The following is a 56,023-nucleotide window of genomic DNA, read 5'->3' as shown; positions in this document are numbered from 1 at the left end:
CTCGGACATCTACGACGCGCTCACCGCCTCGGACCGGCCCTACAAGAAGGCCGTGCCCCACCAGTTCGCGCTCGACATCCTGGGCAAGGAGGCCAAGGCCGGCCAGCTCGACGGCGAGCTGCTCACCGTCTTCATCGAGGCGGAGATTCCTCGCAAGGCCCTGGGCTCGGTGAAGTAGACGCTGCGCGTCATGGCAAGAACTGGCGCTCAGCCGCAAGCCTTTGGCGCCCTGCCACAAATCGGTTTGCGGTGCCGAGGCAAGATGGACCGGTCATGGTCCACGCGCTGTTCACTCAGCAGTTCGTCACGCTCTCGGGCGACAAACAGCGGTTCCACGATGTGATGCGCGACAGCTTCGGCGACGGGTATGACGCCCGGAAGGCCGAGCGGTACCGCCAGCAAGCGCTCCAAGGAGACTTCAGCTGGCTGCCTCCGGTGCGCTGGGTGGACTCGCAGATCCTCCTGGGCGCCCGCGGCGCGTACTACCCCGAGTTCGGCACCGTGTTCCTCGACCGTGCGCTGCAGCGCTTCCCGTCGCTCGCGGCGGCCACCTTCGCCGAGGAGGTCGGCCACGTGCTCGACTCGCTGCTCAACCCCGAGGATGCGCAGGGCCACAGCGGCGTGCAGTTCCGCCGCATCCTCGATGGCTCGGGGCTGGTGCAGGCCCGCGTCGCCTGATTCGCGCCGCGGACCTGATCCTGCTCCACCCCACCAGCTCACATGTGAGCCGGCTCAGCCCTGGATGGTGTGCAGCCGCAGGCTGTTGATCTTGCCCGGCTGCCCCACCGGCGCTCCGAAGACGATGACGATGCGATCGCCCGGCCGCGCCAGGCCCCTCGTCAGCAGCTCCTCCTCCACGCGCTTCACCATCGCCTCGGTGTCCTGGATGGGCTCCAGCACGCGCGGCACCACGCCCCACAGCAGCGCGAGCCGGCGGCGAACCTCCTGGTTCGGGCTGAAGGCGACAATCGGCACCGGCGGCCGGTAGTGCGCCAGCAGCCGCGCCGTCACACCCGACAGCGTGAAGGCCGCGATGAGCGTGGCGCCGCTGGCCTGGGCCGCCTGGCACGCCACCCGGGCAATCACGTCCGGGAAATGCGCCGGCAGTCCGAGCGGAGCCTCGATAACCCGCCCCAGGCCCTGCTGCGCCCGCGCCGCGGACTCGGCCGCCAGGACGATGCGCTCCATCATCTGCACGGACTCGATGGGGTACTTGCCGCTGGCCGTCTCGCCCGAGAGCATCACCGCGTCCGCCCCGTCGAACACCGCGTTGGCCACGTCGCTGGCCTCGGCGCGCGTGGGGCGCGGGTTCTCGATCATCGAGTTCAGCATCTGCGTGGCGACGATGACGGGCAGGCCGCGCAGGTTCGCCCGGCGGACGATGTCCTTCTGGACCGCGGGCACCTCCTCGGGAGGAATCTCCACGCCCAGGTCACCGCGCGCCACCATCACCCCGTCCGTCTTGTCGAGGATGGCGTCCAGCCGGGCGATGGCCTCCGGCTTCTCCAGCTTGGCGATGATGGGCACCGTGCGGCCCACCTCGGCCATGGCCTGGCGTGCCGTATCCATGTCCGAGGGCTGGCGCACGAAGGACAGCGCGATGAAGTCCACGCCCGCCTTGAGGCCGAAGATGAGGTCCTCGCGATCCTTCGGCGTCAGCGCGTCCGCGCGCACCGCCACGCCCGGCAGGTTGATGCCCTTGTTGTTCTTCAGCGTGCCGCCGACGATGACCTGGGTGCGCAGCAGCTGCTTCTTGTCCGTCTCGATGACCTTGAGCTCCAGCAGGCCGTCATCCAGCAGGATGCGATCTCCCGGGTTCACGTCCTGCGCCAGGAGGGGGTACGTGGTGGAGACGATGTCGTCGGTCCCCTTCACGCTCTCGTCGGTGGTGATGGAGAAGGTGGCCCCTTCCTTCAGCTCCGTGCTGCCGGTGATGAAGCGTCCGGTGCGGATCTTCGGGCCCTGCAGGTCGCCCAGGATGCCCACCGCCTTGCGGACCTTCAGCGAGGCCGCGCGCAGCTTGGCGATGTTCTCCGCGTGCTGCTCGTGGCTGCCGTGGGAGAAGTTCAACCGGGCTACGTCCATCCCAGCGTCCAGCAGCGCCTCCAACATCTCCTGACTCTGGCTCGCGGGCCCCAAGGTGCAGACAATCTTCGCTCGTCGCATAGGGGCAGGGAGGATGGGGGGTGCACCGCCCTGGGTCAAGCACGCAACGAGGGGCCTCCGCTCGGTAAATTGGTAAAAGAGCGGCCGGGCGGAGACGGGCTCAACCCCGGAGGAGCACGCTGAGATTTTCCCGCTCCCAGCGCAACGCCGCTGCGTAGTGCGGGTAGGCCTTCTCCCGATCCCGGAACGCCCGCGGGTGGTGCACCCGCCGACCGCTGCGGCCCGTGCTGGGGAAGAGCTGGTGCAGCATCTCGTGGAAGACGATGAACTCCACGAAGAAGGACGGCACCTCCGGCCTGTCCAGCGCCGGGTGGATGCGGATCTCCCGCGTCTGGTGATCGTACACGCCCAGGCGGATGGACTTGCGACGACGCCGAGGCGGCATGCGCCCCCAGCCGATCCGCGCCTGGATGCCGTCCTGGAAATAGGTGCGGTTCACCGACTCGAAGAGCAGCTGCAGATCGAAGCAGCGGCCCACCGGGTTGAGCTCCGCATCTGAATCTCGGCGGAACTGGCGGATGCGCGGCTGCTGGCCCCGGATGTACTCGTCCAGCACGCCTCCGGCGCTCCGGTGTCCCCGGCCCGCGTAGTCCGCTACCGCGCGCAGCACGGGATCCGGTGCGTCCAGGAACATGTGGTGCAACCGCAGTTGCAGCACGTTGCCACCGCGCCGGAAGGACACCATCGTCGAGCGGTTGTCCGTCACCGCCAGGCGAACCGGGATGCCCAGATCCGCCGAGAGCCTCCACGCCAACGACTCGGCTCGGGAGAAGAGCTCGTCCCGCTCGCTGACGATGCGCGGGGCCTCCTCGACCAGCCGGTTGCGCACGGGCGGCTGCGGCTGTGCCGGCGGCGGTGCGGGCCTCAGCGAGGCCGCGGGGCTACCGGACAGCGTGAAGAGCGACATCTGGCGCGGGTACTCGTTCATCCGTTGCCCAGCATCGTACCCGCCAACCCCACGGACTCAAGAGTGCCAAAGCCCGGTTGCCTCCACTCCGTCAGACCGTCAACCGCGACCATGGCTTCGCGCCTCCTCGGCGAGCTGCGCTCCCAGCGCCTCCACCGCCTCGTGCGTGGTCCCAAATGCCGCCAGTACGTCCTCCATGGACTCGGCTTCCTCCACGGCCAAGCATGCGGTGCCCTCGGCCCGCGCCACCGCGAGGTCTCCATAGCGTCCCACCGTGAGGCTCCAGCTGCCATCCGCCCACTTGTCGAAGGGGTAGAGCCGGCAGGCAATCGGACGAACGTCCATGGGGAGCGTGCAGCCACGCGTGCGATCGAGGAACACGCAGGCCCCAGCCCGAGCCAGCAGCGTGGTGCGCACCGGGCCCCGGCGGAAATAACCTCGGTAGAGCGGCCAGCGGGCCTCGAAGTCCGCGGCACCAGCCTCGGAGACGCCCTCCTCTTGGGTGAAGCGCCGAGCCGGGAGCCCCGTGTGCGCGACGATGCGGGCGATATCCGCGCGCGTCACCATGGCCAGGTGCTCATGCGGGGACGGCTCGCAGCACGTCTTTCCCAGGGCCTTCGCGCAGCGCGCGCAGGCAGGGCTCTGGAAAGGCTTCATCCGAGCGATGGCTCCGCGTGGCGCGTCTTCAGCAGGCGCTCGAGCCGCTCGGGCTCCATGCGCACCATGAACGTCTTCTCGCGGCTGAACTGCACCTGGCCGGGCGCTCCTCCCTTCAGCTTGCGGACGAACTTCACCGGCACGTAGCTCACCTCGCCCCGCGGCTCGCCCTTCGCCCCCGAGTGGTGGAGCGCCAGATGCGCGGCATCCAGCAACACCTCCTGGGCCACCTCCATGCCCTTCTCCAGCGGCACCACCACGTGGCTGCCTGGCTGCCCTCGCGCGTGCAGCCAGAGGTGGTACGGCTTTGCCACCTTGAAGGTCAGCGCGTCATTGTCCTCCGAGCCCCTCCCCACCCAGATGCGCTGGCCGCCGTGGCCCTGGTACTCCTTATAAGGACGCCCTTCCTGCGGGCCCTCCTCGGAGGCGGGCCCCTGCAGAACCTCCACCTGGGACAGCAACGCCGCCTCGTCCATCTTCTCGAGCTGCACCAGCGCCGCCTCCGCGTGCGCCACCTCTCGCGCCAGCTCCGCCTCGCGCCGCCGAGCCGACTCCACGCCTCGCAGCAGCCGCTTGTACTGGTGGAAGTGCCAGTCCGCCTCCTCCTTCGGCGACCGCTTCGGGTCCAGCTTCACCTTCACCTCCTCCACGCCCGTCTCCGTATATGCCGTGAGCGTCACCTCCGTGGCGCCTCGACGCACGCGGTGGAGGTTCTGCGTGAGCAGCTCGCCCACGCGCCGGTGCTCCTCCGCATCAGGCCCTCGCGCCGCCTCCGCTCGCACCTTCTCCAGCGTCCGCCCGGAGCGCTTCAGCCGCGCCCGGTACGGTTGGACGAGGCGGCGGCGGATCGACTCCGCCCGGCTCCTTCGATCTCGCTCTCCCAGCAGCCGCTCGGCGGCCTCGGCGTAGGGCGCGAAGTCTCCGGCCACCGGTTGCAGACGGGAGGCCGCGCTCCGGGCCTTCTCCAGCGCCTCGGGTGTCAGCGGCTCGGGCGGCATCCACTCCGCCCCCGGATGCAGGCTCCGCCGCTGCGCGAAGCCCTCTCCCGAGAGCATCAGCACCCGGCCACTCTCGCTCAACAGCGCCATCCCTCCCGGACTGGACAGCTCCAGCACCAGACGCCGCGTCCCCTCCTCTTCCTTGTGGAACTCGAACACCACCACGCGCTCAGCCTCGCGCCACGTGGCTCCCTTCAGCTTGAAGCCCGTCAGCTCCTGCCGCAGCCAGCGCTGGAAGGGGGCCGGCTCTCCCGGCGTGGGAAAGCGATCGGCGGCCACCGAGACGCGGGACAGCTCCCCCTCCGCGCACAGGCACAGGAGAAAGGAGCGCCCAGGCACTCGCAGCTCCAGATATGCCAGCCTCGGCAGCGGACACCAGGCCTTCTGCGCCACCGCTCCCGCCAGGCGCGAGCCCACCTCCGCCACCACCTGCTCCAGCTCCGTGGGACGAAGTGACATTCCGACGCTCCTCGACACGATCGTCTCGGGTGGCAACAAGCTCTCGCAAGGCCACCCCCGGGTTCAGTCCACCCAGGCTAACTCAAATGAGGACCTCCCAACCCAGGAGCGTTCCCCTGTCGGGCGCGGTTTGCGCCACCTGGTATGCTGGTCCCACCAGTTGCGCACTGGCTCGCCCGACATGGGCTGCCCCGGGACCTCCTCGCTGGTCTCGACGTGTGTCCGAGACAAAGCCCCTGCCGAGGCCCCCCCACCCTGTGTGGGTGGCGTAGGCCATGCACTTCGCGGTATCCCAGGTCCGTGGACCGGGCTCCGAGAAATGATGAGCCTGGGGGGAGGCGTCTCATGTCTCTGGGTGTACTCGGCGGTCTTGCCGCAGGTCTTGTCTTGTCACTGACCGCTTCGGATTCCTTGGCGAGCAAGGCTCCTCCCGCTCCGCCCGGGCCGCCGCGCTCCGCAGCCATGGTGGCCCTCATCGCCCCCCAGCCGGACTCACCGGGGCGCTACTCCATGCAACAGCCCCGGGCCCGCACGCTCTTCCACTCCTCGGGCGTCACGATGCAGCTGACGCCTCCCCACCGTCCCGCACGCGAGTTGCGCTGGGGCCTGGCGGGAGCATCCTCCGTGGAGCCCCAGCCTCTCCAGCCGCGCCAGGCTCGGGTCCACCGGTTCGTGGGGCCTCGCGAGTCCTGGAAGACGGACCTCCCCACCTGGGGCGCCTTGTACTACCCGGGTGTGGCTCCCGGAGTGGACCTCTGGCTCGAGGCCCAGGAGGCCGGAGTCGCCTACAGCCTGCGAGCCGCACATGGCTCGGACCTGCGCCAGGTGCGGCTCGAGTGGCACAGGGCCCAGGCGCTGCGCATCACCGAGGGCGGACGCGCGCTCGAGGTGGAGCTGGCGGATGGCATCGTGCGCGAGGACGGGCTGCGCTGCGGACAGGAGCGCGCGGATGGCACATCGCTCGATCTGCCCTGCCGCTACCGCGAGGCACGGCTCAAGAGCCCAGGCCTCTGGGAGTACGTCATCGAAGTGGACGTGAAGGAGCCCGGGGCTCCGGTCTGGGTCGATCCCATCATCCGGTGGAACACCTTCGTGGGTCAGCAGAGCAATGACGCGCTCGCGGGGCTTACCGTCCTCGACCCCTCGGGTGAGGTCCTCCTCGTCGGTTCGAGCAGCGACGAGAACGGGGGGCCCGTCGGCGCCCAGGGTGGCGGCGTAAACCAGCCGGGCTCCCTCTCCGATGTGGTCGTCGCCCGCTACAACTCCGACGGATCCATGCGCTGGACAGCGGTCTTCGGCGGCAGCAAGGACGACTTCGCCCGAGTCCTCGCCGTCGGCAAGAACAACGATCTCTTCGTGGCAGGCACCACCGCCTCGCAGGACCTCCCGAGCTCGACGGGGATCCTCCAAGGCCCCACGGACGGCTTCGTTGCCCGACTGGGCTCGACGGGCACCCCGCTCTACTGGGTCCAGCGCGTGGGGGGAATCGGTGACGAGGACATCTACTCCCTGGTCCTCGGACCAGACGACAAGCTGTACGCCGCGGGCTCGACCACCTCGCCCAACGGCCCTGCCTCGGACGGCGGCGTGTCCAAGGGCAAGAAGGACCTCTTCGTCAGCCGGCTCGACAGCGTCACCGGCGCTCTCGAGAAGACGATGGTCCTCAGCGGCAGCGGGAACGAGGAGGCCTTCTCCATCGCGAAGGACCCGACAGCCTCAACCCCCGTCCTGTACGTCACCGGCTACACGGAGTCGCCGGACTTCCCCCTGAGCCTCCCCAAGGAGCCCCCCATCGAGCTGGACGGTGGGCGCGACGCCATCGTGCTCAAGCTGGCCCCGGATCTCTCCGCTCCACTCTGGGGGACCTTCATCGGCGGGCATGGCCAGGACGAAGGCCGGGTCATCCAGCAGCTGCCGCCCACCCGCCGCCTCATGGTGGTGGGTACCACCCACTCCGGTGACTTCCCCAATGGTGGCAACCCCGTCCCAGCCAATGCCAATGCGTTCGTGACCAGTTTCGACCCCACCACGGGCCAGAAGAACCTCTCCCTGGTGGTGGGGGGTTCCGGGGATGACGAGGGGCTCGCCCTCGCGGCCGGCAACTTCGACACCTTCTTCGTGGGCGGGAAGACCACCTCGCCGGATCTCCCCGTGTCGCTCGGGTTCGACAAGGAGATCAGCGGCACCGAGGGTTACGTCCTCCGGATGGCCCCGGACGCCGGCACCTTCCTCCCCGAGTGGGGCACCTATGTCGGCGGTTTCCTGGAGGATGAGGTGCGGGCGCTGGCCTCCGGCCCGGACGATGAGCTGGTCATCGGGGGCGTGACGCGCTCCTCGGAGATGCTGGACAACCTCTCCCAGAGCGGGGACGACCTCACCTACTCGTTCGGCGACGAGATGTTCGTCATCTCCATCGACGCCCATGACCTCACGCCCCCTGTCGGCACCGTCAAGGACGGCATCTCCGGGGACACGGACAAGCAGGAGTCCAACGAGGCCGTGCTGGCCAACTGGAGCTTCGTCGACAACGAGAGCGGCATCGACGGGTACCGGTTCGGCGTGGGCAGCGCACCGGGCTGCACGGACATGGCCCCCTTCCGCTCCGTCGGCCGGAACGTGTCCATCACGCTGACCTCGACGCAGGGAGAGATTCCTCCCCTCACGCCCGGCACCTGGTACTTCGCCACCGTGGAGGCGAAGAACACGGATGGGCTGACCGCCACCGTGTCCTCGAACGGCGTCTTCGTCCTGCTATCAGACGGCGGGCCTCCCACCATTCCCCCGCGTCCACCCCCCGGAACTCCCTGCCCTGGCCAGCAGCCAGACGGGGGAACCCCTGATGGCGGAACCGATGGCGGAACCGATGGCGGAGCCGACGGAGGCACGACGGATGCGGGAACCGACGGGGGAACGCCGACGGGGGACGAAGACGGTCCGCACTCGCCCGTGGGCTGGCAGTGCGGTGCGACCGGTGGCCCCGCCGGGCTGGTGCTGCTGCTCATCGTGGCGCTTGGCCTGCGTGGTGCCCGCCGCCAGAGCGGAACCGGCCGCTGAACCCCGCAAATGAAAACGGCTCGGCGGAGTCCGCCGAGCCGTTCACGGGTATCAGAGGTTACTGATGCCCGCGTCGACCGCGTCAGGCCGTCGGAGCCGGAGCAGCAGCAGCCTTCTTGCGGGAGGACGTCTTGCGCGCGGTCTTGCGCGCTCCGCCCTTCTTGGCCGCCGTCTTCTTCTTCGGCGCAGCAGCCTTCTTCGTCGTCTTCTTCGCGGTCTTCTTCTTCGCGGCCATGCAATCCCTCCGTTGAGTTGGTTGCCCGCACCCATTGGGGGTGGGGCCCTGCACTCTCACTTTCGTGATCGAGTGCTTGACGTGAATGGTAGAGGCGATGGTCGTGTGTGTCAACGCATGGTGACGTATTGCACTGCGTGGCGAGGGCCGATTTTTCGGCCTCCGCGCATTCAAGGACCGCCTTCGTGGCTCTCCGCCCACCTGCCGAGCGCTCTGCGAGGCCGGTAAATCGGCTCGGGAAGAGATCCGCGCGCAGGCCGAGAATTCGGCTCCGGAAGCAACGGCGCCGCGTCACGAGCGAGTGTCCGCTGGCGCTCAGAAGTGGGAAGCGCACGCCGCGCTTCCGCCCGTGGGAGCCGACATCTAGGGTGCCGCCCGCCATGAGTGCCGACGAGACGACGTTTCCCGAGGGCTTCACCTTTGGAGTGGCCACCTCCGCCTATCAGGTGGAGGGAGGCATCGAGAACGACTGGGCCGAGTGGGAGCGCGCCGGGAAGCTGAAGGAGCCGCACGCACGCTGCGGCCGCGCGGTGGACCACTGGAACCGTTACGAAGAGGACTATGGGCTGGCCCTGGAGGCGGGGGCCTCGGCGTTCCGCATCTCGCTGGAGTGGGCGCGCATCGAGCCGGAGCGCGGCCGGTATGACGGGGCGGCGCTCGAGGCCTACCGGGAGCGGCTGCTGCGCATGAAGGCCCGGGGCCTGAGGCCCGTGGTGACGCTGCACCACTTCACCCACCCCACCTGGTTCCACCGCGAGACGCCCTGGCACTCCCCGGCCAGCGTCGAGGCCTTCCGCGCCTACGCCCGCGTGTGCGCACCCCTGCTGAAGGGGCTGGATGCGCTCCTCATCACCCTCAACGAGCCCATGGTGGTGCTACTCGGGGGGTACCTCCAGGGGCTCATCCCCCCAGGCATCAGCGACGGTCCCAAGACGATGCTCGCCATGGAGAACATGGTGCGCGCCCATGTGGCCGCTCGCGAGGAGCTGCAGGCGGTGCTGGGGAAGGTGGAGCTGGGCATCTCGCAGAACATGCTCTGCTTCGCGCCGGACCGGTGGTGGCACCCGCTGGACCAGGCCATCGTGCGGCTGGGCGCCCAGGCCTACAACCACGCCTTCCATGAGGCGCTCTCCAGCGGGAAGCTGCGCGTCACGATGCCCGGCCTGGCCTCCACGAATGTGGACATTCCCCAAGCCAAGGGCTCGTGCGAGTTCATCGGCGTCAACTACTACTCCCGCGCGCACCTGCGCTTCATCCCCCGCCACCCCTTCATCGAGTTCAAGTTCCGGGACCGGGTGGGCCGGGGCCTCACGGACATCGGCTGGGAGGACTACCCCGAGGGCTTCGGGCAGATCCTCCGCGAGGTGAAGCGCTACGGGCTGCCCGTCTGGGTGACCGAGAACGGCATCGACGACCGGAACGGCCAGCGGCGGCCCCACTACATCCACTCGCACCTGGCGGAGGTGCTGAAGGCCCGCGCGGAGGGCGTGGACGTCCGCGGCTACCTCTATTGGAGCCTGCTGGACAACTTCGAGTGGCTGGAGGGCTGGGGCCCCCGCTTCGGGCTCTACCACGTGGACTTCGAGACGATGGAGCGCCGCGCCACCCCGGCCTGCGAGTACCTGCGCACGGTGGCCCAGGGAGGACGGCTCGTCCCGCCCGCGACGCCCGCGCCTCAGCCCAGCGCTGCCCGATAGTCCACGTCCTGCTCCTCCTGGGGACCCGTCAGGTCCAGCGAAGCGGTGGCGAAGAAGCGGCGCGCGGCCTCCTCCACCGCTTCGGCCGAGTCCAGCGCGTTGACCTCGGCCCGGAAGACGGCCGCGCCTCGCAGCCCGTGCGCGTACCAGGCCATGGGCTTGCGGAAGCTGCGGACGGCTCCGAGCTCATCCCCGACGAACTCCACATGAGCCCGGAAGTGCGCCAGCACCCCCTCACAGCGCTCCTCGGGCGTGGGCGGGTCCCCGCCGGCCAGTTCGCGGAAGATCCACGGGTTGCCCAGCGCTCCCCGGCCAATCATCACGAAGTCGCAGCCCGTGGTCTCCAGCATCCGGTGCGCGTCCTCGGGCGTCTTCACATCCCCGTTGCCGATGATGGGCCGGTCCGGGAAGTGCCGCTTGAGGTCGGCGATGACTCCCCAGTCCGCCTTGCCCGAGTAGCCCTGCTCGCGGGTGCGCGGGTGGATGGCGAGCGCCGCACAGCCCGCCTCGAACAGCTCTCCGGCCATCCGGAGGTAGTTGAGGCTCTTGGCATCCCAGCCCGAGCGAATCTTGCAGGTGACGGGCAGCCCCGTGGCCGCGCGAATCTGCCGGACGATCTCCGCGGCCCGGGGCGGATCGCACAGCAGGCCGCTGCCGGCGCCGTTCTTCGTCACCTTCTTCACCGGACAGCCCATGTTGATGTCGATGATCTGGGCCCCGTACTCCTTGCCCACCACGGCGGCGCGGGCCATGGCCTCCGGGTCTCCCCCGAAGATCTGCAGCGAGTAGGGCCGCTCCACCTCCGGATCGAAGCGCAGGTACTTGAGCGTGCGCTGATTGGTGCGCATCAATCCCTGGGAGCTCACCAGCTCGGTGGGACACAGGGCCGCGCCCATCCGGAAGGCGATGACACGGAAAGGCTTCTCGCTCACCCCGGCCATCGGGGCCAGGATGTAGGGGTTGGGGAGGGTGTAAGGACCGATCTGCAACATGGGTGGCGGGAACCTAGCGGATTGGTTGCCACAGAGCAGTGCCCCAGCAAGAGCCTGCGCAGTCCCCCCTCAACGATTAAGGTGGTAGCCAATGTTCCGCTTTCGACTCGGGAGCATCCCCGTCGAGGTCCAGGCCAGTCACCTGCTCGTGTCGGCGGCGATCGCCCTCACCTCTCAGCCCCCCGAACGACCCGGCATCACCGGGACGATGGCGTTCCACGTGCTCTCGTGGATGTTCATCGTCTTCGTCTCCGTGCTCATCCATGAGCTGGGGCATGCCCTGGCCAGCCGCGCGTTCGGCTACCAACCGACCATCACCCTGGCGTGGATGGGAGGACACACCCACCCCAACGCTCCAGGCCCCATCCCCTGGCACAAGGAAGTGGCGCTGACCCTGGCGGGCCCCGTCTTCGGGCTGGTGCTGGGGCTGGCCTGCCTGGCGGGCAGCATCTATGTGAGCCGAGAGGACCCGGTGCTCGACTACCTGCTCAGCGTGGGGGCTGCCGCCAACCTCGTCTGGGCCGTGCTCAACCTGATGCCCGTGGCACCGTTGGATGGGGGGCACATCGCCCGCGCGCTGGCCGTGCGGCTCTTCGGGGCCAAAGGCTTCGTGGCCGCCCAGGTGCTGGCCCTGCTCACCGCGGTCGCCATGGTGTTCCTGGGCATCAGCCGCGGCATGCCGTTCCTGACGATGATCTTCGCCATGTTCGGCCTCCAGACCCTGGGCACCCTCTTCCAGGTGCTGAAGAAGCCCGCCGCCGTGGACGAAGCGCAGGTGCCGCTCGTGCACAACCTCCAGCAAGCCCAGGAGGCCCTGGCGAAGAACGAGCTCCACGAAGCACGCCGGCTGGCCGTCTCCACGCTCGAGGCCGGCGACACGCTGACCCCGGACCTGGCCAGCCGCGCCCACTACCTGCTGGGCTGGGTGGCCATCAAGGAAGGCCAGGGGCGCACCGCGCTCGATCACTTCTCCCAGGTGCAGGGCCAGCCCGTGGAGACCCATGGATTGGCCGCGGCCTTCTCACTCGTTGGAGACGAGGCCCGTGCCCTGCCCCTATGGGAGATGGCGTGGCGCGACTCCGGCGATCGCACCGTGATGCACGAGTACGCCGGCTCCCTCATCCGCGCCGGCAAGGAGGCCCAGGCGCTGCGACTGCCCGGAGTGGATCCGGCGATGGCCTTCTCCTGCGCCGAGCGCGTGCTCTTCATCCGTGGCGCCTACTCCGAAGCCGCGGCCATGGGGGAAGCAGCGCTGGCGCATGTGCCCAGCTCGAAGATCGCCTATGACGCGGCCTGTGCGTTCGCGCGTGCACGCAATGTCCCTGACGCAGTGCGCCTGCTACACCGTGCCACCGAGCTGGGCTTCCGGGATGGAACCTATGCCGCCTCGGACGAAGACCTGGCGCCCCTCCACGGCCACCCCGCCTTCGAGGAATGGCTGATGGCGCTGCGTCAATCTGCGCCGTCCTGACAGTGCCATGACATAGGGGGGTGTTGATGCACGGTGAGACTGAGCACGTTCCCGCTCGGTCTGCATTCCGCCGAGGCATCTCTTGCGTACCCACCCTGCTCTGGCCCCTGACGAGAAGATCAACTGGCTGGCGTCCATCCCCTTCTTCGGGGTCCACCTGATGTGCCTCTTCGTCTTCTATGTCGGGGCGAAGCCGGTGGATCTGCTGGTGTGCCTGGGCCTGTACGTGGTGCGGATGTGGGGCATCACCGCGGGCTACCACCGCTACTTCAGCCACCGCGCCTACAAGACGAACCGCTTCTTCCAGTTCATTCTCGCGCTGGTGGGCTCCACCTCCGTGCAGAAGGGCGTGCTCTGGTGGGCCGCCAACCACCGCCACCACCACCGCGAGTCGGACACCGAGGCGGACATCCACTCGCCCGTGCAGAAGGGCTTCTGGTGGAGCCACATGGGCTGGATCCTCTGCGACAAGTACGGCGAGACGAAGTACGACTCCATCAAGGACTTCGCGCGATTCCCGGAGCTGCGCCTGCTCAACCGCTTCCACCTGGTGCCGGGCATCGCCCTGGCCGTGGCGCTCTACTTCATCGGCGGCTTCTCGATGCTCGTCTGGGGCTTCTTCGTGAGCACCACGCTGCTGTGGCACGGCACCTTCACCATCAACTCGCTCAGCCACATCTTCGGCAGGCGCCGCTACCGCACCACGGACACCAGCAAGAACAACTGGCTGCTGGCGCTCATCACCCTGGGCGAGGGCTGGCACAACAACCACCACTACTACCAGAACACCGCCAACCAGGGCTGGTTCTGGTGGGAAGTCGACTTCAGCTACTACTCGCTGAAGGTCCTCTCGTGGCTGCGCGTCGTGAGTGACTTGCGCACCCCCACCGAGGCGGTGAAGTACGCCTACAAGAAGTACACGCCGGAGCAGCAGGCGGAGCTCAACTCGCCCACGGCGTTCTGGAGCTCGATGGCGGCCCGCAAGAAGGCCGCCGAGGACAAGGTGCGCGAGGCCCTGGCTACCGCCACGGACCACCTGCCCACCTCCGCCCCGGCGCCTCAGGCGATGCTCAAGCGCCGGTAGCACCGCCCGCGTGCTTGCCTGATAGAAGCTCCCTGCCCTGGGACTCGGCTCCCAGGGTAGAGTGTATGCGTCTGTGTCACCCTCCTCCCTGAAACCCGAATCCGGCCTCCCACGTACAGGAATGGTCTCGGCGCAGAGTGGCGCCGGGCAGTCCGACGAGGAGTTGATGGCCCGGTTCTGTCAGGGAGAGGCGGCTGCGTTCGATGCGCTCTTCCAGCGCTACTCGCGCCCGGTCCTCGGCTACCTGACGCGGCTGACGGGGAGCACCTCGGCGGCCGAGGATCTGGTGCAGCTCACCTTCCTGTCCGTGGTGCGAGCGCGCGGGCGCTTCCAGGAGGGTGCGCGGGTGAAGCCGTGGCTGTACGCCATCGCCACCAATGCCGCCCGGGACCACCAGCGCCGCGGCCGACGCCCCGAGGAGCTCACCGAGGAGGGAGAGCTGCCCATGACGGTGGCCGCGGACACGGCGGGCCCGCGTGACACGGGGCTGGAGCGGACCGTTCAGCGCGCCCTGGACATGCTGCCCGAGGGCCAGCGTGTTCCCATCGTCATGCACCGCTTCGAGGGGATGAGCTTCGCGGAGATTGCCGAGGCCATGGGCCTCACGGAGTCGGCGGTGAAGGTGCGCGCCCATCGAGGCTATGCGCGGCTGCGCGAGCTGCTGGCCGGGTTGAGAGAGGAAGCGAGCGAATGACGCCCCAGTGCGAGCGCGTGATGGACGCCATCGGAGGCCCTCTGCCGCCCGAGTTGGCCTCGCATGCGGCCTCGTGCGAGGACTGCCGCGCCTTCCTGGAGGGGTTCGGGGCTCTCCAGACGCTGCCGCCGGTGACCACGCCCCCGTCGACGCGGGGCCTGGAGCTGGCGCGCACCCGGACGTTGGAGGAGCTGGCCGTCCAGCCCGTGGCCCGGCCGTGGTGGCGCGAGCTGCTGGTGCTGCTGGTGACGTATGCGGTGGTGATGGTGGGCGGCCTGTTCGCCCTGGGGCGCGCGGGTCTGGTGGCCAATACCGCCTCGCCGCCCGTGGTGGCTGGGCTGGCGCTCCTCACCCTCGCGCTGGTGGGCGGGGGCGCGTACATCGCGCTGGCCCCGAAGGTCCGCAGGTTCCCCTGGGCACTGCTCGCCATGGGCGCGGCAACGGTGGCCATCCTCCAGGTGCTGGGAGGCTCCGGGTACGCGCCGCCTCGCAGCTTCCTCTCGGGGGTGATGGGGTGTGTGAAGACGGAGGTGGTGCTGTCCATTCCGCCGATGGCCCTGGCCCTGGTGCTGCTGTGCCGCTCCGCCTTCCAACCGGTGCGAGCCATCGCCGCGGGGCTGTCCTCGGCCGGCGTGAGCCTCTTCGTCGTGCACCTGCACTGCTCGGATGGGACGACCGGGCACCTGATGTTCGGCCACCTGGTGCCTTGGCTCCTGCTGTCGGGGGTGGCGCTGTTCCTGCGCTCGCGCCTGCCCACGCGCAGCCACGCCCCGTGAGCATGTAACCCGAGTGCCCGAGGCGGCGTATCAGAGGGCATGAATGCCGCCCTCTTCGCCCTGCCCCTGCTGCTCGCCACCAGCGCGCCGCGCACGCCCGTCCTGGTGGAGCTGTTCACCTCCGAGGGCTGCTCGAGCTGCCCGTCCGCGGACCACGCGCTGGCAAGGCTGGCCGAGAAACAACCCGTGGAGGGCGTGGAGCTGATCGCGCTCGGCTTCCACGTGGACTACTGGGACTACCTGGGCTGGAAGGATCCCTACGGCGCGCCCGAGTACGGCGAGCGACAGCGCCGCTACGCGCAGGACGGGGACGAGAATCGCGTCTACACGCCGCAGATGGTGGTGGACGGCACACGCTCCTTCGTCGGCGGCGAGGACGAGGCGCGAGCACAGGCGGCCGTCGCGGCGAAGCGGGCCAAGGTGCCGCTGAGGCTCTCCGCGCGCGTGGAGGGAGACACCGTGGTGGTGCGCGTCCGCACGGAGACGGCGCCTGCCCAGGGCCTGCAACTGTGGACGGCGCTGGCGGAGGATGGGCTCTCGTCGGACGTGAAGCGCGGAGAGAACGCGGGCCGGAAGCTCTCGCACGCGGCGGTGGTGCGCACCCTGGCCACGCTGCCCGCCCCGAAGGCCGAGGAGGGCGGCTTCGTCTCGGAGGCGCGGATGAAACTCGGCGCCGGGTGGAAGCGGGAGAAGCTGCGCGCCGTGGCCGTGCTCCAGGCGCCCAACGGCCCCGTGAGCGGCGTGGCGGCGGTGGGGCTGGCCTCTCCCTGACACTCCAGCGCGAGCGGCTCAGAGCTCCGCGAGGGCCTGCTGGGGAAACGCTCGCGCGTCCACCTTCGGGTAGTACGACTTCACCTTCCCGTCTGGAGCGATGATGACGCCCACCCGGCGAGCATTGGGTGCCTGGAGGTCATCACACGCGCCGTAGGCGAGCCCCACCTGCCGGGAGGTGTCGCACAGCAACGGGAAGTTGAACCCGAACTTCTCGACGAAAGCCTTGTTCTCCTCGGGCGTGTCGAAGCTGATGCCGAGGATCTCCGCGTTCTTCTGCTGGTACTGCGAGCGCTGGTCCCGAAACCCGCAGCCCTCGGCGGTGCACCCGGGGGTGTCCGCCTTCGGGTAGAACCAGAGCACCACCGTCTTCCCTCGGTACTCGGACAGTGTGTGTGTCCGGCCGGTGTGATCACGGACCGTGAAGTCCGGGGCCACATCTCCTGGCTTCAGCATGAGTCGCCTCCACGCACGGCGCCGGAACCCGCCGTGTGTCCTGGTGTACGCCGCTCCGGAGGCTCCCTCCTAGCACGGCGAGTTGCCTGCTCACGCCCACCGCTCGGGCGCGGAGTCCTTCCTTGAACGCTCCGAGCCAGAGGGGTTTAGTAGGAGCCCCAATGAGTGACGACCCTCCGTCAAAGCGGATCGCGCTGCCCACCCGCGCCGCGCTCCGCGCCGCTGCGCGTCGGCTCATCTCCGCGACGCTGCAGGCCTCCAACCGGTTGCGCCTGCCAGGACCCTCGGTACTGCCCGTGGCAGGGGCCGTAGTGGGGCTCTACAGCGGGCTGGCGGCAGGCATCTTCTCCAACTTGATCCACCTGGTGCGTGGGCTCACGGCGGGGATGGCGGAGCTGACGCATCAACTGCGCCCCGTGGCCCAGCTCAAGTCACTGTGGGAGGCACTCTCGTCGGCGAACTGGCACGTGGAGTACGCCATCATCGCGGTGCCGCTGGCGTTCGGCACGCTGGGGCTCTCGCGCATCATCGAGCCCGGAGGCCCCCGAGACGAGGTGAAGCGCCGGCTGCGCCTGCTGGCCCTGCTAGTGCTGGGAGCGATGTCGCTCTACTACCCCCTGGTGGCGCTGGCGGCCATCAACACGATGTTCCAGCACCCGCGCGGACTGCCAGGCACGCTGGAGACAATGCCCTGGTGGCTGATGCTGCTGGCGCCGGCGCTGGGTGGCTACGCGGTGGGCCACCTGCTGCGCAACCGGCCCGAGACGCACGGCCACGGCGTACCCGAGGTGGTGCGCGCGGTGAAGCGGGGCGGCGAAGAGCTGCCCGCGGAGCGGGGCCTGCTCAAGCTGGTCGCCTCGGCCATCACCATTGGCAGTGGAGGCTCGGCGGGCCGCGAGGGCCCCATCGTCTACGGAGGCGCGTCCTTCGCCTCCACGGTGGGGCGGACGCTGGGCTTCAGCCGCAAGGAGCTGTCCATCCTGATGGCGTGCGGCGCGGGGGCAGGCATCTCCGCGTCGTTCAACGCCCCCATCGCGGGCGCGGTGTTCGCGATGGAGATCATCCTGCGCGAGTTCGAACTGCGCGTGTTCTCCCCCATCATCCTGGCGAGCGTGGCGGGCACGCTGGTGAGCCAGGGCGTGCTGGGCCATGAACCGATCCTTCCGCGGCTCGACTACCAGCTCATGAGCGGCTGGGAGGTGCTGCTCTACGTGCTGCTGGGGCTGCTGTGCGGCCTGCTGGCGTTCGCCTTCGTGCGGATGCTGCACGGGGTGGAGCACTTCTTCGCGGGGCGGAGCAAGGGCCGGCTGTCACCGTGGCTCGGCGAGCGCCCGCTGCCGATGCGCGCGGCGCTGGGAGGCCTGTGCGCGGGCCTGCTCATCTTCCTGAACCCGGCGGTATGGGGCTCGGGCATCGACTTCCTGCCTATGGCCTCGGTGGGGAAGCTGAGCCTGCTATTCCTGGCCACGGCATGCATCCTGAAGCTGGTGGCCACGGCGATCACCATTGGCAGCGGGGGCTCGGGCGGCACCTTCTTCCCGGCGGCGCTGATCGGCATGATGGCCGGAGGAGCGTTCGGCACGCTGGCTCACATGCTCTTCCCAGTGAGCACGGCGCCGAGCGGCGCCTACGCCATCGTGGGCATGGGCGGCACGGTGGCGGCGCTCACCCGAGGCCCGCTCACGGGGATGATGATGGTGTACGAGCTGAGCGCGGACCACACCATCATCCTGCCGCTGATGGTGACGTGCAGCATCGCCTCGGCGCTCTGCCACTACCTCACCGAGCGCAAGACACCCAAGGTGCAGACCGACGCGGACCTGCTGTCCAGCACCCAGGTGCGCGCGCTGATGATCGAGGCGACACCCGTGCCGGCGAACCTGCACCTGGAGCCGCTGATGGAGCAGTTGCTCGCTGCGGAGAGCGGGACGCTGCCGGTGCTGGACGCGGAGGGGCGGGTGTACGGCATCGTCCAGGTGGAGCAGATGCGCGAGGTGTGGAAGGACCAGGCGCTGCACGACATGCTGGTGGCGAGCGATCTGGCGCGCAAGATGCCCGTGCTCTCACCCACGAGCGATCTCACCCACGCGCTCCACATGCTGGACCACGAGGACATGGATGCGCTGCCCGTGGCGGAGGCCCCCGGCAGCAGCACCTGCGGACTCATCACCCGCGCGGCGATCCGGCGGCTGCTCTACGCCCACCACGCGCGCCTGCACGCCCGCGGAGAGCCCGTGGTGGCTCCCACCGAGACGACCCTGGTGGGCTGAGCTCCCTCCACCGGCCGAGAGGGCTCAGCGGCATCATCAGGCGCTGACCCTCTCCTGTGACAGGGCCGCCGTGGCCCGGGTGTCCAGCCCCAGCTCTCGGCAGATGATCATCAGCTCGCTCACGCGGTGGGCGCAGGTGTGCCGCGCCAGCACCGTGCGGCGCCCGCGATCGGCTATCTCCCGGCGCATCGCCTCATCCGCGAGCAGCATGCGCAGCAGGCGCTGCATCTCCGCACCCGTTTGAGCGACCAGGAAGTCCCGGCCCGGCTTGAACAGCCCCTCCGCGTCCCACCACGGCGCGCTCACCAGGGGGATGCCGCAGGCCAACGCCTCGAAGGGGCGGATGGTGGGGATCCCCGGCAGCGCCTGGACATAGGGCCGGCGAGGCACGTGCACCGTCACCTTCGCCTGAGCGAAGGCCTCGGGCACCTCGTAGTTGGGCAGCCAGCCCTCATAGGTGATGCCCGCCCGTGCCAGCGCCTCGAGCGCCGTGTCCGGATAGCGCACGCCGTGCACCTTCGCCCGCAGGCCCAGCGCCTTCACCGGGCGCAGGAGGAACTCGTGCAGCTCCGCCGTGCGCTCCTCGTCTCCCCAGTTGCCAATCCAGACGAGATCCTCCTCTTGCTCCATCGTGGGCATGGGCCGGAAGACCCGAACGTCGGCCGCCTCGTGCCAGGTCCAGGCGTTACGGGCCCAGCCCCGAGCGACGTAGAACTGGCGGATGACCTCCCCGAAGGCGAGCACTCCGTCGTAGTGCTCCAGTGCGTACCGGGCCATCGCCTTGGGAGCGGTGGCGCTGCGGTGGTGCGTGTCGTGGAAGAGCAGCCTGAAGCGCCCGCCCTTCGCACGGAGCTCGCCCAGGCGCCGCACCAGCTCGGGCGTGCTCCACTCGTGGACGATCACCAGGTCCGCGCCATCGACGGTGCGCTCCAGGTTCAGCGTGTCCAGGGTGTACCGGTGGGGACGAACCCAGGGGTAGACGGACCGGACCCCGTCCAGCGCCACCAGCCCCCGAGGCTCGGCCAGGAGGTTCTGCAGACTCCAGGCATCGAGGGGCTCGTAGACGCTGACGTCATGGCCCTGCTCGCACAGCTCCGTGACGATGCCTCGCAGGAAGTGGGCGTTGCCGTGGTTCCAGTCGGACAACAGGGAATGACAGAAGAGGACGACTCTCATGGGCAGACTCACAGCGTGGGTTGAGGGTGCGGCTCGGCGCTATCCAACAAGGGGCTCAACAGGCTCTCTCAGGGGGACGGAGTGCCGGGATGCCGGGCCTTCCAGCATCTCCTCGAGCCACGGCAGGAGCCGCTTCACACCCTCGTTCACGCCCACCCGGGGCGCCCAGCCCGTAGCCGCCTGGAACTTCCGCGTATCGGACACGTAGTAGCGCTGGTCTCCGGTCCGCCACTGCTCGAAGGACACCTCGGGCCGCTGCCCGGTGAGCTCCTCGATCAGATCAAGCAGCTCCAGCAGGCTCACCGTGCGCGAAGGCCCACCGCCGATGTTGAAGGCCTGGCCGGACACCTTGTCCATCCGCGACTGGGCCGCCCGGAAGGCGCGCACCAGGTCCTCCACGAAGAGGATGTCCCGCACCTGCATCCCATCTCCGTACAGGGTGATGGGCTGGCGCTTCAGCGTCTGGATGAGGAAGTGCGCCACCCAACCCTGATCCTCGGTGCCGAACTGCCGCGGCCCGTAGATGCAGCTCATGCGGAACACCGTGGCCCGCAGCCCGACGCTGCGCGCGTAGTCCAGCACGTACTGGTCCGCCGTCCCCTTCGAGCACCCATAGGGGCTCTCGAAGTCCAGCGGGCACTGCTCGCTGATGCCCTCGGCGCGAGTGCCCATGTCCAACGGTTGATAGCGGCGCCCCTCGGCCACGAAGCGCTGGCCCCGCAGCCCGCCATACACCTTGTTCGTCGACGTGAAGACGAGCGACGCCTCCGGGTTCGAGGTCCTCAGCGCCTCCAACACGTTGAGCGTGCCGCGCGCGTTCACCTCGAAGTCCTGGAGCGGATTGTCCAGGCTGGTCGTGACGGCCACCTGCGCGGCGAAGTGAAACACCTCATCCGCGTCACGGACCGCCTGCAGCACTCCCCGGAAGTCCCGCACATCTCCCGGCTCCACCTGCAGCCTGTCGCCGTACCGCTCCTGGAGCCACCTCAGGTTCTTCTCCACCCCGGGCCGGCTGAGGTTGTCGAACACGAGCACCCGCCGCCCCTCAGCCAGGTAGTTGCTGGCCACGTTGGAGCCGATGAAACCCGCGCCGCCAGTAATGACGATGAGCCCGCTCTTCATGTCGCCTCCCACACCTCTGAACCACGCATCGGGCCCGAACCTAGGCAGGCATACATGCGGTGGGTAGTGCCGGAGCCCTCGCTCGCGCCTGGGTACGTGGGCAGTGCCCGGAAGCAGGCAAACCCTCAAATCCAAAGGACTTTTTGTCCCCTGAAGCCTCCTACCGAAGTCCCATTGATTCCCGCTTGGGAACCCGTCAGGTAGGCAGCACGGGAGGGACCTGACAGGGCGGATGAGCAGGTGGCAGCGCGCTCGTCAGGCTCGATCACCGCTTGGGAAACGGAATTTCAGGCAAAAACAGGCGCACGATTTGCGGGGGGCCGGAACAACGCGCAGAACTTGCGCTTCATCCACACTGGATCCCGTCTGCTCCCATGGGAACAGGGCTTGCAGAACCTCACGGCGGAAAGGAAGCCCACCGTGAGTGAACCAAGCATTGCCATTCTGTCTGATCAGAACCTGTTTCGAGAGGGAGTCTCCCAGCTCCTCCAATCCCAGGGCATCCACCGGATCTCTGAGTACCGCTCGTCCGCGGAGCTCCTGAGCGCTCTGGCAGGCGGCCCCCCGCAGCTGGTGCTCATCGACATGGATCACGGTGCGGACGATCCGTTCCCGCTGCTGCGGGAGTTCCGCCACCGGGCCCCTGGGACGACGGTGGTCATCATCGGAACGGCGCTGCAGGCGAGCGTGCTCCCCGCGGACGCCGAGGCCGCCATGACCCTCCCCAACACCCAGGCGCAGGTGCTCCAGGCGGTGACGAGCCTGGCGCAGAAGGCCGAGCAGGCATCCGCTCCGATTCAGCTCTCTCCCGAGGCCCAGCACCAGCGCAAGCTCTGGTCCATGCTGACGCCTCGGCAGCGGGACGTGCTGGGCTTCCTGTCCACCGGCTCGGACAACCTGAAGATCGCGGCGAACCTGGGTATCTCCGAGCGGGCCGTGAAGGCCCACGTCTCTGCCCTGCTGTCGCTCTTCAATGCGGAGAACCGCACGGAGCTGGCCGTACTCGCGTGCCGCGCCGGCATGCGCCCACCCCTCCGCAGCAGCCGCTCCCTGCCCGCGCCGATGGCCGAGCGCACGGCCTGAGCAGCCCGCCGGGCCTGCCCACGCTCCATTGGCGTGGGTATGGGTATGACATGCCCCGGGGGGTGAGTCTCTCCCGGACGAATCCAGTGGATGATCTCGCCTCGCAGCATTTCGCGACAGCGTGGTGTTTCGCGACGACACATCCATGCAGGGTCAGCCCCGCGAGGGTCTGCCCGGCTGGGGGGGAGAAGACCGATGGAGACGACCTGGATGGCAGGCGACCGCTCATTGCCTGATGAGCATGAGTGGGATGACTCGCTGGAGTTCATCGCGACCCAGCTCCACCTTCCGTTGAGTGTGATCAGGTTCTCCGCCGAGGGGCTGGCTCAGCAGCTCCGGGAGGCGAGCAGCGATCCCACGGATATCTCCGCCGCGGAGAGCCTGGCCAGCTCGGCGGAGAAGATGAGCCGCATGGTCCAGGCTCTCCTCCAGGCCAGCCGCGACGGGGCGCTGTGACCCAGAGCCTGTGACGCGGAGTCCGAGGCTCAAGCCGCACCCTTGACTTCTCGAGACGCTGACTTGGCGATGAGCGAGCCTGCCGACAACGGGCCGCTCATCTGCCTTCGCACCCGCGAGGCATCGCAGCCGGCCAGCGCCATGAGGCATGCGTGGTCTCCCTCTGCCACGCTGATGCCCCCCCCTTGAGGTCAAGGATGTGGTCGGCCTCCACCACGGTGGAGCGCTGGTGGGCCATGGCGAAGGTGGTGCGGCCCTTCATCAGCCGGCTGCGCGCCTCCTGAACCAGCGCCTCGGACTCCGCGTCGAGCGCGGAGGTGGGCTCATCCAGGATATGGCGCTCGCCCATGGACAGCCTGTTGTCGCGTTCTCCTACGACTGTTTCATAACGCCGCAACAACCAGCATCTGTGAGGTGAGTCACGGACGTCCTGTCCGGGGCTCCAGTAGTGGCCTCAGGTGGGAGCCACCACGATGCGCGATGGTCGGCCCTGGATGGGCCTCATGGGGAGGCGGGATGCTGCGACAGCTCTTGCTGTCCGAAATCGATACCAGCTCGCGCGGTGGGGCGGGCTGGACGCTGTTGGCTGCGGAGTTCCCCACCATCGCCGTGCTTCCCCTCGCGTCAGGCGAGGGCTCTCAGGTGCTCTACCTCGACGTCGAGGAATGGCAGGCGCCCGGCTTCGATCCCTTCTCCTGGGATCACCGTGTCTTCTCGGCAGCGAGCGCCGAGAACCTCGCGCTCCACCTGGTGGGCGCATGCGGTGAGCCGCTCGCTCACGCCGCGCTGGAGATCCTCACGCGCTACCAGGGCCTCATCGGCCGGCGCAATGCGGCCTCCTCGGGAGAGCTGTTCAACCGAATCCTCGAGCGGCACCGCGCCCTGCACGATCTGAACAAGCCGCTGGTCCGCGCGGACTACCAGCACGCGCTGGACGCATGGCAATGGGTGCTGCGCCTCGCTCCCAACGCGGACCTCGCCGTGCAGGTGGCCGCCCTCTTCCATGACGTGGAGCGCCTGCTCTCCGAGGCCAAGGTTCGGGTGGAACACGAGGCGGAGGACTCCCAGATCTTCAAGGATGCCCATGCGGCCCTCGGCGCCGAGCTCACCTGCGCGCTCCTGGAAGAGCTGCAAGTGGACGCCGTCACCTGTGAGCGGGTGCATTGGCTCATCACCCGTCACGAGCGCCCAGGCGAGGACTCCGCACTGGCGCTGATCAACGACGCGGATGCGCTGTCCTTCTTCTCGCTCAACTCCTCCGGCTTCATCCGCTACTTCAGCCCGGAGCACACCCGCCGCAAGGTCGCCTCCACGCTCGCCCGGCTGCGGCCCGAACAGCACGCGCGCCTGGGGCAGATGCGCCTGCCTCCTGGTGTGAGAGCACTGCTCGACGAGCGGCTGCGTTCCGCCCACCCGGCCTGGAGGGAGGGTGCCGCATGAAGTTCGTCATCTTCGGGCTCACGGTCAGCTCCTCCTGGGGCAACGACCACGCCACGCTCTGGCGCGGACTCATCTCCGCGCTCGTCGACCAAGGCCACCGAGGTGACGCGAGGCCCCATGGCGGAGCTGGGCTACTGCCCCTCCGGGCGCCTCTTCGAGGCCGCCGCGTGTGGCATCCCCGTCCTCAGCGATGACTGGAAGGGCCCGGATGACTTCTTCCGCGTCGGAGAGGAGATCCTCGTGGCCACCACCACGCGCCGAGCAGAGGAGTTCGTGTCCCTAAGGAGCTGAACCCGCGTCGTCAGTGGCCTCACCAGGGCCCTCGTCCTGTGCGAGGATCCCCCCATGAAAATCCAGGTCATCATCGGCAGCGTCCGCCCGAACCGCTTCGCCGAGAAACCCGCGCAGTGGATCGCCGAGGAGGCCCGCAAGCGCGAGGGACTCGACGTCGAACTGCTCGACCTCCGGGACTATCCGATGCCCTTCTTCGCCGAGTCCATGGCTCCAGCGCGCATGCAGGGCAAGTACCCGAACGAGGTTGTCGCCCAGTGGGCCAGGAAGATCACCGAGGCGGACGGCTACATCATGGTCTCGCCCGAGTACAACCACGGGTACTCGGCCGTCCTCAAGAACGCGCTGGACCACATCTACCCGGAGTGGAACCGGAAGCCGGTCGGGTTCATCGGCTATGGCGGCGTCGGCGGTGCTCGCGCCATCGAGCAACTGCGGCTGGTCGCCATCGAGCTGGAGATGGCGCCCATCCGCCCCGCCCTTCACATTCCCACCGACGTGTACTCCGCCATCACCAGCGGGAAGCCGGATGCCTACGCGCCGCTCAAGGCCAACACCGAGCGATTCCTCGATCAGCTCGTCTGGTGGACCCGAGCCCTGAAGACGGCCCGGGAGCAGGGCGGGAAGTAGGAGCAGCCGCTCAGCGCGGCTTGACGAACTTCAGCGCGAACCGGTCGCTGGTGCCGCGGCGCTCGCCCGCGGCCATCGGGCTGGAGTTCCAGTCGCGCGTGTCCTGCGGATTGCGCCACACGTCGCTCTGCCCGGCGAGCTGGAAGCCCGCGGCGAGCACCTCGTCCTTGACGGTCTGCTCGTCGATGCGGTGCAGCGTCTGGGCATCGCTCACGCCCGAGCCGGGCTTCGCGCTGGAGTCGATGACCACGTACACGCCACCCGGCTTGAGCGCCCGGAAGATGGCCGCGTTCATCTTCGCGCGGTCCGCGTTCAGCCACACGGTGTCGTGATAGATGATGTTGCTCACCACCGCGTCCAGGTCCGTCACCTCGGGCGGCAGCGGCTCCTCGAACTCGCGATCGGAACGCACTACCTTGGCGTTCACCGGGCGCGCCAGCCGCTCGCTCCAGGGCTTCTCGGCGAACTTCTCGAGAACGAGCTTGGGGTTCTGACCGTAGACCGTGCCCGTGGGCCCCACGGCGCGGGCCAGCAATTCGGTCGTGTATCCGCCACCGGCCATCAGCTCGGCCACCTTCATGCCGGGACCGGCGCCCACGAACTCGAGAAGCGCCGCGGGATGACGGCCCGCGTCAAGGGCCCGGTCCGCTTCGGTGCGGTCGGGAGCATCGACGATGGCTTGGGCGGCGGCGGCCGAGAGGCCAGGGGCCGCAGTGGAGGAATCCGAGGCCGGAGCGTGGGCACATCCAGCCAGGGAGAGACAGGCAACCAGGATGAGGGTTCGCATGGCGCCCTTATTATCCCGGCGTCCGCCTCACCGCTTTGCTTTCCGCTTCCCGGGGTTGGTTGCATCGGCCTTGAGGCTGAGCACGGTGTAGAGGTTCATCATGTAGGTCGTGTTGTCCGGGTCGAGATCCGCCGCCTTCTGGAAGAGCTCCATGGCCTTGGCGTAGTCCCGCCGCTGGTTCAGGAGGATCATCCCGAGCCGGTTGTAGAGCGGCGCGGGCTTGGGCAGCTGGGAGATGCCTCGATCGAGCACTTCGACGGCCTCATCGATCTTGCCGCTCCGCTCCAGCAGCACGACGAGCTGGAGCACACCTTGCGTCACATCTTCGTTCCGGTCCGCGGGCCGCGGCTCGGCGGCCGGCTGACGCTCTTCCTTGGCAGGCGGTGGCGGCTGCCCCTGCGCGCGAGCAGGGGCGGCCTTCTTGGCCTGAGCCGGTGCGGGCGCCGGAGCAGGAGCACTGCCCTTCTCCGGAGCGGGCGGGCTGCGCCTGGCGGAAGGGGGTTTGGGGCTCGTGACCCGGGTGATGCCGCGCTCGCTCAGCGACTCGAAGATGGCGTGCAGTTCCACCTCGCTCAGGGCGGTGATACGAGCGATGTCTGCCAGGGAAGTCCGCCCATCCACGAACGAGAGGATGTAGGCCTCGAACGGATTGAGCGCCTTCTCCGCGATGTCCAGGCCCGCGGCGATGGTCGGGATCTGCGCGGCAACCACCGCATCGAGCGAATACGAGGCGACACGGGTCTTCTCGTGGTGTGGAGGCGAGGGCACCTCACGCGCCAGCTGGCGATCGGGGATCGACAACAGCGATCGCACCAGGGAGACGTTGTCCCGCGGAGGCAAATCCTCCGGGCTGCGAACGAGGAGCAGCTCGCAACGATCGCACTGGAAGTCTCCGGCCTGGATCGGCGCGCCACAGTGGGGGCACGCATCGTCGTCCGGCATGTGCTCGAAGGCCTGGGGATCCGCGTAGTAGTGCTTGCGGATCGCCGCGCGAATCGATCGCCGCACCGCCACGAAGGGCAGCACCCGCTCCACGCCCACGGTGCGGCAGATCTCCTCGATGGCCCGCTGCCGCTGCGGCTCGGAGATGGCGATGTAGAGGACTCCCGACTCATCGACGCGCAGCGGCACGAAGTCGAAACCCTCCGCGAGCCGCACGGGCACCCGCTCGATCAGCTCGGGTTCGATCCGGACCTGCGCCAGCTTCGCCGTCGACACGAAGCGCGTCTTGAACTCCTGGGCGAGCACGCGGAGCACGGGCGTCTCATCCAACCCGAGCCGCACCAGACACTCCCCGAGCTTCTGCCCCGTCGCCTTCTGCCGCTCAAGCGCCCGGGCCAGCAGCTCTGGCGTCAGGACCCCATCCGAAACCAGCTGCTCGCCCAGCTTGCGCACCATGGCCGCGATTCAAGGACGGCACGGAAGCTGCGTCTACAGGAGGAATGGCACGCCAGCGCGGCCCCAGGTGGCACTGGCACGCACCACTGCGCACACCATCGAGCCCGGAACCGCCCGCCCGAGATCCACGAGGTCCTCCTCCGGACAAGAAGGCGAGGAAGCACTCCCCCTCGTCTCGGAGGTACCGTGCGATTTTCGAGCAAGTTCCTGTCGGCGGCATTCGCCGCAGTCTTCCTGGCTGTTCAGGCCGGATGTGGCGGAGGAGGCAGTGACGGCGATGCGCCCCCTCCCCCCGAGACTCCGCAGGACAACAACGAGAGCCGCAGGCAGGGAGAGTCCCTCGACTCGCTCGAGTCGCGCTGGAGGCAGGCGGTCAGGGACAAGCCCACCGGTGTCACCACCTCCGTCAGCATCACCGGCCCGTCGCTCTACCTCACGGCCACGGGTGGACAGGCGCAGGTGAGCGCTCCGGGCACGCTGGTGCCCGCGCCCCTCCTCCCGAAGAACCCGCGCTGCATCTACTTCGCCGATGCCCAGGTGGGCACGGAGGTGGGGTTCCTCGTGCTGGAGGGAGCTCGAATCGAGATCTCCTCCGGCACCTTGGGAACCGTCGACGTCGCCTCCGCCAAGGCGAGCACGCAGGCACCGAGCGGGAGCACGTCTCCCGTGGTCGAGCTCACGACCGAGGACAGGATGACCGGTCTCGACCCGTCCATCACGCTCCCCTCGGACTGGAGCGATGCGCAAGCCTCCCTGTCCTACTCCGATGGCGTGCTCATCCATGCCAGCAACGTGACGCTCACCGGCTTCACCCGCGGCGTATTCGTGACCAGCACGGGCTCCACCCCACTCACCGGGAGCGTCTCCCTCGCCTCCGCGACGAAGATGTACTGGGACTCGGACTCGCGCATCCAGGTGGCGTCGAGCACCGTCCACAGCCCCTCGTTCGCGCTCGGCGGGGAAGTACAGACCGGAGCCTTCACCTCGACGGACCTGCAGGCGCTCTCGGCGCAGCCCAGCATGATCACGGGCCGCCAGGGCGAGATGACGCTCCGTCCCGGCAGCGCGAACAGCGAGGGCTCGTTCCAGCTCACGCAGGCGGTGATGCAGGACGAGAGCATGCTCATCCAGCCCGAGTTGGAGCTTGCCTTCGATACGAAGGACGTCACGGTGAAGCAGAGTCAGCGCACGCTGATCCCCGTGGTGTACCGGGAGAAGGGGCTGAAGGGCGATGCGGTGCTCTCCGCGCTCCAGGTCACTGGCAGCGGCAAGGAGGCGGTCAGTGTCGCGCTGGATGACGCGCCGACCTACCTCGGGCAGCTCTGGGCGACGGTGGAAGACTCCGGGATCATTGCTCCGTTCCTGGCCATCGGGCTCGCGCCCCTGTCGCCCTTCATCGCCATCGGGGAGGCGATCGTGTGCCTGTTCTCGACATGCCCCGAGGCCTACCCCGTCTGGGTGAAGGCGGGAACGGTCAGCCGCTTCCACGTCATCGTCCAGGGCAAGGTGCCCCCTGGAACGTACGAGGCGACCGTCACGCTGGTGGGCCGCAACTACGTTCCCCAGACGATCCCTGTGCGGTTCACCGTCACCGAGTGACGGCGAGGCTGCGAGCCAGAGGCTCAGGCCAGGGAGGGCACGTACACCACCTGCTGGAACCGCGAGGCATGAACCTGGAACGCCTGCCTCGCGGCGTCGCTCAGGCCAAAGATGATCATCCGATGGCCTGTCAAAGATGCTTGGAGCAGCATCTCGAAGACGTCGCCATCGGAGGGTGAGAGACTGGCTCCCTGGAGTACACCGATGGCGTCCGGGTCCCAGCGGAGCGAGGACCGGAGCGCATCCAGCAACCCGGCCGCGGGCTGCTCCAGCTCATCGTAGCTCGTATCCTTCATTCTCTGCCGGATCCGGTCGACGAAGTCCTTGGGCAGGCAGAAGAGGCCGTGCCACTCCTTCACCTCGGGGAACCAGGCGAGCAGCGGGTCGGGCGGGTGCAACGTATCGTGGATACGCTGCAGCCGCGCTGCGTCGCCACCGTCCCCGTCGAAGGAGATCCAGCGTGCGCAGACCTCGCCCAGGCGCTTGCGTTCGTCCTTGGCCTCATCGAGAAAGCGAGCCAGCTCCTCGTCCGAGGCTCCGGCTCGCCATAGCCCGCGCGTGACGACTCCCATGACGCTCAGGAAGTCGAAGGAGTCGAAGTCCTCCATCCGCACGTCGAGCTGCTCGCCTCGCGGGGTGAGGCCGACGGCCACGCTCGGGTAGCGCACCGGGCCTTCCGTGGGAGCCAGCACCGAGCGTGGAGGATCCCATTGGGGCGTGAGGGTGAACGGATCGGACTCGGCATCCCAGCGGGCCGCCACCGACAGCCCGAACCGGACCCGCTTCATCGGGCGTTCCCAGAGCAGCGCGTCGAGGTGACGCGGGAGGGCACCGGGCTCTCCGTTGCAGCGCTCGACCGCGTGGAAGGTCTCCAGCAGCACCGACGCCATGTCGGGATCCAACTCGGCGTGCATGCGGGTGAGCGCCGCGAGCACCCGGTGCTCTCCGTGCTTCGTGTAGCCATTGCTCACCCAGCCCGAGACCCCATTGCGGTACACCTCGTTGGAGAACCAAGCGTAGAGCAGGGCCACCACTCCCGGGCTGACGGCCCCCGCTTCCCTCCAGCGGGTGATGTCGTAGTCGACCTTCGCGAGCGCGTCGGCGGTGGCCTGCGAGAGGTTCTCGACTTCGTCTTCGGTCATCAGGGGCGTCGACACGCGGGGCTCCAAACACAAAGGGCTCGCGAGAATGCCCCGGGGGACACCGGTCTTCAACCGGCGTCCTCTCCGCACGGCGCTCCCGCGCCAACATGCCCGGAAGAACCACGTCTCCGACAACTGGATGACAGGGCTGCCTCGCCGCAGTCCGCGAACGGAAAGTGGCCTCGTACGGAGGTCCCAGGCCGCTTCTCGCTCCGCGGGTGACGCCTGAAGTTGTGTGCATGAGCAACTTCCAGGGCAAGAGGGTCGTGGTTCTCGGCGGCGCTGGCTTCCTCGGCTCCCACCTGTGCGAGCGGCTGTTGCGGGACGGCGCGGAGGAAGTCGTCAGCCTGGACAACTTCCTCACGGGGACTCCCCGCAACGTGGCCGAGCTGTCGTTGCTCGGGAGCTTCATGTCCGTGCGGCACGACATCACCGAGCCCATCCGCATCGGAGGCCCGGTGCACTACGTCTTCAACATGACCTCGCCGGCCTCTCCCAGCGACTACGCTCAATTGCCCATCGAGACGCTGCGGGTGGGCTCGATTGGCACGGAGAATGGCCTGCGGCTGGCACGGGAGAAGGGCGCCGTGTTCCTCCAGGCCTCCACGTCGGAGATCCATGGGGATCCGCTCATGCCCCCACAGCAGGAGGGCTCCTGGGGCAACGTGAACCCCATCGGGCCACGCTCGGTGTGCGACGAGGCCAGGCGCTATGGCGAGACCCTCGTCATGGCGTACCACCGCGTCCATGGCGTGCGGACCCGGATGGCTCGCATCTTCAATACCTATGGGCCGAGAATGCGGCTGGATGACGAGCGCGTGGTGCCTGTCTTCGTGGGCCAGGCGCTGCAGGGCGAGGACTTCACCGTGTTCGGCGATGGCTCGCAGAAGCGCTCGTTCTGCTACGTGAGCGACCTCATCGACGGGCTGGTGCGGCTGGCCCTGTCCAACGTCACCCTGCCGGTGAACATCGGCAACCCTCGGGAGCTGACCATTTTCGAGTTCGCGGAAGCAGTCCGCACCACAGCCGGTGGTGGCGGGCGCATCCTCTTCCAGCCGCTACCCAAGGACGAGCCGAAGCAGCGCCCACCGGATATCACCCGGGCCCGCATGCTCCTGGACTGGGAGCCCCGGGTCTCCTTGGAGCAGGGGCTCGCGGAGACGCTCGCGTGGTTCCGCAAGGCGCTCGGGGCGCGCGCCTCGGGTGCTCACGTGGAGTTCACCGAGTCCGCGGCGCTGTGAGCCGCGACGTGCAGGCAGGCTCGGGTAGAACCCAAGGATTCACTGCGCGTCCAGCACCTGTTCGAGCACCTTGCGGAGCTGGTCCAGCGCATAGGGCTTGGGCAGAACCCTTGCCCCATCGATCCGCCCCACCTCTCCCATCGTCACAGCGGCTCCGTGGCCCGAGGCGATGATGATCCTCAGGCCCGGCCTGCTCTTCACCGCCTCTCGTGCCAGCTCCAGTCCCGAGATGCCCGGCAGCGAGACGTCCGTGAACAGCACATCGACCGGGCCAGCCGCCAGTGCCCCCTGCGCCGCCTCCGCGCTCCCCACCTCCACCACGTCATGCCCGAGGAGCTCCAGCAGCTCGGCGGCTGACGCTCGGATCTCCTCGTCATCCTCCACCAGCAGCACGCGCAACCTTCGCGCCCCGCCCGCCCCTGGCGCCCGATCGGGCTGAGCACGAGCCCGCGCCGCGGCCTCCCTGGTGGCCAGGCGCTGCTCGCGGTTGTTCAGCAGGTGCCGCACCTTGCGCGCCAGATCCTCCCGGCGATGAGGCTTGCTCAGCAGATGGACCCCGGGATCGAGCCGCCCTCCGTGCACGATGGCGTTCTCGGTGTAGCCCGAGGTGAAGAGCACCTCGACATCCGGCAGCAGTGCCTTGGCCTGCCGCGCCAGCTCGGTGCTGCGCACGGGACCGGGCATCACCACGTCGGTGAACACCAGGTCCACCGGCACACCGCTCTGGATGATCGCCAGGGCGCCCTGGCCATCGACCGCTTTGAGCACGCGATAGCCCAGCTCGCCGAGCATCTCCACCACCGTGGCGCGCACCTCGGCGTCGTCCTCCACCACCAGGATGGTCTCCTCGCCTCCCTCGATGGGTCCCGTGAGGTGCTCGTTGGGCTCCACCTCGGCCTGCAACGAGCGGGGCATGTAGATCTTGATGGTCGTGCCGTGACCGAGCTCGCTGTAGATCTTCACGTGGCCGCCGCTCTGACGGACGAAGCCGTAGACCATGCTCAAGCCCAGTCCCGTACCTCGGCCCTCGGGCTTGGTGGTGAAGAATGGCTCGAAGGCGCGCTTGAGCACTTCTGGCGTCATGCCACTGCCCGTGTCCGAGACGGCCAGGAGCACGTACTGGCCGGGCACGACGTCCGGGTTCAGCTGGGCGTAGTGGTCGTCGAGCATGGCATTGCTGACCTCGATCGTCAGCTTGCCGGCGCCCTCCATGGCATCCCGGGCATTGATGGCCAGGTTGAGGATGACGTTCTCCAGCTGGTTGGGATCGACGAGAGTGTTCCACAGCCCTCCCGAGGAGACGGTCTCCACCTCGATGTCCTCTCCCAGGGTGCGGCGCAGCAGCTCGTCCATGCCGCGCACCAGCCGGCCCAGGTTGAGGACAAGGGGCTCGAGGGGCTGGCGGCGAGAGAACGCGAGCAGCTGGGCAGCGAGCTTGGCTCCTCGGTCGACGGCGCTGGCCGCCGTCCGCACCCGCCGCATGGCGCGCTCGTTGCCGGCCACGTCTCGCTGCAGGAGCTGGAGGTTGCCGCTGACGACCTGGAGCAGGTTGTTGAAGTCGTGCGCCACGCCGCCGGTGAGCTGGCCAATGGCCTCCATCTTCTGCGCCTGGCGGAGCTGCTCCTCCGTCTGCCGCTGGTCGGTGATGTCCCGCGCGACGGCGTAGAGCACTCCCTCTTCGGAAGCCGGGACGGCTGTCCACGAGAGGACTCGGAAGGAGCCGTTCTTGTGCCGGAAGGAGTTCTCGAAGCGCAACGTCCGGCTGCCTCCAACCAATCGATCCACCTCGGCTCGCGTCCTCGCGTGCCCTTCGGGCTCCTCGAGCCAGGACGAGGTCCTTCCCACCAGCTCTTCCTCGGTCCAACCCAGCACCTGGGTCCACGCGGGGTTGACGCTGATGAACCGGCCCTCGAAGTCCGCCACCAGCAGCAGGTCCTGCGAGAAGTTCCAGATGCGATCGCGCTCGCGCGTGCGTTGCTCGACGCGCTGGGCGAGCTGCGCATTGGCCTGCCGCAGCCCCTCCACCGCCTTGATGCGCTCGCTCGCCGACCAGATGCGGTCGGCGACGTTGCGAACGAAGGTGATCTCGTCGTGGGACCAGTCGCGAACCTCGCTGTCATGGAGGTACAGGACAGCCACCAAGCGTCCCTGCTCGCGCAGCGGCACGGTGAGCATGCTCCGGATGCCGAGCTCCCGGAGATTGCTCGCCTTCATGACGGTCGTCGGATCCTTCTCAATGTCCCGGGTGATGACCGTCTCGCCCCGCCGGAGGTTCTCGAGATAGACGCCGTAGTCCGCGAACCGATGCCGTCCCGACACGTCGATGACGTCCGAGCCCGAGCGCCAGTCCCGCTCGATCTCCACGTACTCCTGGGACGCGTCGACGGTGCCATAGCCTGCCCGCAGCACGCCAAAGAGCCGTCCGATGATCTCCATGGCGGCGCCCGCGATGGCGGAGGTGTTTCCCAACTCCCTGAGCCGGTCACCCAACTCGACAAGCGCGGCCTGACGCAGCTCCGCCTTCTTCCGCTCGTGGACGTCGAGCAGCACCCCGGGAAAGCGAAGAGGCTTGCCCTCAGCCGAGAGCTCACAGTGGCCGTTGGCCTCGAGCCAGCGGTAGGCACCATCGAGCTGCCGGACGCGGTATTCGGCCCGGTAGGGGCCACCGGTCGCGAGCATCCGAGCGATCAGCGCTTCGATCCGGGGGCGGTCCTCCGGGTGGATGGAGCCGATGACCAGACTGAGGGGGACTCCCTGGGCCGCCTCCTGGGACGTAATGGAGAAGGATCTCGCGAAGCGCTCGTCGGCAGTGAACCGGTCCTTGGGGATCTCCCACACCCATGTGCCAACCACGGCTCCTGCATTCAGGGCGAGTTGGATGCGCTCGTTGGCCTCGCGCAGGGCATCTTCGGCCAGCCTGCGCTCGGTCGTGTCGTGCACGACTCCAATGAGCTGCACGGGCTTGCCCTGAGCATCCCGGACGAACTCGGCGCGTCGGGAGATCCATCGCAGCTCGCCAGTCCCAGGCCTGCGGATGCGGTACTCGACGACCAGCCGCGAGCGTCCAAGGGCTCGCGACTCCGGAGTCGAGGCGACGTCCCGATCGTCGGGCACGACGAGCGCCTCGATCTGGGACACTTGCAGCACCTCCTGGAGTTCGATGCCGAACAGCCGGCAGAACTCGGGGGTCACGGTCATCATCTGGGAGGAGATGTCCAAGGTGAAGACCCCGACACCTCCTGCCTCCTGGGCGAGGCGCAGGAGAGCTCCTCGCTCCTGGAGACGATTCTCGGCCGACTCGCGGCCGGACTGAGGGGCCTGTTCGTTCTCGGGCTCGGAAGAACTCATGGACGAAGTAGATGCGCGCGAAACAGGGGGATGCGCCGGAGGAACCAGGCCTGTCCCCTACCCTGACGGGGAGAAGAATCCCACCCCTCTGCTCCAGAATGTGAGCACGCGCTGGCGCATCCGCTCGATATCGAGCGTTTCTCCAGCGCCAGTGGGAGTCTCCTTCTCCAGGAGCCGAACCACCGCCTTGCCCAGGGCATGCGCTCCTTGCGCGGGCGCTCTGGCCGATGCAGGGTTCGGTGATGCCGCGTCGCTTCAACACGGCTGGTCCTTGCCGCCCGGACTGGCACTACATGATTCCTGCCGAGCGCAGGCTTCCTGAAGTCCCTGGGCTCGTCGAGCAGATGGGCTACTTCGTCGTGCACGCGCCCCGGCAGACAGGGAAGACCACGGCGATCCGGGCCCTGGCTGAAGGGCTCACGGCCTCCGGGCGCTACGCCGCGCTCTACTTCTCATGCGAAGTAGGCGAGGCCTCCGGCGACGATTTTGGCTCGGCCCAGCGTTCCATCCTTCGTGAGGTGTATCGGCGTGCCGAGCTGGCACTTCCACCTCCACTGCGCCCGCCACCGTTCACGTTCGAGGGGGACGAGGGCCTGCTGTTGACGAACCTCTCTGCTTGGGCGCGCTTCTGCCCCCAGCCGCTGGTGCTCTTCTTCGATGAGATCGACGCCTTGCGCGGCCAGAGCCTCATCAGCGTGCTGCGCCAGCTTCGCGCTGGCTTTTCGGACCGTCCTACTGCCTTCCCGGCGTCTGTGGCCCTCTGTGGCCTGCGCGACGTGCGCGACTACAAGGCCGCCAGTGGGGGCGACCCGAATCGGCTGGGCACGGCCAGCCCCTTCAATATCAAGTTGGAGTCACTCCGCCTGGGCGATTTCACCCGGGAGGAAGTGGCGGAACTGTACGCCCAACACACGGCGGACACCGGGCAGGTCTTCACTCCCGAAGCCTTGGCTCGTGCCTTCGAACTGACCCGGGGGCAACCCTGGCTGGTCAACGCGCTGGCTCGCGAGATCATCGAGAGGATGGCGGTGCCCGCCAGCGAGCCCATCATGGTCGAGCACATAGAGACGGCCAAGGAGCGGCTCATCCTCGAGCGAGCCACCCACCTGGACTCGCTGGTGGCTCGCCTCAATGAGCCGCGGGTGCGCAGCATCCTCGAACCGGTGCTCGCCGGCACACTGGGCACCGAGGGCGACTCCTATCTGGACGACCTGCAATACGTGAGGGATCTGGGCCTGTGCGCTCCCAACAACCCGGTGCGTGTGGCCAACCCCATCTACCACGAGGTCATCGCCCGAGTACTGGCATCGGGTCCTGAGTCCAAGGTCCTGGCGGAACCCAGGAGCTTCGTGCTCCCCGATGGCCGCCTGGACTTCGAGAAGCTGCTGCGGGAGTTCGCGGCCTTCTGGCAGGAACATGGCGAGGTGCTGGCAGCGGGTGTCCCCTACCACGAGGCGGCACCTCAGCTCGTGCTCATGGCCTTCCTTCAGCGCGTCATCAATGGCGGCGGCTTCGTGGACCGGGAGTATGGCGTGGGCCGAGGCAGGATCGATCTGCTCGTGCGCTGGCCCTACTCAGAGGGTACCCAGCGTCACTGGCAGCGTCATGCCCTGGAGTTGAAGGTGTGGAGGGACAATGAAGCAGACCCTCTGAACAAGGGCCTCACCCAGCTCGACGCCTATCTGGAACGCCTGGGCCTGGGTGAGGGAGTGCTCGTCATCTTCGATCGCCGACAGCAGGCGCGACGTTCCGAGTCGAGGATCCGCTTCGAACAGGCCCAGGCCCCCTCGGGCCGCCCGATCACCGTCCTGCGCGCCTGAGAGTCACGGTCCCGTCCGTCCGGCGCGGAGGCGCGCTGCATTTTGCAGCGCTGTGTCTCCCCATTTCCATGGCAGTCCGCAACGGTTCTTCCGAGAAGCACAGGCGCAGCGAGCGCTCCGTGTCTGGCATCTCCATTGCTCTTCAAAGCTCTGTCCATCCTGGACGATGACCCCTCCAAGGAAAAACCATGAAGAGCCTTCCGCGAAACACGCTGGGTGGAGCACTGGCCGTGATGATGATGGTGAGCCCCGCCGCCTGGGCGGGTTCCAAGTCCCGCACGAATGTCTCGATCGTCTTCTCGGGTTCCGGCGGCTCCGCCCAGGGACTCATGGGCACCGCCCGGAGCAGCACCGACACCTACCAGTTCCTCGGGTGCGCGGCCTCCGTCGGCGGTACTCCCGGTACGGGAACCAGCTCCGCGTGGATGACCTGCTCGGCGCGCAACTCCAGCAACGTCACCGTGTCCTGCACCTCGGGGAACCCGGCCTTCATCGAGGCGCTGCACTCACTCAACTCGGACTCGTATATCTCCTTCTCCTGGGATGGCGCGGGCACCTGCACCGCACTGACCGTGGGTACCTACTCGCAGTACGAGACCAAGACCCTCTAAGGGTGTGTGCTCCATGGCTTCCTCCAAGGTGTGGATCCCACCCGTGCTCGTGCTCGGGTGGGTGCTGGGCTACGGCACCTCGTGGTTCGCGAACCCGCTCGCCGGTGGATCCTCTTCTTCACCGGAGGCGCTGGAGCAGTTGAGCGCCCGGATCGACGCACTGCCCGCACGGTTGGCCATGTCGCAGGGGCAGGCGCGCTGTGTCGTCAGTGCGCCCGCTCCGGATCTCTCGGCGCTGCGCACGGAGATCCGGCAGGCGCTCCGAGAGGAATGCAGCACCGGGATGGAGCCATCTCCCCCCGAGAAGGCTGCTGAGACTGTGCCGCCCCAGGAAGTGGTGCTGCCTCAAACCCTGGCAACCCTGGAGCAGGGGCAGCGCCTCCTGGATGAGGCCCTGCGCACGAGACGCTGGGGGGATACGCAGGCGGAGGAGCTGCGAAGCCTCTTCCCCGAGCTGACTCCTTCCCAGCGACAGGCACTGACCCAGAAGCTCATCGTCAGCATCAATCGCGGCGAACTCACCGTAGAGACCAGCGGTCTCCCCTTCTGAGGGCCCAATCGAACTACGCCCTCAGAACCGTGATCTCCCGGCCGGAGGGACTCCGGCCCTGCAAGGAGTCGCTCTCGTCGAAGAAGAGCACCAACAGCCGGGAGCAGACGCGTGCCCAGGCAGACAAGGCCATGCCCAACAGGGAACTGTCCGGTGCCTCTGGGAAGAGCGGCGGGTTCAGCTCGGCAGGCAGGTAGAAATCCGCGCTCCGGCGGATACGCGACAGGATGACCCGCTGTACTTCGGCGAAGTCATCCCCCGCAGCCCTGCCGCTCTCGCAGGAGAACCTGAACCTGCCGAACGGCTCCACGCAAGGAGAGAGGAGGTGGCCGGAGGCTCCCGGCCACCGAGCACCTCAGTGCTTCCCTGCCTCCGACGGAGTCTTCGCGTCCGGCTTCGCGCCCTGCTTGTGCATCGGACACGCGGCCACCGCCCCCTCGGGGTTGATGGCGTCCGAGCCTGAGTCCACCTTCAGGATCTTCCTCCCCTCCCCCACGACGAAGGTGTAGCGCTGAGAAAGGGACAGCACCGGCGCCTTCACGTCGTACGCCTTCACCACCTTCCCCTCGGGATCCGGGACGAACGCGAACGGAGCCTTCAGGGACTCCTTGAACTTCTTCAACGTCTCCGCGTCGTCCATCGAGATGGCCAGGAGCTGACCGCTGAGCTTCTCGACGTCCGCGTACCGATCCCGGTACGCCGTCAGCTCACGCGTGCACCCGGAAGTGAACGCCTTGGGGAAGAAGGCCACGATGACCGGGCCCGCCTTCACCATTTCCGACAGCGTGTGCGACTTGCCATCGGAATCCGTCACCGTGAAGTCAGGCGCCGTGTCGCCCACTTGGGGCACAACACTCAAAAAGAGACTCGTTGCCAGCAGAGGAAGGAGCATGCCCTCGCTCTTAACGGCCAGTTCCTCCGGAACGCAAGCGCCCCGCCTCCCCAGGTGTCACTTGCCCGCCATGCGCGCCCACACCGCTGCCGCGGCCTCGCGCGCCTGGTCCGCCACCACCATCGGGTTCAACGACAGCGGCCGGCGCGCCCACAAGCGCCAGCTCCCATCCACCATCACCGCCTCCACGTGCCGCGAGCCCAGGCCGAACACCACGTGCCAGGCCAGGTTCTCCGCCGTGAGCGGCGTGGCCGGCAGGTAGTCCAGGATCAGCAGGTCCGCCAGCGCGCCCTCTCGCAGCGGCCCCACCTGCAGTTGGAACGCCTGGGACACCAGCCGATGTCCGTTGGCCAGGTAGCGCAGCACGTCAATGGGCTGCCCCGCCTCGCGCGAACGCAGGTAGGCCGCCTGCGCTTCGGCGAATAGATCCGCCGAGAGGCTGTCCGCCCCCAGCGTGGCCCGCGCGCCGAACTTCAGCGCCGGCGCGTACCCCACCTCGAGCCCCTGATTCGAGCGCGGCGTGTGCACCAGCCACGAGCCCGTGCTGATCACCTGTGCCAGATCCGCCCAGCCCAGGTGGCCCGCATGCGCCACCAGGCTCTGAGGCGACAGCAGCCCCGCCTCCATCAACCGGCCCACCGGCGTGGCCCCGTGCCGCTCCACCGAGAGCTTCTCGTCCAGCGGATCCTCCGCCAGCGGCACGTGCAGCCCCGTGCTCGTGGAGGCCAGCGCCTGCTTCAGCCCTTCCAGCGCCTCGTTGCTCAGCGTGAAGCTGTGGCCAGCCCCGACCTGCCCGCGGAAACGCCCCTTCGCCTTCTTCGTAAAGGAGACCGTCTCCTCCAGCGCCTCCTCACGCCCCACCGCTCCCACGCGGTCCGTCACCGCGTAGGACAGCACCCCGCGCACCCCCACCTCGTGGAGCCCGCGCGCCACCCGCGTCAGCGAGCCGAGAATCTCCTTCGGAGAGGAGTGCAGGTCGAACACCGTCGTGGTGCCGCATTGCAGCGCCTCGAGCCCGCCCGCCGTGGCCGCTACCTGCACCGCGTCCAGATCCAGCGCGCCCTCGTACCGCCAGCGCACCTTCTCCAGCGCATCCTGGTAGCCGTCCAGCCGCGGCTCGGGCATGCCCCGGCCCAGCGACATGTGCAGCCGGTGGTGCGCGCTCACCAGCCCCGGGAACACGAGCTTGCCCGACAGCGCCACCACCTCGTCGTCTGGCTTCGGCTGCAGATCCGGCCCGCGCGCCACGATGCGCGCGTCCTCGATACGCAGGTCCACCCGCTCGACACTGGCGGGCTCCAGCTCGACGACATTTCCACCCTTGAGGACGGTTCCCAACGTCGCTCCCACCTCGAAGCAGCCAGAAGTAAGCCTCTCACCCGAGCCCTGGCAATCCAGGTTCCCGGCTCTTTCGGACGTTACCACTCCCCTCCCCCTTGTCGCGCGGACAGACAGGGAAACGGGGGTAGGTGTGAGTGCTCTCAGCGCACCGCCACCGGAGCCTTGGCCGGAGTCTCGGCGGGCCGGGCCGCGCTGCCGCGCCGCAGTTTCACCACCTCGGCCGTCACCGTCACGCTGCTGGGCAGCGGGACGAAGAAGAAGATGGCCCCCAGCACCTTCTGCACCGGCAGGTACTGCGTCTGCCGGAAGCGAACGTTGATGGCACCGTCCCCGCCCATCTCGCGGATCTGCGGGATGAGCACCTCCTGGAAGCCAGCCTCGAGATCCGTGCCCACCACGTCCGCGAAGCCGAACAGCAGCACACCCGAGCGCGTGGCCTGCACCAGACCCAGAGACTCGTAGGGCTCGGGGATGTCACCGGCGGTGACGAACACGTCCTGGCCGCTCCGGTCCGAGGGCACGGAGGCGGTGTTGATGACGGTGCAGCCGGTGAGGGCCGCGAGCGAGACAGCGAGCAGGAGACGCATCGAAAGGGGCCTCACGGGGCGGACAGGAACTGGATGACTTCGCCGGTGACGATCACCGAGCGGTTGCGCGTCTTCACCTCGCCCTTGCCGTTGGCGATGTTGGACGCAGTCTCGACCGCGTCCGAGATGCGCTCGATATCGGTGGGGGGGTTCTCGTCGAGGAACTCGATGTGGATGACGCCGTCTCCGCCCATCCGCGCGGCCACCTGGGACATGGTCCCTCGGATGGCGCTGTTCAGGCCGGCCTCGCCCACGTCCGCCAGGCCCGCGACGGTGACGCCGTAGCCCGTCACCTGGGCAAAGCCCACCGTCCGGTAGGGGCGCGGCGCGTTGCCCGTGGTCAGGAAGATGCTGCGGCCATCCTCGGACGGACGGTCCGACAGGGGCGCGCCACGCACCGTGGCACCACAGCCCGTGGCCAGCGCAGCCAACACCAGGGAAGCGAGAGGCAGGAGTCTCACCAGGAACTCTCCAGAAGCGAGAAACAGGGGTTCAGCGAGCCGGGGCCACGGGGTTCGCGCCCAGACCTGGAGCCAGGCCACCGTTCTCGAGCTTCACCACCTCGCCGGTGATGGTGGCCTCGCTGGGCAGGGGGAAGAAGAAGAGAATCGAGAAGAGGATGCGCGTGGCCAGCGAGTACTGCGTCTGCTGGAAGTGCGCGTTGATGATGCCGTCGCCGCCCATCTGGCGGATCTGCGGCAGCAACTGCTCGTCCAGATCGCTCTGGATGTCCGTGCCGGCAGGATCCGCGAAGCCGAAGACGACCACGCCGCGCCGCGTCGCCTGTACCACGCCCAGGCTCTTGTAGGGGCCCGGCAGGTCTCCGGTGGTGACGAACACGTCATGCCCGCGAGGAGACCCCTCCACCCGAGCCACATCCACCGTCGTGCACCCTCCCAGGACGAGGAGGACTCCCAGGAGCAGACCCAGCCGACCACACATGCACTGCACCTCCGTTGCCGCGCGGACGGGTAGCGTGTGGCGGGAAGGACCCCGGGGCAAATTTCCTGCCTTCCCGCCCTCTGGGCCAGCAGCCAGGCACCAAATCGCGGCAGGGAAGCAGGACGCGGGCCCTCGGGATACGTAGACTGCGCACGCCGTGGCCCCCCCCGAACAGAACCCCTATTGGCTGGGTCGCTACCGCCTGAGCGCGCGCATCGCGACGGGCGGCATGGCCGAGGTGTATCTCGGCCGCCGCATCGAGGAGGGTGGCCAGCGCGGGCCGGCCGTGGCGGTGAAGCGGCTGCTGCCCCACCTCGTGTCGGACCGGCGCATCGTGCAGATGTTCCTCAACGAGGCGCGCATCACCGCCCAGGTGCACCACCCGAACGTCGTCACCATCCTCGAGCTGGGCATCGAGGACACCGAGCCCTTCATCGCCATGGAGCTGCTCGAGGGGCGCTCGTTCGCGGAGCTGCGGGTGGAGGCCGCCGAGCGAGGCCAGCGCGTACCCCTGGGCGTCACCCTGCGCGTGCTCGTGGATGCGTGCCGGGGACTGGATGCAGCCCACCGCGCCGTGGACGAGGCCGGCCGGCCGCTGCGCATCGTCCACCGCGACTTCACCCCGGACAACGTCCACGTCGGAGTGAACGGCTCCATCAAGGTCATCGACTTCGGCATCGCCAAGGCGGAGACGCTCGGCTCGGGCACCGAGCCCGGCACGCTCAAGGGCAAGTTCTTCTATATGTCGCCGGAGATGATCGTCGGCAAGACGGTGGACCACCGCGCCGACATCTTCGCCGCTGGGGTGATGCTCTACGAGCAGCTCTGCGGCCGGCGGCCCTTCACCGGGCTCAACCCCGAAGAGGTGCTCACCCGCATCGCCGAGGGCCGGCCCAAGCCGCCCACCACGTTCGATCCCTCCGTGCCCTTGGCGCTGGAGCACATCTGCCTCACCGCGCTCCACCGGGAGCCGGAGGCGCGCTTCGAATCGCTCGAGATCTTCACCGAGGCCATCGAGAGCGTGGGCGGGCAGGCAGAGGTGGCCACTCCCGAGCAGGTGGCGGCCTACGTCGAGCAGCTCTTCCCGCTGGACCGGGATCCGAAGCGCCAGGCGCTGCAGCGCGCCCGTTCGGCGGACCCGTCGGACTCCGGATCGCAGGCTCCCCAGCCCATCCAGGACGCGGTCCGGTCATCTTCTTCGTTCCCCACGGTGGCTGGCAGGATCAAGGGCTCCACGCCAATCCCGAAGGAGCCACCGGTCTCGTCCACCGCCAAGACGTTGCCACCCGGCCCCGCGATGTTGCCTCCCGAGCCGGCCACGATGCCCGCCGCACCACAGGCCCGTCCGCCCAAGAAGCGGCGGTGGCCCCTGGTGCTGGGCGCCGTGCTGCTGCTGGCCGCCGTGGGTGGAGGCGCGGCATGGCTGGTCCTGCGTCCCGGGGCCCTGCCCGCCGAGCGCATCGCCACCGCGGAGGCCTCCACCACCGGTGAGGAGCGGAAGTCCGCGCTCAAGGGGCTCGAGAAGGACGAGCGGGCCACGGCGCAGGAGTTGGCCCGGGCTGGAGAGCTCCTCCTGGATGTGGGCGAGGCGGATGCTGCGATGGATGTCGCGGACGCCTTCACCCAGCGCTTTCCCAAGGACGTGGAGGGCAAGTTGCTGACAGCCCGCGCGGCCATCGAGCTTCGAATGGGCAAACGTGCCGAGCGCGCCATCGAAGAGGCCCTCGCGCTCGCTCCCGGGGATGTGCGTTCCTCGCTGGCGCTGGCCGAACTGCGCGAGCGGCAGGGAGACGTGCCGGGTGCCATCGCCGCGCTCTCCAAAGCCTACGAGAAGCGTCCGAAGGATCCGCGGATCGCTCCGCGCTACGGGCGGCTGCTGTCCCAGGGCGGCAAGCTCGACGAGGCCTCGGACGTGCTGGGCACGTGGACGAAGGACCACAATGACGCGGATGCGCTCGCGGAGCTGGCCTTCGTGCGCTACCGCCAGGAACGCGTGGAGGACGCGGCCTCGCTGCTCAAGCGCGCCCTCAAGAAGTCGCCCAAGCTGGCCATCGCCCACTACTACCTGGGCGCCATCCTCTTCCGGCAGGGAGACACCTCGGGCGCCGAGCGTGCCTACCGCGAGGCGGACCAGCTCGCGCCCACCGACCCGCGGGCCCTCACGGCCCGCTGCCAGATCCACGCCCGGCAGGGCAACGAGTCCGCCGTCACCGAGGTGAAGAAGGAGCTGGCCTCCCGCTTCCCGGACCGCGCCGAGGCGCTCGCGGCCCAGTGCAAGGCCAGTGACTGACCCGGCCCGGTGACGCCGCGCCTCCGAGGAAGCGTGACGTCACCGTGCGCGGCTCCCTCCCGCTCACGGAGTCGTCGGCGGTGGGTTGCGTTCGCGAATGGTGTTGCGCTGGTGCCAGTAGGGATAGACGGGCGTGCGAGCGCTCGCCGCATCGAGCTTCGCCACCTGCTCCGGCGTCAGGTTCCAGCCGGTGGCCTCCAGGTTCTGCCGCAGCTGAGCCTCGTTGCGCGCACCAATGATGATGCTCGAGACGGTGGGGCGCTGCAGCAGCCAGTTGAGGGCGATCTGGGGCACGGTCTTGCCCGTCTCCCGGGCGATCGCCTCAAGCGCATCGACCACCGTATAGAGGGACTCCGCGGGCACCTCCGGGGCGCCCACGCCGGCGCTGATGCGGGTGCCCGGAGGCAGCGGCTGGCCCCGCCGGACCTTGCCGGAGAGCTGGCCGCCCGCGAGCGGGCTCCACACGAACGTGCCCACCTTCTGATCGATGGCGAGAGGCATCAGCTCCCACTCGTACTCCCGGCCCACGAGCGAGTAGTAGGCCTGGTGCGCCACGTAGCGCGGCAGCCCGTACTTCTCCGACACGGCCAGGGACTTCATCAGGTGCCAGCCCGAGAAGTTCGAGCAGCCGATGTAGAGGACCTTGCCGCTCCGGACGAGATCCTCCAGGGCGCGCAGCGTCTCCTCCACCGGCGTCATCGCGTCGAAACCATGCAGCTGGTAGATGTCGATGTGGTCAGTCCCCAGCCGGCGCAGGCTCGCCTCGCAGGCCCGGATCAGGTGGTAGCGCGAGGAGCCGACCTGGTTGTCTCCCGGTCCCATGCGAAAGGTGCCCTTGGTCGACAGGAGCACCTCGTTGCGGCGCCCCGCGATGGCCTTGCCGAGGATCTCCTCGGCGAGTCCCCTCGAATAGACGTCGGCGGTGTCGAACAGGTTGACGCCGGCCTCGAGGCAGATGTCCACGAGGCGCGTGGCCTCCTGCACGTCGCTGGCTCCCCAGGCCTTGAAGAACTCGGTGCCTCCACCGAAGGTCGCCGTTCCGAAGCTCAAGACGGGAACCTTCAACCCCGATCCACCCAGCAATCTGTATTCCACGGTCTCCTCTCGTCCTTTCTCTCGGCCTGCGCCGGACTCTTCCTTTGTACAGCCGCCATCATCTGGCCGCCCGAAGAACCCTCAGCCCAGGACAAGTTCCCCGGTTCCTGTTCACATCGGCGCCACATCCCATGGCTCTGACTCATCGCTCCCTGTGTCTCGGTGCCACCCTGCTGCTCCTGGGTGCCACCGGCTGTGACGACTCCTCCAAGCCTCCCGCCGTCCCGGACGCGGGGGCCCCGGGCCCCATCTATCCGCCCATCGTGGACCGCACCTCGTGCTCCGGCCTCACCGTGGGGCCCGGGAACTACACGTGGACGATCCGTCACGAGAATCGGACCCGCAGCTACAACGTCCACGTCCCCACCGGCTACGACGCGACGAAGCCCACTCCCATCGTGGTGGCCTTCCACGGCTTCGCCTCAAACGCCCAGGAGCAGGAGGGCCTCAGCCGCATGTCCGAGCTGGCCGACGAGAAGGGCTTCCTCGCCGTCTATCCGCAGGGGCTCAGCTACACGGACATCCAGCCGGCCCAGCAGGACGCGGGCGCCGAGGACACGCAGAGCTGGAACGCGGGAGGGTGCTGCGGCCCGGCGCAGATCTACGGGGTGAACGACGTGGACTTCGTGGAGGCGATCTTCAAGGACCTCGACACGCGCGTGTGCGTGGACACCCGGCGCACCTATGCCACCGGCATGTCCAATGGCGCCTTCTTCACCTACCGGCTGGCCTGCGACCGCGCCGAGCGCTTCGCCGCCATCGCTCCCGTGGCCGGCATGGAGAACGTCGTCACGTGCTCGCCGAGCCGCCCGGTGCCCGTGATGCACTTCCACGGCACGGCCGACCCGACCATCTCCTATGACGGAGGCACCATCCCCTTCGGCCGGCCCTATCCCTCGGCGCCCGCCACGGTGGCGAAGTGGGCCGAGCGCAATGGCTGCACCGGTGCGCTCCAGGAGACGTACCAGAAGGGCGACAGCACCTGCGTCACCCATACCGGCTGCACCGCCCCCGCCACGCTCTGCACCGTCCAGGGCGGAGGCCACACGTGGCCCGGCGGACTCATCCCGCCCTCATACGGCTACACGACGATGGACCTGGACGCCACGCGCGAGATGTGGAGCTTCTTCGAGGCTCACCCCCGCCCCTGAGAAGGCGGACGCCCGCGCTCGGGGGCACCGTCACATCCGGACGCTGGCCTCTTCCGCCACGGGCCAGCCGGGCTCGGGCGTCAGCGCCAGCGTGTTGCGCACCCGGGCGATCAGCTCGTCCGCGCGGTAGGGCCGCGAGCACAGCACCGTGCCTTCCCACGCCCACGCCGGCCGCCGGGCCCCCGCCAACAGGATGGGCACCGGCCTCGCGCGAGGCAGTGTGGCGAACGTCTCCAGGAAGATGCCCACCTCCTGCTGCGAGGCGCTCGCCGAGAGCAGGATGAGGTCCACCGGCAACGCGGCCGCATTGCGGAGCGCATCGTCCCCGTTGCGCACGGTGAGCACCTCGAAGCCCTCACTGCGCAGCACGCGCTCGGCCTCGGCCTCCTGGGTGCGATCCTCGTCCAGCAGCAGCACGCGCGGCGGCAGCAACCTCACCTCACGCGAAGCCATGCGCGGCACGGTCACGGTGAAGGTGGAGCCCTGGCCCTCGGCGCTCGACAGAGAGAGGTTGCCGCCATGCAGCTTGCAGATGGAGTGGCTGATGAAGAGCCCCAACCCCAGTCCGCCGAAGTTGCGGTGGGACACGTTGCGCGCCCGGTAGAAGCGCTGGAACACCTGCGCCTGATCCGCACCGGGGATGCCAATGCCCTTGTCCTTCACGTGGATGCGGATCTCCTCATCCACCTCCTGCACCTCCACGAGGATGAGCTCCCCCGTGGGGCTGTACTTGTGCGCGTTCTCCAGCAGGTTCACCAGCACCTGCTCCAGCCGGTCCCGATCTCCTTGAACCCATACGCGCTGGCGCGGCACGTCCACCGTGAAGGGCCTGTCGAAGGCGTGGCGGAACTGGTCCACCACCTCCGCCACGAGCTGCCCGACTTCCAGCGGCGCCCGGCTCAGCTCCAGCTTGCCCAGCTCCAGCCGCGAGGCATCCAGCAGGTCATCCACCAGCCCGGCCAGCCGATCGACCTGGCGCTTGGACTTCAGCACGCTGGAGAGCTCCACCGGCTGCCCGGTGGTGATGCGCCGCTCCATCGTATAGAGGCTGAGCTTGAGCGGCGTCAGCGGCGTCTTCAGCTCGTGCGAGGCGATGGACATGAACTCCTCGCGCACTCGCAGCGCCGCCTGCGCCTCCCTCAGCAACCGGGCGTTCTCCACCGCCACTGCCAGTTGCCCTGCGGCGGCCGTCCACAGGTCCAGCTCTCGCACGGAGAACGACGCGCCCTGCTCCTTATAAAGGAGGAGCAGCCCCACCGTGCGCCGCGGCGCGCACAGCGGCACGGCGGCGAAGATGGAGCCCATGGCATCCCCGTAACCGCGCTGGATGCCAATCTGCGCCCGGCGGGTGCCCAGCGCCTGGAGGAACGGATCCGCGGACGGATCGAACGCATCCTCGGGAGAATCACAGTCAGCCAGGTCGGACACAGCGGCGCGCCGCAGTCCCCCCTGGCCCCCCTCCTCGCAGAGGAATACCTCCGCGCGACGCACCCGGGCACAGCGCACCAGGGCCGTCACCGCGGCGGCGCAGACGTTGTCCACCTCCAGCGTCTCGCCCACCGCGCGGGCCACCTCCTGCACCACCTGGGAGAAGGCCCCCTCCTCATCCAGCCCCGAGGGCTCGAAGAACAGCCACGCCCCCGGCTCGCCGTCCTTCGCCTGCTTCACCTGGACGCGCACCTGACGCATCGCGCTGGTGATGACATGGCCCTCGTGCTCACGGCCCTCGCGAATGGCCCGCGCCACCGCATCCCGGCTCCGGCCGTACTCGAAGAACTCCAGAAGACCCCGGCCAATCGTAGGAGAGACTCCTACCTTTCGAGCGAAGTCCGCCTCCATCCACTGAACCTTGAGGTCCGGGCCCACGCGGAGCGTGGCCTGGGGTAGGTGCGCGAGCACATTCTCGAAGTCAGGAGGAAGCATGGGGCCACCTCCGAGATAAGTGTGCTCGGCCCGGACCGACAACCCACCTCCGGGTTTTTCCCGGGTAGCGGACAGCTAGGAGTTCGGGGGGAGACACTGTCCGAGGCTGATCTCTTCAGGGCTCAACACCCCACGGCTGGCAGGCAGGAAGGCGTCTTTCAAGGAACCCATGCAACGGGCTTTCTGTGTGTTAGACGACAGCCGCCATGCCTTCTCAGCCCACCAAGGAACTGCAGACCTTCTCCAACCCCGCGCCCGAGCGCGACTACGAGATTGCCTTCGACGTCCCCGAGTTCACGTGTCTCTGCCCGCTGACCGGGCAGCCGGACTTCGCGCACTTCAAGATCCGCTACGTGCCGGACCAGCTCTGCGTGGAGCTCAAGAGCCTGAAGCTCTACATGTGGGCGTACCGCAACGAGGGTGCCTTCCACGAGAAGGTGACCAACACCATTGCGGACGACATCATCCGGGCCATCCAGCCGCGCAAGCTCATCGTCGAGGGAGACTTCTTCGTGCGAGGCGGCATCGGCACCGTCGTCACCGTGACGCACGAGAAGAAGAAGGGCTAAGCCCCACTCCAGACGGGGGTCCCCCTGTCGGCCGCGCGAGTTGCGAACTGGTATGGCCAGCGTACCACCTGGCTCCGGTCTCGCCCGGCAGGGGCTCCTTCGCGGGCCCGGACTTGTGCCCAACGGACTTCCCTGAAGAGGGTCAGAGCCGATCCCGGAATTCGGACTCGGCCACGAGCTGTCCGTCGCGCTCGCGCAGCAGCATCGCCAGGTGGCCCTGGTGAAAGCCGCGCACGGGAGCTTCGGGATCCGGAAAGCCCTGAGACAGGCGCCAGTCGGGAGCGAGGAGCCGCCCGCGAGGGATGGGCCGCTCACGGCGGAGTTCGCCGACCTCCGCGTCCGAGAGCTCGCGGGTGGAGCACCACGGCAGGAGTTGCCGTCCGTGCAGCTCCACGCGCTGCCCGGGTCCGGGGTCCTCCCATGGACCGATGGCCGTGCGGTGCAGCTTGGACAGATGTGCCCCACAGCCGAGCACCCGCCCGACATCCCTGGCCAGCGAGCGCACGTAGAAGCCACCGCGGCAGGTGAGCTCCAAGCGACTTGAGCGTGGCAGCTCGTGCTCCAGCCAGCGCGCCGCGTGGAGGTAGACGCGCGAGGGAGGCAACACCACCTCTTCGCCCCGATGGGCCTTTCGGTACGCAGGCTCTCCGCCCACCTTCTTCGCGCTGGTGGCCGGAGGCACCTGATCGTGCCAGCCGAGGAAGCCCGCGAGCGCCGCATCCAGCGCGGCTGGCGTGAGCTGGGAGGCATCTCCCTGGTGGACGACGCGGCCCAGCAGATCGCCGTTGTCCGTCTCTGCACCCCAGCTCACCTGCGCCACATAGCGCTTGGGGACGGGGTGGATCAGATCCATCAACCGCGTGGCCGGACCCACGAGCAGGAGCAGGAGCCCCTCAGCGAATGGGTCCAGCGTGCCGCCATGGCACACGGGAGTGCGCTTGCCGGGGCGCGCGGCCTGGAGCTCCTCCATGGCGGCGCGAACCAGCGAGAAGCTCGTGTCTCCCACTGGCTTGTGGGCCAGACAGATGCCGGGCTTCAGCACGAGGGCCGTGCTCCCCTCACCTCTTGCCAGGCTTGCTGGGGGCCGGAGGAGCGGGCGCGGGTGCTGGAGCAGGCTCCTTCTTCTGCACCAGGGGCACCCAGCGATCCTGCATGAAGTAGACGCCCGAGCCGGTGGCCAGACTCAGCAGCACCACGCCGACGATCCACTTGAGCTTCGCGCGGGCCGCTCGGGCCTGGCGCTGCTCGGCATGGGCCTCGATGGAGACGATCTCCGCCTGCGTCAGGTGGGCCAGCGCCTCCGTCTCGGTGAGCTTCTGCCGCTGACGGAGGAAGGTCACCAGCAGAGCGGGGTGGGACACCTGCACCTCGCGGGCGAGGAACACGTCCAGTTCGCGCCGCATGGCTGCCGCGTTGGCGAAGCGCTTCTCCGGCTTCACTTCGAGCGCCTGCTTGACGACGTTCGCCAACTGCGCGGGCACGTGAGGCGCCACCTTGTGGAGGGGCGTGTACTTGCCGTCGCGGATGCGAGCGAAGACTTCGCCGGCCGTCTTACCCTGGAAGGGCCGGGCCCCACTGAGCGCCTCGTAGAGCAGCACGCCGAGCGAGAAGATGTCCGTGCGAGGATCCAGCGGCGCACCCGTCACCTGCTCCGGAGACATGTACGCGGGCGTGCCCACCGCCATGCCCTGCTGGGTGAGGGCCACCAGGTCCACGTCCTTGGCGATGCCGAAGTCCATCAGCTTCACCTCGCCGGACTTGGTGAGCATCACGTTCCCGGGCTTGAGGTCGCGGTGGATGATGTGGCGGAAGTGGGCGTGGTCCAGAGCGCTGGCGATGCGCGCGCCGATGACGGCGGCCACGTCCGGAGGCAGCGGCCCGTCCTTGATGAGATCATGGAGCGTGGGCCCATCCACGTACTCCAGGACCATGAAGAGGCTGTCGGCCTTCTCGACCAGATCGTACAGGGTGACGATGTTCTGGTGGCGGAAGGCGGCCAGGGCGAGCGCTTCGCGATGGAAGCGGGACATGGACTCCTTGTCCCTCTGCGCCTCGGGGAGCAGTTCCTTGAGAGCGACCTCGCGTTGGATCTGCTCGTGGATTCCCTTGTACACCTGGGCCATGCCACCGCGACCCAACTCACCCAGCACTCGATAGGCGCCAATCTTGCGGTGACGCAGGGGCGACTTGTCCGACTTGTCTTTTTCAGGAGCGGCCACGACGCGCAGGGTAGCGAGTTGTGCCCGGACCGTCGACAGCGCTGGTTGCCCATCTGCTGGAGAGGCATGCAGGCCAGCGAAACCGGCCCGAGTCTGGGTAGGCTGTGGCCATGAATTTCGGGATCTCCCCCACAGGAAAGTTCCAGGTTTACCAGCCTTGAGACCCGAGAGTTCCCAGACAGCCGTGCTGGAGGCGCCTTCGTCACAGGCAGGGGCGGGCGCGCCGGTGACGTTGCTGGACGGTGGCGCCGAGGCCTATCCGCGGATGCTGGCGGCCATCGAGTCGGCCACACGGCGGGTGCACCTGGAGGTGTACACATTCGAGCGGGAGGGCGTGGGCTCGAGCTTCCTGGCGGCGTTGACGGCGGCGGCGCAGCGGGGGGTGGAGGTGAAGGTCATCGTCGATGGCTGGGGGAGCATCGGCGAGAGCGGGGCTCTGCAGCGGACGCTGCGGGCGGCGGGGGCGAAGGTGCGGGTCTTCAACCCGCTGACGTCGATCTTCATGGGGAGGGCGTGGCGCAACCACCGGAAGATCCTGCTGGTGGACGAGCAGGTGGCGTTCATTGGAGGGATCAACATCGGAGACGACTATCGGGGAACGGACGGGGAGCCGGGCTGGGCGGATCTGGTGCTGGAGTTGCGCGGGGACATCTGCCGGCAATTGGGAGCGAAGCTGCAGGCCGGGCGGGTGGAGCTGGCGGCGGGGCCGGTGAAGGTGCTGCTGTCGGGGATGGGAGGCGGACGGAGATTGAGGCAGCGGTACCTGGACGCCATCGCGCGGGCGAAGACGCAGGTGCTTCTGGCGCACGCGTACTTCATGCCGGATCGGGGCTTCATGCGAGCGCTGAACCGAGCGGCGAAGCGTGGCGTGTCGGTGCAGTTGCTGCTGGCGGGGCGAAGCGACGTGCCCTTCGCGCGAGCTGCGACGATGCGTCTGTACCGGTACTTCCTGCGGGGCGGAGTGCAGATCCACGAGTGGACGGCCTCCACGCTGCATGCGAAGGCGGCGCTGGTGGATGGGAAGCGGCTGCTGGTGGGGAGCTTCAACCTGGATCCGCTGTCGCTGGTGAATCTGGAGACACTGGTGGAGGTGGAGGACGACGGGGTGTCTGCGCAGGCGATGGCGTGGCTGGACAAGCACCTGAGAGCGGCGAGGCCCATCACCCTGGAGAACTGCCAGCGCACGGGGCTGCAGGCGTGGCTGCTGGACATCCTGGGGTTGGCGGGAGCACGGCTGTCCGAAGCCTTCGCGAGCTTCATCGGGCGGCGGCGCTACCGGTAGTCTGTCGGGCCCGCGACTACTCCGTCTTCTCTCCGGTCTTCTCCGCGTACCAGCTGGACGGGTGGAGTATCTGGACGTGGGTGTCTCCCTGCCCTGTCTCCACCCCCACGGAGAGGATCCCCAGCTTCACCAGCATCACGGCATGGGGCGCTCCCCCACCGGCACTCTCCGCCGTGCCGCGCAGTTCGAGCCCCTCGGCCTTGGCCCGTAGCCCCGTCGCCTTGAGACTGTCCTCGCCCATCGCCACCGCTCCGGACACGGACAGATTGTTGGCCTTGAGCAGAGGGCCCAGCACTCCAGGCAGCGCACCCTTGAAGGTGAGCAGGGACACGATCGGGACTGCGTTGGAGAAGCTGCCCGAGAAACGCCCCTTGGCGGAGAACGGCGATAGATCGAGGGAGGCCTCAGGGAAGGTCAGCTGGCCTTCCCAGTTACGCTCCTCGTCATCTCCCGTCCGCACAGCGACATCCTCAAACCGGACACGGCTCCCGTGCAGTTCCACCGAGCCCCGCTCGATGTCCATCCGTTTCGCATCCACCTCCACGTGCACCTGCCCGCTCATCGTCGCGCCGCCCCATTGGGCCTGGAGTTGTTCCGTGTGGATCTCCAGATGGGCGTCCTGGGGTGACTGGTCCAGACGCGGAGCCTTCGCGCCCATCAGGACAGCAACCTCGGCTGTCTCCATCGAGGGCCACTCTCCTCCCTCCACCCGCGCAGGCCCCAGTGAGAGCTTCATCCCGAGCCGGTCACCGCCTTCTCCCGGCGTGTAGACATCCGAGTGGAGTTTCCAGGGCGCCTTCAAGCGCAGAGGTCCCAGGGACATCTGGACTGGGGCTCCCGAACCTTTGATCTGTGTCCCCGGCGCGAGACAGCCATCCTTCACATGGAGATCGATGTCGAGCCGTCCCGCGCCGCCCTTCAACGAAAGGCCGGAGAACCGCGACATGAGCCGCGGCATCTCGTGGAGCGGGGGATGAGATGCGGAGAACTGGAACCGACCATCCGTCATGCCGGCGACGAGATCGAGCCCCTCGGACTCTTGGCGCTTCGCTTCGAGGGAGAACTCTCCCGAGCCCTTCTCGACCTGCGCCACGGTCTCCTCCGCATAGAGGATCTGACCTGTGCCGAACTGCACGCGTGCATCTCGAATGGATACGCGCTGCCGAGGCACCAGCTCCATGCTCCCTGAGGCCTCCGTGATTCCGATGAGTCGGAACTGGTTCCAGTCTACCTGGCGGACTTCGTGAACATGGATGCCGTGCAGGAGCACCTGCCAGGGATTGGAGGGAGGTGGGCTCTTGGGCTTCTCCTGGCCAGGATCCTGCTTCCCGGGCTGGATACGGACCTGCAGTCCGTGCACGTCCACGGAGCTGGCCTTCAACTGCCTCTTCAACAAGGCGAAGAGGGAGAGGTTCACCCGCACCTCTCCCATGTCGAGCTGCCAGAAGGCTCCATTGTCTCCTTCATGGCGCAGCTTGAGGTCCCGGACGTGGACGTACCCGGGTACCAGGCTCCAGGCACGGCTCCATTCGACCCGGGGGCGCTCCTTCGTGAAGTGGTTGATCACCGTGGCCAGGAAGCCGGTGACGAGCACGAGGTTGTAGAGCAGTTCCAGGACGAGCAGCGCGCCGATCCCCCAGAGGAGCGGACGACGCCACCGCACCATGGGACGAGAGACAGGCTGGCGGAAGGAGATCGACATCGAGCGCTTGTAGTAAGCGCGGAGTCCGCACTCCGTGAGTGGCCTGCCCCGTCATTGAGGACCAAGTGTCCTCCGGGAGAAAGAGCACCGCCCCTTCAGTCGGTATCCGCCTGCCGCATGCGCTCTTCGATCCATGCCCGGTAGTGGAATGTGCTCGTGAACAAGGAGATCGTGCCGGCGTTCGCGTTGCCCATGTTGATGCCGACGAGCCACCGTCCGCCTCGGCCCTCCCGAAAGCAAGGTCCCCCGCTGTCGCCTTCATGCGTGTGTGCGCCCACCGAGCGGAAGGCGAATGCACCGTTGCCCCCTGCGGAGAGCTGGATGTCCGTGACCACATTCCGACCAAAGCGGCGGCGCCCGCTGCTCTCACTCCCGTGCCGGGTATTGCCGTATCCCACCATCACCAGCGACTCATCGATGGCGACTTCGGTCTTGGGCATCCGGAAGTCGATTTTCACCCCCTTCACGGGTTGCGCCAGACGTACCAGAGCCAGATCTCCTTCGAAGGACACGACTCCTTCTCTCCGCACCTTCGTTGTGAACCCAGGGTGGGGAGACGCCACTCCCTGGTAGAGACGGGGGTTGCTGACAATCCCCCCAGGAGAGCTCCCTCCTTCGTAGGAGTGGGTCACCACGGTGACGTTCACGGCACAATATCCGAGCTGTCGATACGACCCTCCCTGGATTCAGGGCTCGCAGGCAGGCACAGGCAGTGCGCCGCAGTCAGCACCATGCGGGGGGTGAGCAGAACGCCGCTGCACAACCCTCGCTCGCTGCTGATCAGGACCGCCGCTGAATAGCGGTTCTCGAGATCTTCCTTCCCGCCTGAGATACCGAACTCTGCGCCTGACGGAAGCGCCCCCTGCTCTTCAGGGCCCATGGCGGCAGGTGCAGAGCATGCTGCCATCAAGCCCAACCACATCCCGACGGAGAGGATTGTCGAAGCCAGTCTCCCATTGTCATTCATGGCGCCCCTCACGGCTTGAACGGTTGCCCTCCCCTCAGGTCAGGCACGCGTTTCAGCTCCTCATGGAGCCAATTCCGGTAGGCGAGGATGCTCGTGCACGCCAGTTCCTGGTCCGCGCGTGCTTCTGCAACACCCACAAATTCCAACCGCCCGCCTTCCTCGCGAAAACACGGTCCACCCTCAAACCCGTTGTAGGCGTAGGTCCCTTGCTGCTCGTACAGGATCCGACCTCCTTCAGAAGGCCGAACACCTGTGATCCGGTTCTTCCTGAAGTACCGGGCACCATAGAAGCCACCCACAGCCTGATCGTGGCCGTAGCCTGCCATCACCAGAAACTCTCCGACCTGGGCCTCCTTTTGCGAAAGAAGGACCTCCGTCTCCCCCTGCTTCATCGGCTCATCCAAAAGGATGACGGCGAGATCCGCTCGTCTCCTCACGATGCCCCCACGGCCATCGAGGAAGAGTTCCAGTTCCGGGTGAGGCCTAACGGATCCGCCAACCGTATGGAACTGCATCTGCGTGGTCAGTTCCTTGAGCTTGGGGTCTCCCACTTCGCCGTAGAGGACCGACGTCACGAAGACATGCTTAGCGCACGAGGATGCGTCCTTCCGCGTTTCGTCTCGGTTATGCCCGGGTGCCTCGTCCCTGAGCGCGCAGACACAACTTGCCGCCGTCAGCACGACTCGAGGCCCCAGGAGAACCCCGCTACAGTCCGGCAGCTCTCTCGGATCCTTGAGTGAGAGCATGACCGCAGAGACGTAGCTGTTCTTCACGTCCATCTCGCCAGCGAACTGGAGAACCCCTGGCTTTGCAAGGGCAGACTCGATCACCTCAGGCCAACTCCGCATCTCCGGAGGATCGACCTCGTTCGAATCAGGCCTGGGTGCCTCACCCAAAGCACGGCCGCCAGTTACGGGCGTGACACCCGATGACGATTCGCCGCCTGCCTTCTCGCATCCTCCACAGTTCAACAGCGCCAGCAAGGAGAGCAGAAGCCCCAGAAGCTCAGGCCGACCACGCAGCGTCGGCGAGGATCTGAGGTCGCTCATGTTCATCGGATGAAGAGGGCGCATCGCGAGTGCTCGCGACAGACTACGACAGAACACGGGCCCACGCTGCGGGATGCACAGGTCGCGGGCCCCTCGTCTCGGTGCGGGTCCCCCCGTCGGCGGACGGGTCCTCCCGCACCGGCCGTCCCGCTCTCCCTCGTCACACGGCCACACCCCTACCAGAATCGCTATCGCTTCACCTGGAGGCGCTCATCGGACACCTTCTCGCCTCTCAGGAAGGCCTTCATCCGCTCCAGGATCCGCGGGTCCGACTGAAAGAGCCCATCATGGCCTGCACCCTCCAGGACCAGGTGCACCGCTCGGGAGATCCCCGGTCGCAGCGCCTCCGCGTTGTCCGGTGCCGTTCGCCCATCCAACGTTCCGCTGATCAACAACACGGGAGCCTGGGCCTTGAGCGGTCCGCGGAAGTCCTGCCCCAGGTCCACCACGCCAGGAAGCCACGCGGCCTCGGGCACTCCTGCGTTGACCGCCCCTCCTAGCAGCGCCGTGCTCGCCTCACGCGCAATTCGAGCACGGCGAGCGGGGCTGACTCCGGACGCAGCATCCATGGCCACCGGCATGGGCTCCAAGGAGTCTCCTCTCAGGAGTCCCGCGTAAGGAGCCATCACATCG

The 56,023-nt window shown here is 68.0% G+C and carries 52 protein-coding genes (2 of these 52 only partly in view); 24 read left to right on the top strand and 28 right to left on the bottom strand.

The features are described from left to right. Both KY501_RS44670 and KY501_RS44665 read left to right on the top strand, forming a co-directional pair. A protein-coding gene (locus KY501_RS44670) for an HD family phosphohydrolase (RefSeq protein WP_224370707.1) crosses the window boundary here: on the top strand, positions 1-178 show its final stretch. The gene continues 1,328 nt to the left of window position 1, outside the view; only the last 178 of its 1,506 coding nucleotides appear in the window; its start codon lies beyond the left edge, outside the window; it ends in the stop codon at positions 176-178. 95 nt (positions 179-273) lie between these two features. Continuing rightward, positions 274-678 carry a hypothetical protein gene (locus KY501_RS44665; RefSeq protein ID WP_224370705.1) on the top strand — a complete coding sequence of 135 codons (405 nt, stop codon included), beginning with the start codon at positions 274-276 and terminating at the stop codon, positions 676-678. A 54-nt stretch (positions 679-732) separates the two neighbouring features. Here the strand turns inward: KY501_RS44665 and pyk are convergent, their stop codons facing one another. The 4 genes from pyk to KY501_RS44645 form a co-directional block, all read right to left on the bottom strand. Next, positions 733-2,166, bottom strand: a complete 1,434-nt coding sequence (gene pyk / locus KY501_RS44660) for a pyruvate kinase (protein WP_224370703.1) — start codon at positions 2,164-2,166, stop codon at positions 733-735. Between the two features lie 100 nt (positions 2,167-2,266). Next, a complete protein-coding gene (locus KY501_RS44655; protein WP_224370701.1) occupies positions 2,267-3,094 on the bottom strand; it encodes a hypothetical protein in 828 nt (275 codons plus the stop codon). A 78-nt stretch (positions 3,095-3,172) separates the two neighbouring features. Beyond that, positions 3,173-3,730 carry a YkgJ family cysteine cluster protein gene (locus KY501_RS44650; protein ID WP_224370699.1) on the bottom strand — a complete coding sequence of 186 codons (558 nt, stop codon included), beginning with the start codon at positions 3,728-3,730 and terminating at the stop codon, positions 3,173-3,175. Continuing rightward, positions 3,727-5,187, bottom strand: a complete 1,461-nt coding sequence (locus KY501_RS44645; protein WP_224370697.1) for an NFACT RNA binding domain-containing protein — start codon at positions 5,185-5,187, stop codon at positions 3,727-3,729. The genes KY501_RS44650 and KY501_RS44645 overlap by 4 nt, the downstream gene beginning before the upstream one ends. 345 nt (positions 5,188-5,532) lie before the next feature. Here KY501_RS44645 and KY501_RS44640 point away from each other — a divergent pair, with 345 nt between their 5' ends. Beyond that, positions 5,533-8,241, top strand: coding sequence for a DUF7948 domain-containing protein (locus tag KY501_RS44640; RefSeq protein ID WP_224370695.1), 2,709 nt, complete (start codon positions 5,533-5,535; stop codon positions 8,239-8,241). Between the two features lie 82 nt (positions 8,242-8,323). Here the strand turns inward: KY501_RS44640 and KY501_RS44635 are convergent, their stop codons facing one another. After that, a complete protein-coding gene (locus tag KY501_RS44635; RefSeq protein ID WP_224248847.1) occupies positions 8,324-8,476 on the bottom strand; it encodes a hypothetical protein in 153 nt (50 codons plus the stop codon). Between the two features lie 380 nt (positions 8,477-8,856). Here KY501_RS44635 and KY501_RS44630 point away from each other — a divergent pair, with 380 nt between their 5' ends. Further along, positions 8,857-10,173 (top strand): glycoside hydrolase family 1 protein, encoded by a 1,317-nt coding sequence (locus KY501_RS44630; protein ID WP_224370693.1) that lies wholly within the window; start codon positions 8,857-8,859, stop codon positions 10,171-10,173. Here the strand turns inward: KY501_RS44630 and dusB are convergent. Beyond that, complete coding sequence (gene dusB, locus KY501_RS44625; RefSeq protein WP_224370691.1) at positions 10,152-11,165, bottom strand: tRNA dihydrouridine synthase DusB; 1,014 nt, start codon at positions 11,163-11,165, stop codon at positions 10,152-10,154. The genes KY501_RS44630 and dusB overlap by 22 nt on opposite strands. A 91-nt stretch (positions 11,166-11,256) precedes the next feature. Between dusB and KY501_RS44620 the strand changes: the two genes are divergently transcribed. The 5 genes from KY501_RS44620 (at position 11,257) to KY501_RS44600 (ending at position 15,961) form a co-directional block, all read left to right on the top strand. Further along, positions 11,257-12,636, top strand: coding sequence for a TPR end-of-group domain-containing protein (locus KY501_RS44620; protein WP_224370689.1), 1,380 nt, complete (start codon positions 11,257-11,259; stop codon positions 12,634-12,636). A gap of 82 nt (positions 12,637-12,718) precedes the next feature. Then, positions 12,719-13,720: an acyl-CoA desaturase gene (locus KY501_RS44615; protein WP_224370687.1), complete on the top strand. Its 1,002-nt coding sequence runs from the start codon at positions 12,719-12,721 to the stop codon at positions 13,718-13,720. A 166-nt stretch (positions 13,721-13,886) separates the two neighbouring features. Continuing rightward, positions 13,887-14,414, top strand: a complete 528-nt coding sequence (locus KY501_RS44610; RefSeq protein ID WP_224370685.1) for an RNA polymerase sigma factor — start codon at positions 13,887-13,889, stop codon at positions 14,412-14,414. Next, positions 14,411-15,190, top strand: coding sequence for an NrsF family protein (locus tag KY501_RS44605; RefSeq protein WP_224370683.1), 780 nt, complete (start codon positions 14,411-14,413; stop codon positions 15,188-15,190). The genes KY501_RS44610 and KY501_RS44605 overlap by 4 nt, the downstream gene beginning before the upstream one ends. 39 nt (positions 15,191-15,229) lie before the next feature. Then, entirely contained in the window at positions 15,230-15,961 is a 732-nt protein-coding gene (locus KY501_RS44600; protein WP_224370681.1) for a DUF1223 domain-containing protein, read from the top strand. An 18-nt stretch (positions 15,962-15,979) separates the two neighbouring features. On the opposite strand, the gene KY501_RS44595 is transcribed toward KY501_RS44600, so the two are convergent. After that, a complete protein-coding gene (locus KY501_RS44595) occupies positions 15,980-16,417 on the bottom strand; it encodes a peroxiredoxin (RefSeq protein WP_224370679.1) in 438 nt (145 codons plus the stop codon). Positions 16,418-16,578: 161 nt separating this feature from the next. Here KY501_RS44595 and KY501_RS44590 point away from each other — a divergent pair, with 161 nt between their 5' ends. After that, positions 16,579-18,687 (top strand): chloride channel protein, encoded by a 2,109-nt coding sequence (locus tag KY501_RS44590; RefSeq protein ID WP_224370677.1) that lies wholly within the window; start codon positions 16,579-16,581, stop codon positions 18,685-18,687. Positions 18,688-18,723: 36 nt separating this feature from the next. Here KY501_RS44590 and KY501_RS44585 read toward each other — a convergent pair whose 3' ends face one another. Together KY501_RS44585 and KY501_RS44580 are read right to left on the bottom strand one after the other, a co-directional pair. Further along, the gene (locus KY501_RS44585) at positions 18,724-19,863 is read right to left on the bottom strand and encodes a CgeB family protein (RefSeq protein WP_224370676.1); all 1,140 of its coding nucleotides are present in this window, start codon (positions 19,861-19,863) and stop codon (positions 18,724-18,726) included. Between the two features lie 39 nt (positions 19,864-19,902). Then, a complete protein-coding gene (locus tag KY501_RS44580) occupies positions 19,903-20,985 on the bottom strand; it encodes an NAD-dependent epimerase/dehydratase family protein (protein ID WP_224370674.1) in 1,083 nt (360 codons plus the stop codon). 420 nt (positions 20,986-21,405) lie between these two features. Here KY501_RS44580 and KY501_RS54115 point away from each other — a divergent pair, with 420 nt between their 5' ends. Both KY501_RS54115 and KY501_RS44570 read left to right on the top strand, forming a co-directional pair. Continuing rightward, a complete protein-coding gene (locus tag KY501_RS54115) occupies positions 21,406-22,068 on the top strand; it encodes a response regulator transcription factor (protein ID WP_224370672.1) in 663 nt (220 codons plus the stop codon). 195 nt (positions 22,069-22,263) lie between these two features. Next, positions 22,264-22,524 (top strand): hypothetical protein, encoded by a 261-nt coding sequence (locus tag KY501_RS44570; protein ID WP_224370670.1) that lies wholly within the window; start codon positions 22,264-22,266, stop codon positions 22,522-22,524. A 97-nt stretch (positions 22,525-22,621) separates the two neighbouring features. Here the strand turns inward: KY501_RS44570 and KY501_RS44565 are convergent, their stop codons facing one another. Beyond that, entirely contained in the window at positions 22,622-22,873 is a 252-nt protein-coding gene (locus KY501_RS44565) for a hypothetical protein (RefSeq protein ID WP_309243049.1), read from the bottom strand. Positions 22,874-23,040: 167 nt separating this feature from the next. Between KY501_RS44565 and KY501_RS44560 the strand changes: the two genes are divergently transcribed. The 3 genes from KY501_RS44560 (at position 23,041) to KY501_RS44550 (ending at position 24,885) form a co-directional block, all read left to right on the top strand. Next, positions 23,041-23,964, top strand: a complete 924-nt coding sequence (locus KY501_RS44560; protein ID WP_224370668.1) for a DUF4202 family protein — start codon at positions 23,041-23,043, stop codon at positions 23,962-23,964. A 102-nt stretch (positions 23,965-24,066) separates the two neighbouring features. Further along, the gene (locus KY501_RS44555) at positions 24,067-24,255 is read left to right on the top strand and encodes a glycosyltransferase family protein (RefSeq protein WP_444881619.1); all 189 of its coding nucleotides are present in this window, start codon (positions 24,067-24,069) and stop codon (positions 24,253-24,255) included. 54 nt (positions 24,256-24,309) lie between these two features. After that, entirely contained in the window at positions 24,310-24,885 is a 576-nt protein-coding gene (locus KY501_RS44550; protein WP_224370666.1) for an NADPH-dependent FMN reductase, read from the top strand. A 10-nt stretch (positions 24,886-24,895) separates the two neighbouring features. Here the strand turns inward: KY501_RS44550 and KY501_RS44545 are convergent, their stop codons facing one another. After that, complete coding sequence (locus KY501_RS44545; RefSeq protein WP_224370664.1) at positions 24,896-25,672, bottom strand: class I SAM-dependent methyltransferase; 777 nt, start codon at positions 25,670-25,672, stop codon at positions 24,896-24,898. Between the two features lie 27 nt (positions 25,673-25,699). Further along, the gene (locus KY501_RS44540; protein ID WP_224370662.1) at positions 25,700-27,070 is read right to left on the bottom strand and encodes a GspE/PulE/PilB domain-containing protein; all 1,371 of its coding nucleotides are present in this window, start codon (positions 27,068-27,070) and stop codon (positions 25,700-25,702) included. Between the two features lie 186 nt (positions 27,071-27,256). Here KY501_RS44540 and KY501_RS44535 point away from each other — a divergent pair, with 186 nt between their 5' ends. After that, complete coding sequence (locus KY501_RS44535) at positions 27,257-28,669, top strand: hypothetical protein (RefSeq protein ID WP_224370661.1); 1,413 nt, start codon at positions 27,257-27,259, stop codon at positions 28,667-28,669. A 23-nt stretch (positions 28,670-28,692) separates the two neighbouring features. On the opposite strand, the gene KY501_RS44530 is transcribed toward KY501_RS44535, so the two are convergent. Then, positions 28,693-29,826, bottom strand: a complete 1,134-nt coding sequence (locus tag KY501_RS44530; RefSeq protein ID WP_224370659.1) for a hypothetical protein — start codon at positions 29,824-29,826, stop codon at positions 28,693-28,695. Between the two features lie 224 nt (positions 29,827-30,050). Between KY501_RS44530 and KY501_RS44525 the strand changes: the two genes are divergently transcribed. After that, positions 30,051-31,052, top strand: a complete 1,002-nt coding sequence (locus tag KY501_RS44525; protein ID WP_224370657.1) for an NAD-dependent epimerase/dehydratase family protein — start codon at positions 30,051-30,053, stop codon at positions 31,050-31,052. 39 nt (positions 31,053-31,091) lie between these two features. Here the strand turns inward: KY501_RS44525 and KY501_RS44520 are convergent, their stop codons facing one another. Then, positions 31,092-34,400, bottom strand: coding sequence for a PAS domain S-box protein (locus tag KY501_RS44520; protein ID WP_224370655.1), 3,309 nt, complete (start codon positions 34,398-34,400; stop codon positions 31,092-31,094). A 293-nt stretch (positions 34,401-34,693) separates the two neighbouring features. Between KY501_RS44520 and KY501_RS44515 the strand changes: the two genes are divergently transcribed. The 3 genes from KY501_RS44515 to KY501_RS44505 all read left to right on the top strand — a co-directional run bounded on the left by KY501_RS44515 (position 34,694) and on the right by KY501_RS44505 (position 37,381). Then, positions 34,694-36,220, top strand: coding sequence for a P-loop NTPase family protein (locus KY501_RS44515; protein WP_304608713.1), 1,527 nt, complete (start codon positions 34,694-34,696; stop codon positions 36,218-36,220). A gap of 188 nt (positions 36,221-36,408) precedes the next feature. Beyond that, positions 36,409-36,831 (top strand): hypothetical protein, encoded by a 423-nt coding sequence (locus KY501_RS44510; RefSeq protein WP_224370650.1) that lies wholly within the window; start codon positions 36,409-36,411, stop codon positions 36,829-36,831. A gap of 13 nt (positions 36,832-36,844) precedes the next feature. Further along, a complete protein-coding gene (locus KY501_RS44505; protein WP_224370648.1) occupies positions 36,845-37,381 on the top strand; it encodes a hypothetical protein in 537 nt (178 codons plus the stop codon). A gap of 355 nt (positions 37,382-37,736) precedes the next feature. Here KY501_RS44505 and KY501_RS44500 read toward each other — a convergent pair whose 3' ends face one another. From KY501_RS44500 to KY501_RS44480, 5 genes are all read right to left on the bottom strand, one after another. Next, complete coding sequence (locus tag KY501_RS44500) at positions 37,737-38,273, bottom strand: peroxiredoxin (protein ID WP_224370646.1); 537 nt, start codon at positions 38,271-38,273, stop codon at positions 37,737-37,739. Positions 38,274-38,330: 57 nt separating this feature from the next. Continuing rightward, on the bottom strand, positions 38,331-39,611 hold the full coding sequence (locus KY501_RS44495; protein WP_224370644.1) for an amidohydrolase family protein: 1,281 nt from the start codon (positions 39,609-39,611) through the stop codon (positions 38,331-38,333). A 143-nt stretch (positions 39,612-39,754) separates the two neighbouring features. Then, positions 39,755-40,201 (bottom strand): hypothetical protein, encoded by a 447-nt coding sequence (locus tag KY501_RS44490; RefSeq protein WP_224370642.1) that lies wholly within the window; start codon positions 40,199-40,201, stop codon positions 39,755-39,757. Between the two features lie 11 nt (positions 40,202-40,212). Then, the gene (locus tag KY501_RS44485; protein WP_224370640.1) at positions 40,213-40,662 is read right to left on the bottom strand and encodes a hypothetical protein; all 450 of its coding nucleotides are present in this window, start codon (positions 40,660-40,662) and stop codon (positions 40,213-40,215) included. Positions 40,663-40,693: 31 nt separating this feature from the next. Then, positions 40,694-41,143, bottom strand: coding sequence for a hypothetical protein (locus KY501_RS44480; protein ID WP_224370638.1), 450 nt, complete (start codon positions 41,141-41,143; stop codon positions 40,694-40,696). A gap of 229 nt (positions 41,144-41,372) precedes the next feature. Between KY501_RS44480 and KY501_RS44475 the strand changes: the two genes are divergently transcribed. Beyond that, positions 41,373-43,433 (top strand): protein kinase domain-containing protein, encoded by a 2,061-nt coding sequence (locus tag KY501_RS44475; protein WP_255637346.1) that lies wholly within the window; start codon positions 41,373-41,375, stop codon positions 43,431-43,433. 63 nt (positions 43,434-43,496) lie between these two features. Here the strand turns inward: KY501_RS44475 and KY501_RS44470 are convergent, their stop codons facing one another. Further along, a complete protein-coding gene (locus KY501_RS44470; RefSeq protein ID WP_224370636.1) occupies positions 43,497-44,528 on the bottom strand; it encodes an aldo/keto reductase in 1,032 nt (343 codons plus the stop codon). A 131-nt stretch (positions 44,529-44,659) separates the two neighbouring features. Here KY501_RS44470 and KY501_RS44465 point away from each other — a divergent pair, with 131 nt between their 5' ends. Continuing rightward, complete coding sequence (locus tag KY501_RS44465; RefSeq protein ID WP_224370634.1) at positions 44,660-45,679, top strand: extracellular catalytic domain type 1 short-chain-length polyhydroxyalkanoate depolymerase; 1,020 nt, start codon at positions 44,660-44,662, stop codon at positions 45,677-45,679. Positions 45,680-45,709: 30 nt separating this feature from the next. Here the strand turns inward: KY501_RS44465 and KY501_RS44460 are convergent, their stop codons facing one another. After that, a complete protein-coding gene (locus KY501_RS44460; protein WP_224370632.1) occupies positions 45,710-47,602 on the bottom strand; it encodes an ATP-binding protein in 1,893 nt (630 codons plus the stop codon). Positions 47,603-47,808: 206 nt separating this feature from the next. Here KY501_RS44460 and queF point away from each other — a divergent pair, with 206 nt between their 5' ends. Continuing rightward, the gene (gene queF / locus KY501_RS44455) at positions 47,809-48,171 is read left to right on the top strand and encodes a preQ(1) synthase (RefSeq protein ID WP_224370631.1); all 363 of its coding nucleotides are present in this window, start codon (positions 47,809-47,811) and stop codon (positions 48,169-48,171) included. 142 nt (positions 48,172-48,313) lie between these two features. Here queF and truB read toward each other — a convergent pair whose 3' ends face one another. Together truB and KY501_RS44445 are read right to left on the bottom strand one after the other, a co-directional pair. After that, on the bottom strand, positions 48,314-49,210 hold the full coding sequence (truB, locus tag KY501_RS44450) for a tRNA pseudouridine(55) synthase TruB (RefSeq protein WP_224370726.1): 897 nt from the start codon (positions 49,208-49,210) through the stop codon (positions 48,314-48,316). A 19-nt stretch (positions 49,211-49,229) separates the two neighbouring features. Then, on the bottom strand, positions 49,230-50,294 hold the full coding sequence (locus KY501_RS44445; protein WP_373691718.1) for a serine/threonine-protein kinase: 1,065 nt from the start codon (positions 50,292-50,294) through the stop codon (positions 49,230-49,232). A 253-nt stretch (positions 50,295-50,547) separates the two neighbouring features. On the opposite strand from KY501_RS44445, the gene KY501_RS53795 reads away from it, so the two are divergent. Beyond that, positions 50,548-51,672 (top strand): phospholipase D-like domain-containing protein, encoded by a 1,125-nt coding sequence (locus tag KY501_RS53795; protein WP_304608712.1) that lies wholly within the window; start codon positions 50,548-50,550, stop codon positions 51,670-51,672. Between the two features lie 16 nt (positions 51,673-51,688). Here KY501_RS53795 and KY501_RS44430 read toward each other — a convergent pair whose 3' ends face one another. From KY501_RS44430 to KY501_RS44410, 5 genes are all read right to left on the bottom strand, one after another. Further along, positions 51,689-53,374: an AsmA family protein gene (locus KY501_RS44430; protein ID WP_224370627.1), complete on the bottom strand. Its 1,686-nt coding sequence runs from the start codon at positions 53,372-53,374 to the stop codon at positions 51,689-51,691. A 95-nt stretch (positions 53,375-53,469) separates the two neighbouring features. Then, entirely contained in the window at positions 53,470-53,886 is a 417-nt protein-coding gene (locus KY501_RS44425; protein ID WP_224370625.1) for a trypsin-like serine protease, read from the bottom strand. 131 nt (positions 53,887-54,017) lie between these two features. Then, on the bottom strand, positions 54,018-54,254 hold the full coding sequence (locus tag KY501_RS54465; RefSeq protein WP_224370722.1) for a trypsin-like serine protease: 237 nt from the start codon (positions 54,252-54,254) through the stop codon (positions 54,018-54,020). Between the two features lie 95 nt (positions 54,255-54,349). Then, positions 54,350-55,390, bottom strand: a complete 1,041-nt coding sequence (locus KY501_RS44415) for a trypsin-like peptidase domain-containing protein (protein ID WP_224370623.1) — start codon at positions 55,388-55,390, stop codon at positions 54,350-54,352. Positions 55,391-55,578: 188 nt separating this feature from the next. Continuing rightward, positions 55,579-56,023 carry the 3' end of an alpha/beta fold hydrolase gene (locus KY501_RS44410; RefSeq protein ID WP_224370621.1) on the bottom strand. 956 nt of this gene lie beyond the right edge of the window, so 445 of the gene's 1,401 nt are visible here — the last part of the coding sequence; the start codon falls outside the window, past its right edge; its stop codon occupies positions 55,579-55,581.

The organism is Hyalangium versicolor (genome assembly GCF_020103695.1).
Lineage (GTDB): Bacteria > Myxococcota > Myxococcia > Myxococcales > Myxococcaceae > Hyalangium > Hyalangium versicolor.
Note: the sequence above shows the minus strand (reverse complement) of the source record. Positions and strands in the feature narration are given on the sequence as shown.

What these genes read in the sequence shown, in the direction of transcription:
- queF (WP_224370631.1), top strand. Translation starts at nt 47,809, where the DNA reads ATGCCTTCTCAGCCCACCAAGGAACTGCAGACCTTCTCCAACCCCGCG.
- KY501_RS44665 (WP_224370705.1), top strand. Translation starts at nt 274, where the DNA reads ATGGTCCACGCGCTGTTCACTCAGCAGTTCGTCACGCTCTCGGGCGAC.
- KY501_RS44475 (WP_255637346.1), top strand. Translation starts at nt 41,373, where the DNA reads ATGGCCGAGGTGTATCTCGGCCGCCGCATCGAGGAGGGTGGCCAGCGC.
- KY501_RS44590 (WP_224370677.1), top strand. Translation starts at nt 16,579, where the DNA reads ATGAGTGACGACCCTCCGTCAAAGCGGATCGCGCTGCCCACCCGCGCC.
- KY501_RS44505 (WP_224370648.1), top strand. Translation starts at nt 36,845, where the DNA reads ATGGCTTCCTCCAAGGTGTGGATCCCACCCGTGCTCGTGCTCGGGTGG.
- KY501_RS44445 (WP_373691718.1), bottom strand. Translation starts at nt 50,294, where the DNA reads ATGGCCCAGGTGTACAAGGGAATCCACGAGCAGATCCAACGCGAGGTC.
- KY501_RS44645 (WP_224370697.1), bottom strand. Translation starts at nt 5,187, where the DNA reads ATGTCACTTCGTCCCACGGAGCTGGAGCAGGTGGTGGCGGAGGTGGGC.
- KY501_RS44570 (WP_224370670.1), top strand. Translation starts at nt 22,264, where the DNA reads ATGGAGACGACCTGGATGGCAGGCGACCGCTCATTGCCTGATGAGCAT.
- KY501_RS44460 (WP_224370632.1), bottom strand. Translation starts at nt 47,602, where the DNA reads ATGCTTCCTCCTGACTTCGAGAATGTGCTCGCGCACCTACCCCAGGCC.
- KY501_RS44525 (WP_224370657.1), top strand. Translation starts at nt 30,051, where the DNA reads ATGAGCAACTTCCAGGGCAAGAGGGTCGTGGTTCTCGGCGGCGCTGGC.
- KY501_RS44510 (WP_224370650.1), top strand. Translation starts at nt 36,409, where the DNA reads ATGAAGAGCCTTCCGCGAAACACGCTGGGTGGAGCACTGGCCGTGATG.
- KY501_RS44520 (WP_224370655.1), bottom strand. Translation starts at nt 34,400, where the DNA reads ATGAGTTCTTCCGAGCCCGAGAACGAACAGGCCCCTCAGTCCGGCCGC.
- KY501_RS44545 (WP_224370664.1), bottom strand. Translation starts at nt 25,672, where the DNA reads ATGCGAACCCTCATCCTGGTTGCCTGTCTCTCCCTGGCTGGATGTGCC.
- KY501_RS44465 (WP_224370634.1), top strand. Translation starts at nt 44,660, where the DNA reads ATGGCTCTGACTCATCGCTCCCTGTGTCTCGGTGCCACCCTGCTGCTC.
- KY501_RS44580 (WP_224370674.1), bottom strand. Translation starts at nt 20,985, where the DNA reads ATGAAGAGCGGGCTCATCGTCATTACTGGCGGCGCGGGTTTCATCGGC.
- KY501_RS44490 (WP_224370642.1), bottom strand. Translation starts at nt 40,201, where the DNA reads ATGCGTCTCCTGCTCGCTGTCTCGCTCGCGGCCCTCACCGGCTGCACC.
- KY501_RS44635 (WP_224248847.1), bottom strand. Translation starts at nt 8,476, where the DNA reads ATGGCCGCGAAGAAGAAGACCGCGAAGAAGACGACGAAGAAGGCTGCT.
- KY501_RS44585 (WP_224370676.1), bottom strand. Translation starts at nt 19,863, where the DNA reads ATGAGAGTCGTCCTCTTCTGTCATTCCCTGTTGTCCGACTGGAACCAC.
- dusB (WP_224370691.1), bottom strand. Translation starts at nt 11,165, where the DNA reads ATGTTGCAGATCGGTCCTTACACCCTCCCCAACCCCTACATCCTGGCC.
- KY501_RS44595 (WP_224370679.1), bottom strand. Translation starts at nt 16,417, where the DNA reads ATGCTGAAGCCAGGAGATGTGGCCCCGGACTTCACGGTCCGTGATCAC.
- KY501_RS44560 (WP_224370668.1), top strand. Translation starts at nt 23,041, where the DNA reads ATGCTGCGACAGCTCTTGCTGTCCGAAATCGATACCAGCTCGCGCGGT.
- KY501_RS44655 (WP_224370701.1), bottom strand. Translation starts at nt 3,094, where the DNA reads ATGAACGAGTACCCGCGCCAGATGTCGCTCTTCACGCTGTCCGGTAGC.
- KY501_RS44415 (WP_224370623.1), bottom strand. Translation starts at nt 55,390, where the DNA reads ATGAGCGACCTCAGATCCTCGCCGACGCTGCGTGGTCGGCCTGAGCTT.
- KY501_RS54465 (WP_224370722.1), bottom strand. Translation starts at nt 54,254, where the DNA reads ATGGGCCCTGAAGAGCAGGGGGCGCTTCCGTCAGGCGCAGAGTTCGGT.
- KY501_RS44550 (WP_224370666.1), top strand. Translation starts at nt 24,310, where the DNA reads ATGAAAATCCAGGTCATCATCGGCAGCGTCCGCCCGAACCGCTTCGCC.
- KY501_RS44430 (WP_224370627.1), bottom strand. Translation starts at nt 53,374, where the DNA reads ATGTCGATCTCCTTCCGCCAGCCTGTCTCTCGTCCCATGGTGCGGTGG.
- KY501_RS44630 (WP_224370693.1), top strand. Translation starts at nt 8,857, where the DNA reads ATGAGTGCCGACGAGACGACGTTTCCCGAGGGCTTCACCTTTGGAGTG.
- KY501_RS44650 (WP_224370699.1), bottom strand. Translation starts at nt 3,730, where the DNA reads ATGAAGCCTTTCCAGAGCCCTGCCTGCGCGCGCTGCGCGAAGGCCCTG.
- KY501_RS44500 (WP_224370646.1), bottom strand. Translation starts at nt 38,273, where the DNA reads ATGCTCCTTCCTCTGCTGGCAACGAGTCTCTTTTTGAGTGTTGTGCCC.
- KY501_RS44620 (WP_224370689.1), top strand. Translation starts at nt 11,257, where the DNA reads ATGTTCCGCTTTCGACTCGGGAGCATCCCCGTCGAGGTCCAGGCCAGT.
- KY501_RS44605 (WP_224370683.1), top strand. Translation starts at nt 14,411, where the DNA reads ATGACGCCCCAGTGCGAGCGCGTGATGGACGCCATCGGAGGCCCTCTG.
- KY501_RS44565 (WP_309243049.1), bottom strand. Translation starts at nt 22,873, where the DNA reads ATGGGCGAGCGCCATATCCTGGATGAGCCCACCTCCGCGCTCGACGCG.
- KY501_RS44600 (WP_224370681.1), top strand. Translation starts at nt 15,230, where the DNA reads ATGAATGCCGCCCTCTTCGCCCTGCCCCTGCTGCTCGCCACCAGCGCG.
- KY501_RS44540 (WP_224370662.1), bottom strand. Translation starts at nt 27,070, where the DNA reads ATGGTGCGCAAGCTGGGCGAGCAGCTGGTTTCGGATGGGGTCCTGACG.
- pyk (WP_224370703.1), bottom strand. Translation starts at nt 2,166, where the DNA reads ATGCGACGAGCGAAGATTGTCTGCACCTTGGGGCCCGCGAGCCAGAGT.
- KY501_RS44480 (WP_224370638.1), bottom strand. Translation starts at nt 41,143, where the DNA reads ATGTGTGGTCGGCTGGGTCTGCTCCTGGGAGTCCTCCTCGTCCTGGGA.
- KY501_RS44610 (WP_224370685.1), top strand. Translation starts at nt 13,887, where the DNA reads ATGGCCCGGTTCTGTCAGGGAGAGGCGGCTGCGTTCGATGCGCTCTTC.
- KY501_RS44515 (WP_304608713.1), top strand. Translation starts at nt 34,694, where the DNA reads ATGATTCCTGCCGAGCGCAGGCTTCCTGAAGTCCCTGGGCTCGTCGAG.
- KY501_RS44640 (WP_224370695.1), top strand. Translation starts at nt 5,533, where the DNA reads ATGTCTCTGGGTGTACTCGGCGGTCTTGCCGCAGGTCTTGTCTTGTCA.